The sequence below is a fragment of the Proteus faecis genome (assembly GCF_003144395.1).
GTDB lineage: Bacteria > Pseudomonadota > Gammaproteobacteria > Enterobacterales > Enterobacteriaceae > Proteus > Proteus faecis.
On sequence record NZ_PENZ01000010.1, the window covers coordinates 1 to 57,671 of the forward strand.

The window sequence follows — 57,671 nt, forward strand, 5'->3', positions numbered from 1 at the left end:
CGGCGGGACTCGTCGTTTCTGCCCATGGAGGCCAGCGTAAATCCGTCACACAGACGGTTGCGGTCTAAGAAGTGGGAAGCCCCGCCCGACAGGGCGGGGAGCAGTCACATTATTATTGCCTTATAGCCCTCTACTGACCTTTTCCATGATTAAGATCACAACTTATTAACATAATGAACTCTTAATCACTGACTTCTCGTTATGCTATAGATATCTCATCTGACCAGTCTAAAAAGGGTATCTGATGGCTCATTATTCTCATTTATTTTCGCCCCTTGATTTAGGTTTTACCGTACTTAAAAACCGTATTCTTATGGGATCTATGCATACTGGACTTGAAGAAAATCCGCAGGATGCACCAAAACTTGCACAGTTTTATGCTCAAAGAGCCGCTGCAGGCGTTGCATTAATTGTGACTGGAGGGATCTCTCCCAATAAACAAGGTGTGTTATTACCACATGCAGCAACATTAATGTCTGAAAGCCAACTAGCGACTCATCAACTTGTTACTGATGCAGTTCATCAGCAAGGAGGTAAAATTGCTTTACAGATCTTGCATACTGGTCGTTATAGTTACCAACCTAACTTAGTTGCGCCTTCTGCTATTCAATCCCCAATAACCCCTTTTATCCCAACAGAAATGAGTCATGAACAAATCGAACAAACTATCAATGACTACATTCACTGTGCTCAATTAGCTCAAAAAGCAGGCTATGATGGCGTTGAGATAATGGGATCTGAAGGCTATTTAATCAATCAGTTTTTAGTGAGCCACACCAACCAGCGAGCCGATCAATGGGGTGGAAATATTGAAAATCGTTGTCGTTTCGCTTTACGCATCCTTGAAGGTATAAAAAAAGCAGTCGGTGAGCAATTTATTATTATTTATCGTCTTTCTATGCTGGATTTAATTAAAAATGGTTCAGATGCATCAGAGGTACTTTATCTTGCCAACGCTGTTGAAAAAGCCGGTGCTACAATGATCAATACAGGGATCGGTTGGCATGAGGCACGAATTCCAACAATAGCCACCATGGTACCAAGAGGTCAGTTTGCGAATGTAACACGCGAATTAATGGGTAAAGTGAATATTCCTCTGATTACATCCAACCGAATTAACACACCACAAACAGCAGAAGCTATTTTGGCAGAAGGTTGTGCCGATATGGTTTCAATGGCTCGCCCTTTTCTTGCTGATCCCGAGTTTGTACTTAAAGCTCAGCAAGGACGTGAAGATGAGATAAATACCTGTATTGCCTGTAACCAAGCATGTCTTGATGAAATATTTTCAGGTCAGACCGCTTCTTGTTTAGTGAACCCTTTCGCGTGTCGAGAAACCGAACTTCTGGTTACTCCAACTCAACAACCCAAAAAGTTAGCTGTTGTTGGTGCAGGGCCCGCGGGATTATCTTTTGCGGTAACCGCCGCGAAACGTGGTCATCATGTCACACTGTTTGAAAAAGAAGATATTATTGGTGGGCAACTAAACATTGCAAGCAACATTCCCGGAAAAGAAGAGTTTAAGGAAACCTTACGCTACTTTAAACGACAACTACAGCTCACGGGGGTGATTGTTAAAAATAATACCGAAGCCACTCCTCATCATCTTGAGCAGTTTGACGAAATTATTTTAGCCAGTGGTGTTACGCCCCACAGCCCTGACATTGAAGGGCAAGATAATGAGATAGTTAAAACTTACCTTGATGTTTTAAAACACCATCAACCCGTGGGTAAAAATGTAGTGATCATTGGTAGTGGAGGTATTGGCTTTGATACAGGCCTCTATCTTACTCAAAAAGGGCAATGCAGTAGCCTAAGCCCTTGTGCTTTTAACAAAGAATGGGGTATTGATCCGACTCTTTCATCTCGTGGTGGTATCAAGCCCACAAATCACATTAAAGACGATACTAAACACATTGTTATGACACAACGTAAAGCCGGAAAAATAGGGTTAAGTTTGGGTAAAACAACAGGCTGGATACACAGACTCACATTAGAGAAAAAAGGCGTTAAATTCTTAACAGATTGTCATTATCAAAAAATCACACCAGAAGGTCTTGTGATTGAACAAGATGGAAAACAGCAACTTCTTATGGCTGATAATATTATATTGTGTACGGGACAACGCGCTTATCACCCTCTATTCGCACCTTTAGAAAAAGAAAACAAAATCGTCCACCTTATTGGCGGAGCAAAAGATGCACGCGCATTAGATGCAAAACGCGCTATTAGGCAGGGAACTGAGTTAGCACTTGCCATTTAAACCGTTAACGTAATGATAAAATGACAAAAAGAAACCCCACAAAATGTGGGGTTCTATTTTTTATTATTAATTATTATTTTTACCGCTCTTCCTGTCTTACTACTTACCCTTTTTACCCATTATTTTTTTCAGTTAATGGATTATCTGAAATACGATTATCTTCAGCAATACAGACTGTTGCTGTAAAAAGAACATCTGTTGATGAGTTAAGTGCCGTTTCTGCTGAATCTTGTAACACACCAATCATCACACCGACAGCAACAACTTGCATAGCGATATCATTGCTAATACCAAACATGCTACAAGCCAGTGGAATTAACAGTAAAGAACCGCCAGCAACACCAGATGCACCACAAGCACAAATTGCAGCAACAAGGCTTAATAACAATGCAGTTGGCACATCAACAGGCATACCTAATGTATTTACTGCGGCTAATGTCAAAATGGTGATAGTAATTGCCGCACCACCCATATTGATGGTCGCACCTAATGGAATTGAAACAGAATAAGTATCTTCGTTTAAATTCATACGACGACACATTGCCATATTCACAGGAATATTTGCTGCTGAGCTACGTGTAAAGAAAGCAGTTACACCACTTTCACGCAGACATGCCCATACTAATGGATATGGATTACTGCGGATTTTCCAAAATACAATCAGTGGGTTCACAACTAAAGCAACAAACAGCATACAACCAAGTAGTACTACCAGAACCTGTAAGTAGCCGGCAAGGACTTCAAAACCTGTTGTTGCGATCGTTGATGAGACTAAACCAAAAATACCAATAGGCGCTAAGCGAATAACAACACGTACTACATTTGTTACTGCGTCAGCTAAATCTTGCGTTAAGACTTTAGTGGTATCACGAGCATGACGTAGTGCTAAGCCAAGCCCAATAGACCACGCTAAAATGCCCATATAGTTACCATTGATAAGCGCATCAACAGGGTTTGCGACCACATTAACTAATACGCCTTTAAGAACTTCAGCAATATTCTCAGGTGGTGACAATTGTGATTCACTAACAACCAGCGTTAAAACTGATGGGAACACAAAACTAGCAACAACTGCGGTTAACGCAGCAAAGAACGTTGCTAACAGATATAAAATTAATACGGGACGAATATTCGATTTTTGCCCTTGACGATGATTAGCTATCGAAGCCATAACCAGTACCCATACTAAGATAGGCGCTACAGCTTTCAGTGCGCTAATAAACAGAGTACCTAATAGACTCATCATCTTGGCAACTTCTGGCGCTAACCAAGCAAGTAAGATCCCTGCAATTAAACCAACGAGTATTTGTTTGACGAGGCTTCCCTTAAAGAACAGGCTGAAGACTCTGGATTGTTGTTTATCCATAGCTATTCCATGACTTAAAATAATATTTAAAAAAGGCATTTTTGAGTGTTTGCAATGCCAGTATAAGGAATTGAATCGCGCTGAAAAGCAGATTATGCAAAATATACAGCATTAACCATTTATGTTAACAATAAAATAACATAACTGTGATCATAATAGGGTTTTGTTCATTTTAATACACCAATACAAAATGAAAGAAATTATTATTATCAGTAAGTTATATCTCATCATCTTGCTTGTTTTTTATTTTATTTCTCTTATTTTTAATTTTCTCAATCAACTGACCATCTTTTTTATTAACATTATCACTAACAACTACCCACTGTGCCCATCTTAAACTTGATTAAATAATAAACAAAAAAGTCAAACAAGATAACGTGTTAATTCTCTTAATTAATATTAAAAAATTATCTTTTATGATCGCTATAAAATAGAAAACACCCCATTGCATTATCCATCCTCTTGAGTTTTTCTTTTTAAAAACACCCTATTCTGAACTCAAAAAGAGATTTGATGTCTATTTTTCGAGATCCAATATCCATCTGTAAGTAATGTCGTTATTGAGTTAAAAAATTTTCTGTCTAGTTTTTCCTGATTTTGTTAGAGTGTTGCTGTTTTAAACAATGAAAAATAGACCCTATGAAGTAGAAAATGGGTAAATAGATTACAACACCTATTGATTTCATATTTACCCCCAAATGACTCAGTTTTAGGAAGCCTTTTATATGGAAATCGTAAGAGAGCTATTCTTGGCGCTATGGCACCAAGATTACGAAACCTTAGCTAATCCTTCATTAATATGGATTATCTACATTTTATTATTCACCATACTATTCCTAGAAAACGGAGTATTGCCTGCAGCTTTCTTACCTGGAGATAGCTTATTAATTTTAGTAGGCGTGTTAATTGCTAAAGATACAATGGATTTTCCATTGACCTTACTGATTTTGACCGCAGGAGCGAGCCTGGGGTGTTGGTTGGGCTATCTTCAAGGGCGATGGCTTGGAAATACTAAATTAGTACGTAGTTGGCTATCGCATTTACCTGAACATTACCACCAGCGTGCACATGGGCTTTTTCATCGCCATGGCTTAGCCGCATTACTTATTGGTCGCTTTTTAGCGTTCGTTAGAACATTATTGCCAACAATTGCTGGCCTTGCTGGATTGAACAATACTCGCTTTCAAATTTTCAACTGGTTAAGTGGACTTTTATGGGTTGGTATATTGACCACATTGGGTTATATGTTAGGTAATAGCCCACTATTTCGTCAGTATGAACATCATTTAATGAATATCCTTATGCTATTACCTGTTTGCCTATTAGTTATGGGATTAATTGGTAGTATCTGGGTTGTCATTAAAAAGAAAAAAGCGAAAGCATAAGATCTATCAAATAATATAAAGATTTTCCTACTGACATAAAAAGCAGTAAGAGAAATGACAAAGGCCTGTTTCATTTATTTGAACAGGCCTTTATTTCATTTTGCTATATACTCGTCTTAACATCGCCTCATCCCTTTAACTGTGAACATCTATTAAGATTTATCTCTTTTTTTTACCAATAAGTCGTTATTTAATTTCATTAAGCGGTAAAATTGGTCTATTGTTATAAGTACCATATCGATGTCTATTAAAGGAGTTACTTATGTCTCATCAACATTCAAATGAAGATCTGCGTAATGAATTGAAATCTCTTGCTGATACTCTAGAAGAAGTGCTGAACTCCTCTGCAGATAAATCCAAAGAAGAAATCCAAAGCCTGCGTGCAAAAGCAGAATCGGCAATAAAAGGTTCTCGTGCAAAACTCAGTGATGCAGGTAGAGAAATTGTCGATAACACCAAAGAAATTGCCGGAAAAGCTGATAACTATGTTCGTGAAAATCCATGGACAGGTATCGGTATTGGTGCCGCTGTTGGTGTTGTTCTTGGTGTTCTACTAGCAAAACGTTAATTTATAATGAGTGATACTCAAAGACCACAGGGCCCCGCATCCGGGGTTCTGAATTCTCTCAGTAAGATTGGTGCTATCATGATAGACATGGTTGAAACACGCCTAAACTTGATTGCCGTTGAGCTGGAAGAAGAAAAAACCACACTTATCCAGCTTATTCTAATGGCTGGTATCACCTTATTATTAACCGCTTTTGGTTTAATGAGCCTACTTATTCTGATCTTTTGGGTTATTCCACCCGAATATCGAGTCTATGCTTTAGCCATCACCACGGCGACTTTACTTCTCTGTGCGCTAATTGGCGCCATCATGACATTAAGAAAAGCGCGCAACTCTACTTTGTTAGGCGATACTCGCCAGCAATTGGAATTAGATAAACGTCTTTTGGAGCAATATCATGATGAGCAGACAAAATAAGCAGGCTATCCTAGCAAGACGTAAAAAGCTGTTGTTGAATAAAATTCAGCAACAGCGCTCTGACTTAGGACAAAGCACACAAATTTGGCTTGATGTTACAGAGCCGTATGATAAAGCGTGGCGAATTTTAGTCTCTTTAAAGCCTGCGCTTTTAGTGGGCGCCAGTTTTATTTCTCTTTATAGTATTAAACATCCTAAAAAAATCATGCGGTTAGCTCAACGTACTATCGGTGCAATTGGCTTAATTCGTACGCTCCAAAACTCCTTCAAAAAAACCTCTGATTAACATTCAATTTTTTTGTCAAAGAATGTTAATTCTTCTTAATATCCTCTTCACTCAATTCACATTATTGTATATCTCACACCGTAGCCGTGGTTATTAATTCTAAAAATAGAAAATTAACCAACGAAAATACAAATATAAACAGATATACATTGCAGATAATAGAGTTTGATTAGGAATAAATATCATGAAAAAATTTGAAGACATTGCGTTATTAATTGCCCGTATTTTAATGCCGATTTTATTTATCAGCGCAGGCTACGGAAAAATTGGTGGTTATGAAGGCACACAGCAATATATGCAAGCAATGGGTGTCCCTGGTTTCTTATTACCATTAACTATTCTTTTAGAATTAGGTGGTGGATTAGCTATCTTATTTGGTTTCTTAACCCGTACTACAGCAATCTTTACCGCGGTATTTACACTTCTCACCGCATTACTGTTCCACAGTAATTTTGCTGAAGGGATGAACCAATTGATGTTTATGAAAAATATGACCATTGCTGGTGGATATTTATTACTGGTTATCACAGGCCCTGGTAAATGGAGCTTAGATCGTATTTTCAATAAAAATTGGTAATCACGAATTTAGAAACAAAAAAGATCCTCTAGGGGATCTTTAACTCGATAAGAACCCTATGTTTTAAATATAGGGTTCTTTTTTAACGATATTAGTATAATTTTCATTAACTTCTTTTCTATTATCCCCACAATGACTCTGTGAGCGATTATCTCTAAACATAAAAAATTATCTAATAACAAAACTATTTTTTATCATTCGCAAAGAGTTTAGGTATTTCACGTAGACACCAAGATTTAGCTTCACCCATGCTGTCTCTTCGCCATGCCATAATAATATTATTTTCATGATGGTATTCCGGGCCAACAACACGTAAACGCCCTTCTTTAATATCATCTTCAATTAAATCAATCGGCATTGTCGCCACACCTAAACCCGCAATTAACGCTCGACGTTTATCTTCAATAGAACTCACCGTTAAACGGCGCTGTTTATCTAATAGTAGTACAGTTAAAACTGGGCGCTCTCTTGCCGTGTCTGCAATTGCAATGCCTCGATATTTTAAGCGAGTTTCTTCGGCTAATGGCTCAGGTTCGTTATGGATAGGGTGATCTGGGCTGGCAACATAAACGCTGGTGGTATTGTATAAAGGGCGAAAGTTGATTTCAGAAGAAGTGCGAAAATGCATATCGGGCGAAATCACAATATCACATTTACCACTTTCTAAGCTTTCCCATGCCCCTGCAAGTACTTCAGTGACTAAGGAAAGTTGCGTATTTGATTTTTCAGCCAGTTTGTCAACCAAAGGAAAGAGTCTAGATGCGGGAGTCAATGCTTCACAAACAATGGTGATATGTGGTTCCCAACCCCTTGCTAAAGCTTCTGCATCTGACGTTAATTTGTCAGCAGCCTCAAGTAATATGCGCCCTCTATCAAGCAACATTCTACCGACATTGGTAAATTTTGTTCTATGACCAGAGCGGTCGAAAAGAACAACATCTAAATCTTCTTCTAATTTTTGCATGGTATAACTGAGTGCCGATGGAACTCGATTTAGTTCATCAGCAGCAGCTGCAAAACTCCCTCTACGATCAATGGCATCCATGACTCGTAAAGATTCCAACGTAATGGCTTTGTCTTTACTCATTATACTTATCTCTATCAAATAATTTGATTATAGGCACCAGATTAACTTGCTAACAATAGACAGTCCATACCTCTATGATAAATATATTGATAAACTACTCGAAAAATACCGCTATGATAAAATACAGAACAGCACAACAGTGTGGTAAAGCGGATTATGGCTGGCTACAAGCTCGCTACACATTTTCCTTTGGCCACTACTTTGACCCCCATTTTTTAGACTATGGCACGCTAAGAGTTCTCAACCAAGAGGTGCTTGCACCAAATTCTGAATTTAAAGCAAAGACTTACCCTCATGTTGACGTGGTTAATCTTATCCTTCAAGGGGAAGCAACATACCTTGATAATATGGGGCGTACAGTAACAGCAAAAGAAAATGAGTGTTTACTGATTTCACCACATAATACTGATACATATATAGAGAAAAACAGTAGCCCTGATACGCCATTAACTCGTATTCAGTTATGGTTAAATGCTTGCCCACAACAAGAAAGTTTAGCCTCACAAAAATTGGCATTAAATGAAAATTTAAAATATCAATTGTTAGCATCACCTACAGGTGATAATGGCTCATTAATGTTAAGGCAAACTATTTGGCTTTATCATATTCATTTGCAAACAGGAGATGAAGTTACACTGCCAATAAAAGGACAGAAAGGTTTTTTACAATCCATAAAAGGTGGCACCTATTTGCAAACATCAACTCAAGAAACTGGGCAAATTCAGTGTGGTGATGGCGCGTTTATTCAAGATAGCCATAGTATCACGTTAAAAAGCTCAACTGAGTTTCGTGGTTTATTTATTGATATTATTTCGTGATAGCTGATTTAGATTGGTGTAAAAGCAGAAAACCCTCGAAACACAATGTGAATCGAGGGTTTTTTATGAGGTGAGTTGACCGTTAAGCCGGGTTCTGTCGTGGACAACCATTCATCTAGGCCAGAACTTGCGCGCTGGCTCCAGCAACCTACCCGGGTTCAATGCGGGCCGCACCATAAGAACCCCTATTTGGTCTTGCTCCGGGTGGAGTTTACCATGCCACAAACTGTTACCAGTTGCGCGGTGCGCTCTTACCGCACCCTTTCACCCTTACCTGATCCTGTAAACAGGCCATCGGCGGTTTACTCTCTGCTGCACTTGTCGTAGGCTCGCGCCTCCCAGACGTTATCTGGCACCCTGCCCTGTGGAGCCCGGACTTTCCTCCCCTCTATCCGTCTCCCCGAAGGGACAACGATAAAGCAGCGGTTGTCTAGTCAACTCAGGGTGCGGATTATAGGGATTTTGGTGGAAAATGTATAGCGAAAGAAGCTAAAAAATCACTTTACTCGTCTTGGGCTTGACCATTTTGCTCGATAACATGTTTATAGAGCGCATTTTTCTTCACACCATAAATCTCAGCAGTGACTGCTGCCGCTTTTTTCAGTGGTAACTCTTTTTGTAAAATTGCGAGTGTCCGCAATACTTCTGGGGAAAAATCATCATCAATGAGTTTTTCATACCCTTCAACAATTAATACCATTTCACCTTTACGACGGTTTTCATCTTCAAGAACCCATTTAAGCAGTTCACCAACAGGCATACCTTGAATAGTTTCCCACGTTTTTGTGAGCTCTCTCGCTAATACTACGTAGCGATCTTTCCCCCAAACTGTCACCATATCAGCTAAACTATCTAACAAGCGATGCGTTGATTCATAAAAAATCAATGTACGAGGCTCTTCTGATAATGCGCGTAAACAGTCCTGACGACTTTTTGTTTTTGCGGGTAAAAAACCTTCATAACAAAAACGATCAGAAGGAAGCCCTGCCGCAGACAGTGCCGTGATAGCAGCACAAGCACCAGGTAATGGCACAACATTTATGCCATTTTTACGACATTGATTGACTAAATGATAGCCAGGATCGTTAATTAATGGTGTACCTGCATCAGAGACTAATGCGATACTTAGCCCCTGTTGTAATTTGCTAATTAATTGATCTGCTTTTTGCTGTTCATTATGATCATGTAACGCATACAAACGTGCGTTAATGGCAAAATGCTGTAATAGAAGCCCTGTATGACGGGTATCTTCTGCAGCAATTAAATCGACATGAGACAGCACATCAAGTGCCCGCTGGGTGATATCGCCCAGATTACCAATAGGTGTGGGTACTATGTACAGTGTGGATGTCGTTACCGCTGCTCGATTAGGTTGATTCATTGTTTATTCCGAATGACCGATTTAAAATTGAGCATAATTATAAAACATCACTGGGTACAGTATGCTTTCCTCAATTTTTGTGCGTTTTAAAACAGGTTTATCCTATACTGCAATACTCTCTGCGTTGATTATGTCAGGTTGTACCCTGACGGGGCAACAAGAACAACCTCTCACTCCAGCTGCAAAAGCAGAAATGGAGATGAAACAATTTCAAAAAGTGATTGATGACGCTCAAGGGCTAGCATCTTTAGATGTTATTAGAGCCTATATAGGGTTAGAAACATTAATTACTGATCCTCAACTGCGTCAGAAAAATATTGATGATACATGGCTCACACTAACCAAACTCACACCTGAGCAACGCCGTGGTGTTGTTATCAAAGCAGATGAAAATACGCTGCAAGGTTGGTTAGATTTACTCAATACCTATGAATACAACAAAGATGATGCTGATAAGTTATCAACCGCCGTCAGAGAATGGCAGACTCGCTATCCTCGTAATCCAGCTGCATTAACACTTCCAGCTTCATTATTACGTCTTTCACAACCCTCTGTAAGTACCAATAGCCAAATCGCATTATTATTACCTTTAACAGGGCAAGCGAAAGTCTTTGGTGAAGCCATTCGTCAAGGCTTCCTTGATGCGCAAAGTGGCTTACCACAACCGCAAGCAATGCCAGCCTCCCAATCACCTAAAAACGATGACAGTCTAGCTTCAATTTTAGAAGAATTAGGCATTAGCAATACTGAAACGTCTGCAACAAATTCAGATACCACGAAAGAGTCCCCTGACAATAGTGAAACAAATCAAGCAAAAGAAGAAAAAGAAACAGATGCTTTTTCCAGTAATATGACCGTTCAGCTTGATCCTATTGCTCAAAACTCTCGCCAAGTGATTGTTTATGATACCAATAGTCAGCCTATTGATGTCTTGCTGAAAAAAGCACAACAAGATGGTGCCAACTTAATTGTTGGTCCACTGCTAAAACCTGAAGTCATGAAAACCATTGAACTTCAAAGTGGGTTGCCAGTATTAGCATTAAATGAGTTAGATGCGATCCCTTCTGCAACTACCGTCTGTTTCTTCTCTCTTTCACCAGAAGATGAAACCCGTAATGCGGCACAACATTTACGTCAGCAACAAAAATCAAATCCATTAATTATTGTTCCTGATAACAAATTTGGCCAAAGAATGGCACAAACATTTGCTGATGAGTGGCAACGCTCTGGTGGTGGCACTGTTTTACAACAAACTTTTAGTTCTGTTGAAAGCTTAAAAGCCTCTATTAACCGCGGTGTTGGTATTCGTATGACAGGTACACCTGTTCTACCAACTGCTAATGCACCTTTACCATTAGAGACTCAATCTATCCCATCTGCGGGTGGTGCCATTGATTCGGTTTACATCATTGCGACTAGTGATGAATTAACCTTAATTAAGCCAATGATTGATATGGCGATCAGTACCCAAAAGCGTCCCCCAATTTATGTAAGCTCACGCAGTAACCAAGGTGGAACAGGCCCTGATTTCCGTATGGAGATGGATGGAATTCAATTTAGTGATATTCCATTGATGACTGGCGCTAATTTGCCATTAATGCAAAAAGCATCAAGCAAATTTGCGAACGATTACTCATTAATGCGCCTTTACGCCATGGGAATTGATGCATGGTCATTAGCAAACAATTACAATGATCTAACAAAAGGCACATTGCGTTTTAATGGTATTTCAGGTTCATTACATGTTGAAAACAACTGTACTGTTTATAGACAACTTCCTTGGATGCAATTTAAACAAGGTAAGATTGAACCTGTTACACAGTAATGCAGGTATTTAGTTATCATTAAAATAAACCGCCATAAAGGCGGTTTATTTTATGAGTAAGATAAAGAAGGAAATCATGGATGATTTTTTCTAAAAACCCTTATTTTTTAGGGTTATACTATGAGCAGAAAGCGCTAAAATATTTACGCCAACAAGGATTAATATTGATTGAGCGTAATGTCCGATATCCCTGTGGCGAAATTGATCTTATTATGCAGGAAAAGAGGACATGGGTATTTGTTGAGGTTCGTTTTAGACGTAACATCTTATTTGGTGATGCAATAAGCTCTATTACTACCTCCAAACGCCGCCGCTTATGGCATACAGCAAAATGTTGGTTAGCCCAACGCCAAGAAAGTATCGAGACTTCAGACTGTCGCTTTGATATTTGTGCATTTAATCAACGCCAGCTAATATGGCTAAAAAACATTCTCGATTATACGGAATTTATTCGTTAAATTAGATTATATAGGTCTTAACGTGCTTGATAGAATCAAAGTCTGCTTTACAGAGAGTATTCAAACTCAAATTGCAGCAGCAGAAGCATTACCAGATGCCATTTCCAGAGCCGCCATGATGATGGTTCAATCTTTGTTAAACGGCCATAAAATATTAAGCTGTGGAAACGGTAGCTCAGCAGCAACAGCACAGCGATTTGCCGCAAGCATGATCCATCGTTTTGAAACAGAGCGTCCTAGCTTGCCCGCATTATCGTTAAACACAGATAGCGTTGTGATGACTGCGATTATGGGGAATCAGCAGCACGATGAAATCTATGCAAAACAAGTGCGTGCATTAGGACAAGCTGGAGATGTGCTACTTGCTATCTCAACTCACGGTAACAGCAGAAGTATTATTAAAGCCGTTGAAGCCGCTGTTACACGAGATATGACCATTGTTGCATTAACAGGGTATGATGGCGGAGAGCTTGCCGGATTATTAGGCCCTCAAGACGTTGAAATTCGTATTCCATCTCAACGTACCGTCAGAATACAGGAAGTTCAGATGCTAACAGTCAATTGTCTCTGTGATTTAATTGATAATACATTATTCCCACATCAGGATGACTAAGGAGTTACTATGAAATTGCTTCCTATTACCGCAGTGCTGTGTTCTGCACTTTTACTGCAAGGTTGTATCGGCGCAGCGGTTGTCGGCACTGCCGCAGTTGCGGGTAAAACTGCAACCGATCCTCGCTCATTAGGGCAACAAGTTGACGATGGTACCTTGGAAGCACGTGTTTCTGGTGCTCTAAACAAAAACGAACAGATCAAGAAAAGCAATTCACGTATTGTCGCTACCGCTTATCAAGGCAATATTCTGCTAACAGGTCAAAGCCCTGATATGTCTGTTGCGAATACCGCCAAACAAGTCGCAAGTAAGGTTGAAGGGGTTAATAACGTCTACAACGAAGTTCGCCAAGGTGAGCCAGTCACATTAGGTACAGCCTCTTCAGACACATGGCTAACAACCAAAGTTCGCTCTCAAATTTTAGGCAGCGATTCAGTAAAATCTTCTTCTGTAAAAGTGATCACTGAAAATGGTGAAGTGTTCTTATTTGGTATTTTAACTCGCCAAGAAGGGGCCGCTGTGGCAAAAATTGCCAGTGAAACCAAAGGGGTCGTCAAAGTAACCACGGCATTTACTTACCTTAACTGATCACATTACTCATATCGCTTTTATATTATCCTGACAGTATCGGTCTTTATAATAAAATGACCGATACTGACAGTTCCTTTCTCGACTAAAATTCGCCTTTTCTCAACAAGCTGTTAGCGTCTTAACATCCCTTTATCAATGATAAAATCGATAATCGTTTCTAAGCCCACTTTTTCTTTTAGATTGGTGAAAACATAAGGTTTCACAGGACGCATTCTTGCTGTGTCTGCTTCCATCACATCTAATGATGCGCCAACATAAGGTGCTAGGTCGATTTTATTAATCACTAATAGATCCGAATGTGTAATACCGGGTCCACCTTTACGTGGAATTTTTTCTCCTTCAGCTACATCAATCACGTAAATGGTTAAATCAGCAAGCTCTGGGCTAAATGTCGCACTTAAGTTATCACCACCACTTTCCACAAAAACGATATCCAGATTTTTGTGGCGCATAGCTAACTCTTCAACCGCTGCAAGATTCATTGAGGCATCTTCACGAATAGCGGTGTGAGGGCAACCTCCCGTTTCGACACCAATAATACGATCCGCGTCTAATGCTTCAGCGCGCGTTAAGATCTTGGCATCTTCTTGAGTATAAATATCATTAGTCACAACCGCGATTTCATAAGTGTCGCGCATTGCTTTACAAAGAACTTCTAACAGTGCTGTTTTTCCTGACCCAACAGGACCACCAACACCAATACGTAGTGGTTGATTATATTCTTGCATATAGATTTCTCATGAACGAAAAAGTCGAGTGTATTGTGTTTCATGGCGACTACTGGCAATGATTTGTGCGGGTGTAAAACTTCCAATATCTTCGGTTGGCCAATGTGCAGATTGAGCAACAATTGCAGGGATCTGCTCTGCTAATGTAAACAGTATTTTCTGTCCCGCACTTTGCCCTAGAGGGATCAATTTCACCCCTGACATCACTGTATTTTCGAGCCAACCCCAAGCATAAGCACAACATAACTTTTCAGCGGAAATACGCCATTTCACCGCTGCTAACGCAAATGCCATAAGTTGTGTCTGTTTTACACACACGAGTAAAGTCTCATCTAACTCAATATCTAATTGAGGAAGTAAACGAGCAAAAGCGATACCTCGTTGGCGCTCTTCTTGTCTTAACTCTTTAGTTTCACGACTTGCGACAATAAAATCACACCAATATTTCACTTCACTCATCTTGGCTTGTGCCAAATTTTCTTGTAATCGCCGTAAGATAGGGAGCTCTAATGTTGCTAAGGTGCCAGTCATTTGAGTACTTAGCCAATCCGCTAATGTTTGAGGACAACAAACCCATCCCTTTTCAATCGCCCACTCTAACCCTTGAGAATAGGTAAACGATCCCACCGGTAAAGAAGGACTGACTAATTGATATAAGCGCAGATCTGCAAGCATCAATAGGCTCCCTTATTCAAATAATTAGTGATGATGATCGTCATAAGAATGATGATGGTGATGATGGCCGCCTGACGATCCACCATAAGCACCAGGTTCTGGTTGATATTTCTCTAAACCCACAACCACATTGGCACCTAACCCTCTCGCCATATCATCTAAAACATGATCATGAAAATAACGACACCAACCCGATTCAATTTGTAGTGGAACATGACGATTACCTAAGTGATAACACACACGAGCCAATAACAGCGGATCGTCACTATACACGGTTGAAACTTGCTCTTTTGCAGCTTCAATCGTTACCAGCGTATTGTCATCTGACAATAAGATATTGCCCTCTTTTAGTACCGTACCACGAGGCAAAAATAGCCCTGCTTCTTGCCCGTCGCTTAATGTCACTTTTAAACGACTTTTAGTCCTTTCATCCATGGTTAAACACAAAGTAAGGAGTTGCTTTTCCGACGTTGCTATTTCAAGCGCTTTCTCTTTATCTATAATTTGAGTAAATCTTTTCATTCTCTATATTCTCAATAACACGCCGATTAAAAGAGGAAGTAGCGTTGTGCCATAGGTAATTGTGTTGCAGGTTCACACACTAGCGGTACCCCATCCGCTTTCACAATATAGGTTTGCGGATCAAGCTCGATATGAGGCACATAACTATTATGGATCATCGACGCTTTAGTGATATTACGACAACCTTTAACACAACCAATTAGGCTCTTTAAGCCGAGTTTTTCAGGTACACCTGCGTCGATCCCTGCTTTCGACATAAAGATCATCGACGTTTGATATTTCGCTTTACCTAAACACGCATACATTGGACGATAATGAACAGGCTGAGGTGTTGGAATAGCTGCATTAATATCACCCATTGGTGCATAAGCCACCATACCACCCTTCATGATCAATGCCGGTTTCACACCAAAGAAAGCCGGATCCCATAAAACCAGATCAGCCAATTTTCCTTTTTCAATAGACCCTACTTCATGTGCAATACCATGTGCTAAAGCTGGATTGATAGTGTATTTAGCCACATAGCGTTTAATCCGATGGTTATCACTTTCAGCGGTATCACCTTCTAATGTGCCTCGTTGTAATTTCATTTTATGTGCACATTGCCAAGTACGAAGAATAACTTCACCTACGCGCCCCATTGCCTGTGAGTCCGACGACATAACAGAAATAGCCCCCATATCATGTAAGATATCTTCAGCGGCGATGGTTTCACGGCGAATTCGAGATTCAGCAAAAGCCACATCTTCAGGAATAGAAGGATCAAGGTGATGACAAACCATCAACATATCAAGATGCTCATCTACCGTATTAATGGTATAAGGCATGGTTGGATTAGTGGAAGCGGGTAAAATATTGGGCTCACCAACTGATTTAATGACATCGGGTGCGTGCCCGCCCCCCGCGCCTTCTGTGTGAAAAACGTGGATCACACGCCCAGCTATCGCTTTCACGGTTTCTTCGTAGAAACCACCTTCATTTAAGGTGTCAGAGTGAATAGCAACTTGCACATCCATCTCATCGGCAACATTCAGGCAGTTATGAATTGCCATTGGTGTTGCCCCCCAATCTTCATGAATTTTTAGACCAATAGCACCGGCTTCAATTTGCTCACGAACTGCTTCAGGTTTACTCACACAGCCTTTACCAAATAAACCAACGTTTATTGGGAGCTCATCAACGGCTTCTAACATGCGGTGCATGTTCCAAATACCAGGGGTTACTGTGGTTGCATTTGTTCCGGCAACGGGCCCTGTACCGCCACCAATAAACGTGGTGATACCAGAAACTAAACCTTCTTGTGCTTGTTGAGGACAAATAAAATGAATATGTGTATCAACGCCACCAGCGGTAACAATTTTGCCTTCACCCGCAACCACTTCTGTGGCAGGCCCTACAACAATATCGACATTAGGTTGTACGTCGGGATTACCCGCTTTGCCGATACCCACAATGCGACCATCTTTAATACCAATATCCGCTTTTACGATACCCCAATGATCTAAAATAATGGCGTTAGTGATAAGTACATCGACACATTCAGCATTAACGACTTGGCTTTGCCCCATACCATCACGAATAACTTTACCCCCACCAAACTTGACCTCTTCTCCATAAGTGGTGAAGTCTTTTTCAATTTCAAGAAAAAGCTCAGTGTCGGCTAACCGCAGGCGATCGCCAGTTGTTGGGCCAAACATATCTGCATAAGCTTGACGTGAGATAGTTTTCATTTTTTCTCACTCTCCAATTTACCCATCACTTTGCCATGAAAGCCGTAAATTTCACGCTTTCCAGCAAAAGCCACTAATTCAACAGTACGGCTTTGACCTGGTTCAAAACGAACCGCCATACCCGCAGGAATATTTAAACGAAAACCTAATGTCTCTTCTCGCTCAAATTGCAATGCTTCATTCACTTCATAAAAATGATAATGAGAACCGACTTGAACAGGTCTATCGCCATGATTGGCAACCTGAATTATTTTTGTCTCTCGACCTGCATTAAGTTCAATATCGCCTAATACTTGATTGACTCTAATTTCACCGGGTATCATGTTGTTACCTACACAATAGGATCATGAATAGAAACAAGTTTTGTACCATCAGGGAATGTACATTCCACTTGAATGTCTTTTATCATTTCTGGTACACCTTCCATGACTTGCTCCGCTGTCAAAACTGAGCGCCCTTCACTCATTAATTGGGCAACAGTTTTACCTTCTCTCGCCCCTTCCATAATGGCACAACTGATAAGCGCAACCGCTTCAGGATAATTAAGCTTGAGCCCTTTCGCTAAACGTCTTTCAGCAACAAGACCCGCTGTAAAAAGCAGTAACTTATCTTTTTCTCTTGGTGTTAATTCCATTTCTGCTCCTAAAATTAACGATTATGTCGCCCATATACGAGGCGGCTCAGGGCAATACCCTAACCAGTGTTGTCTGACGGTTTGCCACACTTGAGCAAAACACGCCATCATCGGCTCTGTTTGGGAGCCTAATAACCGTAAAACTAAAATACCGTCTACATCTGTTAAACCATATTCGATAACACGATCATAAGAAGCTGAGAAAGCTTCAATGCTTTGTTGAATAAGGCTTTTTAATTTGTCCGTTGCAGGATAAATATAAAGTGATCCCAACATCGGGAATTCGCGCATGACAGCCGTTCTATTTTGCAAACCATCGACAAAAAGCGACTCAGTTAATGTCAGTTTTTCATCGATATAGAGATTTAAACGCCCTTTTACATTGCCATTTGCAAACCATTCATTTAAAACGGGGCGCCCAAAACATTGAATTTCCCAGCCAATAAATCTAGCCGTAGATGCAATATGAATATGCGTTTCTAGGCGAACTTGAGCTTCAGGAAAAAAGATATTTTCTTGAGGTAACCACTCTAAAAAACCATTAGCTGCCACTTTTAAGGTTTGAACTTGCCGAGCAACACCACCTGCACTACGGTAAAACTTAGTGGCTCCGGGTGTTGTGAGCAATGCATGCGCTTGGGATTGCACATCAATATTAATCAATAGGTTATCGCCACCAACCACACCGCCAGGGGGATGAAGTAAATAAGTGTGTGCAATACCTTGCTCAGGATAAAAAGGACGCTGAACCATTAATGGGCCGATATGACGCTTTTCTGTAAGACGTGTTATTTCGCGTTTTACTTCATAGCGTAAAGCGATTTCAGCAAGCCAACCCTTCCCTGAAAAGTCAGACATACTCACTCCTGCCAACTCGGCAAAATTATCAATAAATCAGGAAAATGCGTGAATAATACAGCGCTATCCATAAGATTGAGTCATTCAAAAACAAACAGAAAATAAGCTAATGAATGTTGGATAGGGTGTGGATAAAAAACGAACAGTGATATCCTAAGAACAGAATAATCGCCTTCGCCTGTGACGCGCGATTCTACACCTTATTACAAAAAATGCATTTTGAATAAATAACAATTTATTTAGAAAAAATGACACTGTTTAAAATAAATGTAAAAAATGAGCAAATATCTATATTGTCATGTTTTAGCAACAAGATTATATTCTGCTTCACTCTCATTCTGCTTTGCATGACAACACTAATTTAAATTAGAATGATCTCTCTATTTATTATTTTAGACGTGGCTTATCTGTTTATACAACAAATGAGCTAATTTTGAGTATTGTTCATTTAAGCAAGATTAATGCTTAACTTGCCTACGGTATATCGGAGATCATGGAATACAAACACATCCTGTCCTCTAACCAAATGTCTTTAAAAACGTTTTACATCGAAAACCCAATGATAGCGATGGTTAGTGGCGCAAAAGGTACGATTTGCATCAATGGACAATCTATTGATGTCTCTAGCCATTTAACGCTTATTATTCCGAAATACAGTCAAGTCTCTTGCGATATAGTTAATCAATTTACGCATAAATCGATCGAGCTACACACCCTTGTATTATGTGAAACAGAGCTTCAATCTGTTTTCTCTTTACTAAAACCTTTAATTAAATCTAGCTCACCACTAACAAGCCACCTTCCTGCTTACCATTTATCAACGCCTGAAGTGATAAAAAGTAATTTTGGAATTTTAAAACAGTGCTTACCGCTACCGCATGGCTCTCCATCTCAAGAAACCATGTTTATGCAGCAGTGTTTATTTTTTATTTTGATGGCGGTGTATCAAGAAGGTATCGATATTTTAAATATCTTCCGATTTAACTACGATGAGCCGAAAAATCAGGCAATTACACATTTAATTACGCAAGATCCGCAAAGAAAATGGCATTTAGAAGATGTAGCTAAAACGCTTTTCACAACGCCATCAACGTTACGTCGACATTTAAGTAAAGAAGGCGTCTCATTCTGCCAATTATTGCTAGATGTCAGAATGGGCATTGCTTTAAATTACCTCACATTTTCTAATTACACTGTTTTTCAAATAAGTCATCGCTGTGGTTTTGGCAGTAATGCCTATTTTTGTGATGCTTTTAAACGTAAATACGGCATGACACCTTCACAATTTCGCACTCAGTCTCGCCAATCTAACGATCCTTCTGCAATAACAAAGCTATCAGAGAAGATTGCAGAACCTAATAGAAAAATATTTCAAACCTTATAGAGTTATGACAAATTATTTTTCTTTAAAAAGCTAATTCCACCCATTAATCGCATCTGATTTAAGATCCACTGTTGTCGTTTTAGGGTGTAAGCAGAAGGTTTATTTACGTGATAAATATGCGGGTTAGGTAATACTGCAGCTAATAATGCAGCTTCATGGCTTGTAAGTTGTTTCGCAGGCTTTCTAAAATAGTGTTGAGAAGCCTGCTCTACGCCGAAGATCCCATCACCAAACTCAACAATATTCAGATACACAGTTAAAATACGTTTTTTTGACCAAATAAGCTCAACAACTGGTGTCATTCCAGTCTCGAGCCCTTTTCTTATCCAGCTACGACCATCCCATAAAAAAAGATTTTTGACCGTTTGCTGAGAAATAGTCGATGCACCACGTAATGTTTTACCTTTGTTATAATTTTTTTTGAAAACTTTCTCAATAGCATCAAAATCAAATCCCCAATGTTTGGGGAAATTTTGATCTTCAGATGCAATAACGGCTAAATACATCACAGAAGCTATCTCTTTTTCACTGACCCAAGTGGAATGTGATACATAAGAGAAATCAAACTCACTCCAAGCCGAAATTTGTCTTTGAGCCATAACAGCAGAAAAAGGTACAGGTAAAAAAGAAAACAGCACAACTGTTAACAGCCATAAAGCAATTAAAATAATTAATACTTTCTTTAACTTTCTCACCAGTACCATCTGCTGTTTTTACCTACTCTTTATGCCATCTCAAGGACTTTCTTAACCAATTTCTCAATCCCCACCTGTGCTTGTGCAATAGATTGCGCAAGCATATACGCAGGGGTAGTGACAACACGATATTTTTCATCAACAACAATGTCATCAACAGGACAATCTATATGGACGCCACCCATCTTTTCAATTGCACGAGCGGTTTCCTCGTCATTTCCAATTGTTAATTTTACTGGAGCATTTAACATTTTTGGTAACATTACAGGCGCAATACACATTAGCCCTAATGGTTTATTTTGCTGATGTATCGCTTGTACAAATCTTAAGAGATCTTTGTTAATTTCACAGTCACTCCCTTTTGTCGCGAAATTACACAAATTCTTAGCCGCACCAAAACCACCAGGAATAATGACAGCATCAAAGTTTTCGGCCTTTGCCTCTGATAAAGGGGAGATTTTACCACGAGAAATACGAGAAGATTCTTCCATCATATTCCTTTTTTCTGGTTTTTCTTCGCCTGTAATGTGATTAATAACAGTTGGTTGTAATTCATTAGGTGAAAAATAATGAACTTCAGCATTATTTTGGCTTAAAGCAAGCATTGTGAGCACTGATTCATGGATTTCACTCCCATCGAATACACCACAACCACTTAAAATTACCGCAATTGATTTCATATCTTTCTCCGTTTGTAGTAGATTACTAGTTACCCATTTATAGGTGTAAACACCAATCGGCATCACATATTTAAATGTTTCTTGTAACAAAAAAACTTATCTTTGCTATTTTGTTGCATGTATGATGTATGGAATAGTTTCATCCTATTCGCCTATGTAATGAGAATCAAAAAAAGCGGATAGAAAAGTTTCCCTGGTGTTGGCGCAGTATTCGCGCACCCCAACCTTCGGTTGGGGTTATTTTTTTCTAGCGCCTGATAACCAGTTTCTCAAACTTTCCACATCCTTTCTCCAATCTCTTTCTAACTCATCTACCCATTCTTGAACATTGTCCCACCAAGCAGGTAATTCCGATGATTGGATCTGTTTAGCCAGTTGCTGTAAATGTTTTAAACCAATAGAACCAGCAGCACCTTTAATTTTATGTCCTTCTTCTGAAATCCCCTTCTCATCACGAGCCGTTAGGTTAGATTCAAGGACTGACATATAACTTGGCATCATCTTTTCAAAAACATCTAGACCATCAGTGATTAATTTAGGTCCAACAAGTTCGATGTATTGATTCAGCATGTCTATATCTAATAATTCTTCATTTTTATTCAACAATTCCGATGACTCATTACATGATACAGAAACCGCACCATCCCCCCAGAATTTGTTGATAATCGCGGTAAGAGCATCCACAGAAAGTGGTTTACTTAGCACATCATTCATTCCCGCGTCCAAATACTCTTTTTTGTCTTTCAAAACATTTGCTGTTAAAGCGATAAGAGGTGGAAGTTCATTACTGTCGAATTCTTGACGTAATTTTCTTGAAATATCGAACCCTGTCATATCCGGTAATTGAATGTCTAATAGCACTAAGTCATATTCATCAGGCTTAAACATCGATAACGCTTCTTGTCCTGTCATGGCGACATCAACGGTATTACCCAGTTTTTCTAAAACAGAACGGGCAACAATCACGTTAAGTTCAATGTCTTCAACAAGCAGAATATTTAAAGCAGGTAATAAGAGCTCATCATCACTGTCGATATCGTGATGCTCTTCAATAGCAGGAGCAACGATAGAGAGGGTAAAGGTAGAACCCTCACCTAACTCACTCTCAACACGAATATCACCGCCCATATGCTGTGCTAGACGTTTTGAGACAGCAAGTCCGATACCCGTTCCCGTTGCAGAACGACCACCTTGACTATCATTGACTTGATAGTACATGGCAAAGATCTTCTCAAGCTCACTTTTAGGAATACCAATTCCACTATCTTTCACTTCAAAGAACAACTTATCTGGCGCCTCTTGCCAAATACGCACTTTGATTTCACCCTCTTGAGTAAACTTCACAGCATTACCAATAAGATTCCATAAGATCTGACGTAATCGAGTCCCATCAGAGGTTATCTTATGCGGTAGCGTTTCTTCTGCTTCGAGTGTGAATTTCAATCCTTTTGGCTGTACTAACAATCCAGACAGGTTTTCTAAATCAGAAATAAATTCAGTGAAGTCAATTGGCTGGTTATCTAACTGAATTTTTCTTCGCTCAATTTTATCCATCTCAATCACGTCATTAAAAATATTCCCTAACGTAATCGCACTCACATGGATAGTTTTTAAGTAATTGAGTTGTTCTGGTGAAAGCTCGGTATCCAATAAGATACGGCTTAATCCAACAATACCATTTAGCGGTGTACGCAATTCATGGCTGATTGTTGAGATAAAGGTGGTTTTATCACGACTTGCATTCTCTAACGCGTCTTGATAGCGCTTACGCTCTGTAATGTCACGTCCAAAGCCCATTAAGCCATGACGTTTACCAATACGATCATAAAACGGTACTTTGCGCAGTTCAAAACAAGCCTTACGCCCATCAGGATAAACTAACCATTGCTCATAAGTGAGTGACACATTATGACGGAAGACTTTTTCATCCGTTTCCATCACTTTAATTGCAATATCTTCGTCATACACATCAAGCGGTGTTAAACCAATAAGTTGCTTCTCACTTTTACCTGTCAGTAATTCCGTCGCACGGTTACATCCTGAAAATTCATTATCTTCATTACGGTAATAAACTAAATCAGGAGAAGCATCTAGAAATGAGCGTAAAAGTGAGGATTGCTGTTCAAGCTCGATTTGCGTCAATTCACGACGCTTCATTTCACTTTTTAGTTTTTCTAGTAGTTCAAGGTGCGCTTTTTCAACTTTTTCACGCTCTTGAATTTCCAAGTTTAATTGCTCAATATTCTCTTTTAATTGAGAGTTAAGCTCTAAGTCGCGCTGACGCATTACGCCTAGTTTATCCACCATACGAGATAAACGGCGTCGTGATTCTTCAAGCTGTTCAACTACAACAGAGAGGAAATAGACAGCCCAAGGCGTAATAATCAGTCCAAAGAAAATAGAGCGAACAAGGTCAATACTGGTAACATCACCTGCAAGCAAGAATGTCACCGCCATTTGAACAACCATCGCTAAAACAACTAATGCAGAAGCTAACAACAATGAGAAGCGAATTAGCCCCAGCCTCATCATTAAGTCAACGTAGTATTGGGCAAGCCCTTTGAGCAATTTCATTGAAAACTCCAATATATTGAATCTATGGAATGATAACCCAAAAATGAATTGGCGCAGTGGCGAACATTCAGAAATCTTGCTACGAGCAGTTATTTCTCATTACTTTGTTTGATTTAACCCTCTATTTTCTCTTAACGAGCCTATCTGGGACAGCTGCATTAATAAAGATAATACAAAACCAATCAACATAATTGATAGCTATATCATCGATAAATAGACCTTATTATAAAAAACGCAATTTGTCTTTTTTTATACAAAATGTATAAAAACAATAAAATTCCAAATTTTATATATTCGTCAGAATAACTCACTACTCGTTTTTATCATTAAAGGATGAGATAAAGCTAAATAGCTCAAATAGAGTGATATAGCTCACATTAAAAAATCGTTTCCACACCATTTTAAAACAGAATAATTCACAGATTAATCAACATGTTAGAATGTAATTTTCCTTACCTATTTTATCTTAGTCAAATCTCCCTACACATTGACCTGATTTTTATTTATCGATAAGTTTAAAAGGCATAGCAGAGCAATATAAAAAACACACCGAGCTAGGCAAACACAACATCACCCGACTGAACACCCATAAATTTACCTACATACTTTGAGCCAAAACGTTCCTTTTGCGCTCTTTTTTTGAGGTGCCCAGTAAACTAAGTAGGAAGCAAAAATGCTCTATCAAAAGACACAGGAAAAAGACAATTGTGGATTTGGGTTGATCGCGCATATTGAAGGGCAAGCCAGCCATAAGATTGTCAGAAATGCCATACATGGTCTCGCCAGAATGCAACATCGTGGTGCTATTCTTTCTGATGGCAAAACCGGTGATGGTTGCGGATTACTCTTACAAAAACCAGAGCGTTTTTTCCAATTAGTTGCGCAAGAAAAAGGCTGGCGTTTAGCAAAAAATTACGCCGTAGGTATGCTATTTTTAAGCCAAGATCCTAATATTGCCAAACAGTGCCGTCTCATCGTCGAAGAAGAGCTACAACGTGAAACCCTTTCTATTGTTGGCTGGCGTAAAGTTCCTATTAACACTGAAATTTTAGGCAGTATTGCGCTTTCCTCTCTTCCTTTAATCGAACAAGTTTTTGTTAATGCACCAGCAGGCTGGCGGATAAGTGATATTGAGAGACGACTCTTTGTTGCTCGTAGACGCATTGAAAAACGCATTACTGACAGTGATTTTTATATTTGCAGCCTTTCTAATTTAGTGACGGTTTATAAAGGCCTTTGCATGGCCATCGATCTACCTCGTTTTTTTACCGATCTGGCTGATCTACGAATGGAATCTTCAATTTGTTTATTCCACCAGCGTTTTTCAACGAATACCACTCCCAGATGGCCACTTGCACAACCTTTTCGTTATTTAGCCCATAACGGTGAAATTAATACCATCACAGGCAATCGCCAATGGGCTAGAGCTCGTGCCTATAAATTCCATACACCACTGATCCCTGATCTACAAAGTGCAGCCCCTTTTGTAAATGAGAGTGGCTCAGATTCAAGTTCACTCGACAATATGTTAGAGCTTTTTCTCAATGGTGGTATGGATATTGTTCGAGCAATGCGATTGTTAGTGCCACCGGCATGGCAAAATAATCCACAAATGGATGATGATTTACGGGCATTTTTTGATTTTAACTCAATGCATATGGAGCCTTGGGATGGCCCTGCGGGCATTGTATTATCAGATGGTCGTTATGCTGCGTGTACGCTAGATAGAAACGGTTTACGTCCAGCTCGTTACGTTATCACCACAGATAATATCATCACTTGTGCATCTGAAATTGGTATTTGGGATTATCAACCAGATGAAGTGCGAGAAAAAGGACGAGTCGGCCCTGGTGAACTGATGGTCATTGATACTCATCAAGGACGCATTTTGCACTCCGCCGAAACTGATGAGGATTTAAAAAGACGTCATCCTTATAAACTGTGGCTAGAGCGCAATGTCAAACGCTTAACGCCGTTTGAAGAGTTACCAGAACAACAAGCCACAGGACAACGCGCCTTTGATGACACCTTATTAGCCACTTATCAAAAACAATTTGCCTATAGCCAAGAAGAGCTTGAAAGCATTTTGCATGTACTTGCAGAAAATGGGCAAGAAGCCACTGGCTCAATGGGCGATGACACTCCATTTGCTGTACTTTCTCAACGTCCTCGCCTTATTTACGACTATTTCAGACAGAAATTTGCGCAAGTCACAAATCCTCCAATAGATTCATTAAGAGAAGCACATGTCATGTCTTTAGCGACCTGCATTGGACGCGAGATGAATGTGTTTTGCGAAGCGGAAGGTCAAGCACATCGGCTGAGTTTTAAATCACCTATTTTGCTTTATAGCGATTTCCAACAGCTTATTAATCAAGAAAATCCTTATTACCAATCCGTTCATCTTGATATCACTTATCAACCAACAGAATACAACCTAGAAACAGCATTACGCCAATTATGCGCAAAAGCACAACAGGAAGTTCATCGTGGGGCAGTATTATTAGTTTTATCAGATAGAAATATCACTAAAGAACGATTACCGATCCCTGCTCCTATGGCAGTTGGCGCTGTACAAAAAGCATTGGTCGATAATAATTTACGTTGTGATGCTAATATTATTGTTGAAACAGCCAGTGCCCGCGATCCCCACCATTTTGCCGTATTACTCGGATTTGGTGCGACGGCTATTTATCCTTATCTTGCTTATGAATCTTTAGCTCAACGTGTCGATAAAAAAATCCTGCAAGCAAGCTATGCTCAAGTGATGCTGAATTACCGCAACGGCATAAATAAAGGATTGTATAAGATCATGTCCAAAATGGGCATTTCAACAGTTGCCTCTTACCGTTGCTCTCAATTGTTTGAAGCCGTAGGATTAAACGATGACGTTGTCGAACTCTGTTTTGCCGGTGTTGATAATCGTATTAATGGTGCTGACTTTAATGATTTTGAACACGACTTATTTAATCTGTCGAAACGCGCTTGGTTAACTCGTCATCCTTTAGAAGCTGGTGGTTTATTAAAATACACCCATAAAGGTGAATACCATGCCTATAACCCAGATGTGGTTCAAGCACTACAAAAAGCCGTAAATAGCGGGGAATATACGGATTATCAGCATTATGCAAGCCTTGTGCAACAGCGCCCAATTACAACCTTACGCGATATGCTAGTCCTCAATAGCAAGACAACGCCTATCTCAATTGAAGAAGTCGAACCTGAAACTGAACTATTTAAACGCTTTGATACCGCCGCAATGTCAATTGGCGCATTAAGCCGAGAAGCTCATGAAGCGCTAGCGCAAGCGATGAATACCTTAGGGGGATTTTCAAATTCAGGTGAAGGGGGCGAAGATCCAGCTCGTTACGGTACTAATAAAGTCTCACGTATTAAACAAATCGCCTCTGGTCGTTTTGGTGTAACACCTTCTTATCTAATGAGCGCAGATGTTTTACAAATCAAAGTAGCACAAGGGGCAAAACCTGGTGAAGGCGGACAACTTCCCGGAGATAAAGTGACACCTTATATTGCGCAACTGCGTTATGCCGTACCTGGTGTGACCTTAATATCGCCGCCACCTCATCATGACATCTACTCTATTGAAGATTTAGCACAGCTTATTTTCGACTTAAAACAGATCAATCCAACGGCACTGATTTCTGTAAAACTCGTATCAGAGCCCGGTGTGGGTACCATTGCTACTGGTGTTGCCAAAGCTTACGCGGATTTGATCACCATTGCTGGTTATGACGGTGGTACTGGTGCAAGTCCTTTAACCTCCGTAAAATATGCAGGTAGCCCGTGGGAACTGGGCTTAGTTGAAACTCAACAAGCATTAGTGGCAAACGACCTACGCCATAAAATTCGTTTACAAGTCGATGGTGGATTAAAGACAGGTCTAGATATTATTAAGGCGGCGATTTTAGGCGCAGAAAGTTTTGGATTTGGTACTGGGCCCATGGTGGCATTAGGCTGTAAATATCTACGCATTTGCCATTTAAATAATTGCGCAATGGGTGTTGCAACCCAAGATGAGACGCTCCGCCGTAACCATTATCACGGATTACCAGAACGCGTTATTAACTACTTCCGTTTTATTGCACAAGAAACCCGTGAGTTAATGGCATTACTTGGCGTGAGAAAAATCACGGATTTAATCGGTCGAACCGATCTACTTTCGTGCCTAGAAGGTGTTAGCAGTAAACAGCAAAAACTCTCTTTAGGTGGTTTATTAGAGACAGCAGCTTCACCATCAGGCAATGCGCTTTATTGTCAGGAAAATAATAATACTTATGATAAAGGCGAATTAAATCAGCGTATTGTTGCTCAGACTCGTGATGCAGTTGAACTACAAAAAAGCCAAACATACTATTTTGATATACGTAATACAGACCGCTCTGTGGGAGCAACATTATCAGGCATTATCGCCCAAAAACAGGGTGAAAATGGCTTATCTGCCACACCTATTAAACTTTATTTTACGGGAACTGCAGGTCAAAGCTTTGGTGTATGGAATGCACAAGGTGTTGAATTAACCTTAGTGGGCGATGCTAATGATTATGTTGGTAAAGGCATGGCTGGCGGCCGCATTGTTATTTTCCCTCCAGTTGGCTCTGCTTTTAAAAGTCATCACGCAACCATTATGGGCAATACCTGCCTTTATGGTGCAACCGGCGGAAAACTCTATGCCTCAGGCTTGGCTGGAGAGCGTTTCGCCGTCAGAAACTCCGGCGCGATTGCTGTTGTTGAAGGCGTTGGTGATAACGGCTGTGAATATATGACTGGCGGTATTGTCTGTGTTCTGGGTAAAACAGGTATTAACTTTGGTGCGGGAATGACGGGTGGATTTGCCTATCTGTTAGATGAAGATCTCACGTTATCGCAACGGATCAACACTTCGTCAATCGAGTTGCTACCTGTTGCATCCTTTGCCATTCTCGCTGAACATCTACGTGGCATGATTGCAGAACATGTCAGGCTAACAGGCTCTCAGCAAGGAGAAAGATTCCTTTCACAGTGGGAATATTGGTCACAACACTTTAAGTTGGTTAAGCCCAAATCAAGTGATGTCAATGCGTTGCTTGGTCATCCTCGTCGTTCATCTGCTGAATTACGCGTTCAGGCACAATAGGAGAACATTATGAGTCAGAATGTGTATCAGTTTATCGACTTAAATCGTGTTGAGCCGACTAAAAAACCGTTGGCAATTCGTAAAATTGAGTTTGTTGAAATCTATGAGGCTTTTTCACCACAGCAAGCCTCCGCACAAGCTGATCGCTGTTTAGGATGCGGTAACCCTTATTGTGAATGGAAATGTCCCGTTCATAATTACATTCCTAACTGGTTAAAATTGGCAAACGAAGGACGTATTATTGAAGCGGCTGAGCTTTCTCATCAAACAAACAGCTTACCTGAAATTTGTGGCCGCGTTTGCCCTCAAGATAGACTTTGTGAAGGCGCCTGCACGCTTAATGATGATTTTGGAGCCGTCACAATTGGTAATATTGAACGTTACATCAATGATACCGCCTTAGCACAAGGATGGCGCCCTGATCTTTCTCACGTCACGATGACAAATAAAAAGGTCGCGATTATCGGTGCTGGTCCTGCGGGACTTGCTTGCGCAGATGTTCTTATCCGACAAGGTGTAAAACCGGTTGTTTATGATAAACATCCAGAAATTGGTGGATTACTTACGTTTGGGATCCCCTCTTTTAAACTCGAGAAATCACTGATGATCCGACGTCGTGAATTATTTAGTGAAATGGGGATTGAGTTCTGCCTTAATACAGAAATAGGCAAAGATATCGCCCTTAATACCCTAATAGCACAATATGACGCGGTATTTCTAGGATTGGGCACTTATCACAGTTTGAGCGGGCATTTTCCTAATGAAAATGCTCATGGTGTTTATAGCGCCCTACCTTATTTAATTGGTAATACACGTTATTTAATGGGTTATGATGAAGATCCTCAAACACCTTATATCGACCTTAAAGATAAAAATGTAATGATATTAGGCGGTGGCGATACGGCAATGGACTGTGTGCGTACAGCAATTCGGCAAGGTGCAAATAAAGTGACTTGTGTTTATCGTCGTGATGAAAGCAATATGCCTGGTTCCAAACGCGAAGTAAAAAATGCTAAAGAAGAAGGTGGGGAATTTTTATTTAATCTTCAACCTATAGATATTGAAGTCGATAATCAAAATAGAGTGGTCGGTATTCGCGTTATTAAAACTCAAAGCGATAAAGCATTAACACCGATTGAAGGAAGTGAGCACCTGTTATCTGCTGATGCGGTTATTCTGGCATTTGGCTTTAAACCTGCACATTATCCATGGTTAGATGAAAATAATATTGAATATGCATCTTCAGGCAGAATTATTATTTCAGATAATCAAGAAATACCCAATCAAACAACAAACCCTAAAGTGTTTGCTGGGGGGGATATTGTACGAGGCTCTGATCTTGTGGTAACGGCAATAGCAGAAGGAAGAGAGGCTGCCGAAGGGATATTGCGATATTTATCATGTTAAAAATGTTTTATTTTCGCTATTTAAAATAACAATTTCTCGTATTTATTATCCCATTTAATTTAAGTGGGATAATTTTTCAATACTATCGGTGAAACTAATAAATAGTATTTAAGGAAAATAAAAACATCAGACAAAAATCATTCTCATTAGCATTTAATTTAATGTATAGAATAATTTTTTGATAAATATCGATATTCTTTTTTGTATCAAAATAACACTCACGATCTATATTAAATATAATTTATTTTCGTATTTTTTACTTTGTCTCCTTTTGTTTAACCTTTCCGTCATCTTTTAATGGTAATTGTTTTACAGCATTTGTTAATAACATCACAGTCTAAAAAAATAGATTTTATTTCAGCTATTAAATTTGATAACAATCAAATATTGTCAACCAACCAACTTCATAATGGAGTCACCTAATAACTTTACAGAAAAATATAATTTATTGATGTTAGGTTCGTTTTCATAAAATTGTCATAATTAACTAGGGGATCACTATGGTGATGCAACTTATCGCAGTAGCCGTTATTATCGTAACTGTCTATTTGCTAATAAAAAAATATGAAACCCGAATGGTGCTAATTGGTGCCGGCTTATTACTCTGTATTTTAAGTCTGAGCCCATTAGATGCGTTTACCGCATTTAGCGAGCGCATGGTGTCTTCATCATTAATTCAAGCAATCTGTTCGAGTATGGGTTTTGCTTATGTTATGAAATATACCAAATGCGATATGCATCTGGTCCATGTTTTATCAAAAGTAATGACTCGTCTGGGCTTCTTCCTTATCCCAGCTACCGTTGTCGTAACGTATTTCATTAATATCGCAATCCCATCAGCAGCTGGTTGCGCAGCAGCGGTAGGTGCGACACTTATTCCATTATTAATCGCAGCACGTATTCACCCGGCTATCGCTGGTGGCGCAGTATTATGTGGTACTATCGGCTCAATGCTAAGCCCTGGTATGTCGCATAACGCCTTCGTTGCTAACATGGCAAATATGGAAGTGGTTGATTTAATCGCTCGTCATAGTCCATACAGCTTAATGGCAGGTGGTATCGCAGCGGTTTCACTCGCTGTTGTTGCTTTAGTGAAAAAAGAGTTCAAAATGGCTTCTGTTGCTGGTGATGCATCATCTTCATCAGCACAAGCAACGCCAGAAGCTGTTCGCCCTAACTACTTATATGCAACAGCACCTTTTATTCCATTAATCCTGTTAATTCTGCCATTCTTCGAGTCTTTCAGTACATTTAAACTGTCTGTACCAGCAGCAATGTTAATTGGTTCTATCTATGCTCTGTTCATCACATTAACTAACCCAGCACAAATTACGAAAGAGTTCTTTAAAGGTATGGGTAATGCTTATGGTGATGTATTGGGTATCATCATTGCAGCTGCTGTATTCGCAGCAGGTCTGAAAGCATCTGGTTTAATCGACGCGTTCATCAACTTCTTAACTCATTCTCCTGAATTTGCTCGCTGGGGTGGTACTTTAGGGCCATTCTTAATGGGTATTATTACTGGTTCTGGTGACGCGGCAGCATTCGCATTCAACGAAACAGTCACACCACATGCTGCACAATTCGGTTATGAAATTCCTGATATGGGTATGGCTGCTGCACTATCTGGCGCATTAGGCCGTACTATGTCACCACTAGCCGGCGCTGCTATTGTTTGTGCTGGCCTTGCAAATATTAACCCAATGGAAATCGCAAAACGTACTGCACCAGGTATGATTATTGGCGTCATCGCTGTTGCGTTATTCATGTTATAAGTGGAGAAATGAATATGTCAGCTCTTACTCTCGAAAAATTGATTAAATGGCGTCGCGAATTTCACCAATATCCAGAAATTGGTTGGTCTGAATTTCTTACAACAGCAAAGATCGTTAAAGAATTACGTAGCTTAGGTTTAGAAGTTAAAGTTGGCCCTGAAGTTATCAACCAAGAGTTCGCTTTTGGTCGTCGTCGCCAAGTCGTTGAGAAAGGGCTGGCTATTGCAAGAAAACACAACGTTGATGAAGCACTGCTTGATGAGATGAAAGAACTTACAGGCTGTGTGGCTATCTTTGACAGTGGTAAAGCGGGTCCAACAGTAGCACTGCGTTTTGATATCGACTGTGTGGGTGTTAATGAGGCCACTGAAACTAAACACCGTCCTCATGCCGAAAACTTTGCCTCTTGTCACGCGGGTGAAATGCACGCTTGTGGTCACGATGGACATATCTCTATCGGTTTAGGTGTTGCTCACTGGTTAGTTGAGAATAAAGATAAAGTTGTTGGTAAAGTTAAAATTTTATTCCAACCAGCAGAAGAAGGTGTTCGTGGCGCGCGTGCGATGGCTGAAAGTGGTATCGCAGACGACGCAGATTACTTCTTAGGTGCACACTTAGGCTTTATCGCAAACAGTGGTGAAATTGTTATTAACCCAACACATTTCTTATGTACCACTAAATATGACTTCCGTTTTAAAGGTGCTCCATCTCACGCAGGTGCAGAGCCAGAATTAGGCCGTAATGCATTAGCAGGTGCTTGCCATGCAGCAACACAAATGCTAGGTATTTCTCGCCACGGTAAAGGAATGTCACGTATCAACATCGGTGTATTAAAAGCTGGTGAAGGCCGTAACGTCACCCCTGCTAATGCTGAAATGCAAATCGAAGTTCGTGGTGAAAACGAAGAGATCAACAGCTTTATGGCAGCAAATGCTGTACGTATGGCTGAAGGTGCAGCACATAGCTTCCAGTTAGAAATGGAAAGTGAAATCATGGGTGAAGCCGTTGACTTGACGAATGACCAAGAATTGATTGATGTGATGACCAAAGTTGTGGGTAAACACTCAGAACTAACAGCCGTTGCGACGCGTCCATTTGGTGGCAGTGAAGATGCAACAGTATTAGCAAAACGCGTACAGCGTTGTGGTGGTAAATCACTGTACTTCGTTGTTGGTGCTGATAGAACCGCAGGTCACCACCAAGCAGGCTTTGATTTCGATGAAAAACAATTAATGACAGCTGTTAACCTTTATACAGGTTGTTTAGAAGAACTGCTGAAATAATCTTAATTTAATCACATTAAAGCTCTGTAATTTATTTTACAGAGCTTTTTTATATATTAACAACATAAAAAATAGAATTATATTTAAATGTAAACAAATACATCTATAAAATAAATAATATTCAAAATTAAATAAATAAACTTTAATTAAATCTATATTGCCTATCTTAAGATAAATAATTAATCCCGCAAAAAATAATACCGTAAATATATTTTTAAATTTAAAATAACCTCAACGCTATATTTATTTACACAGCAATAACAACCCTCCTCTTTTTTTTACTCTAATTATATTTTTTACTTATTTAATTGCCCATAAATATTAATTATGATAATAATAATTATTATTATTTTTATTTGTAAAAAAATCATGTCAAATATTAAATTAATGTCACTTGATAAAGTGAAGCCTAGTCGTATTGCCACAATTAAAGCGGTTAAAAGCGCAGATTTATTATTGAAGCAAAAATTATTTAATATGGGTTTTATTCCCGGAGTGAGTATTGAAATGATCCGCTCAGCCCCTTTATTAGATCCTATTGAAATCAAAGTATTAGACTATCTAGTTGTATTAAGGCGAGAAGAAGCAAGTATGATAGAGGTAGAAATCAATGATTAAAGTGGCACTGGCAGGACAGCCCAATTGTGGAAAATCAACACTCTTCACAATGCTAAGTGGCATTAATCAACATGTTGCAAATTATCCTGGTGTAACAATCGATAAAAAGATAGGTCACATTAAATACGATGAGAATAAAATAGAACTCACTGATTTACCTGGAACCTATTCATTTAGTTCATTTTCTCTTGAAGAAAAAGTCACTAAGCGTTATTTAATTGAAGAAAATCCTGACATTATTATTAATGTGATTGATGCTTCTTGTTTAAAAAGAAGCCTATATCTTACCTTTCAATTACTCGAAATTGGCAAGCCTGTCATTATTGCATTAAATATGATGGATATTGCAAAAAGACGAGGTTTAGAAATAGATATTGATACACTTAGCAATGAGCTAGGTGTGCCAGTCATAGCGACTAATGGTGTTAGAGGAATAGGCAAACAAGCACTTTTATCCGCACTATCTCAGATAGATAAAAGAGAAACCAAAATATCACCTTTTCGAATTACTTATGCTGAATTAGATCCGCTTATTGAACGTATTTCAAAAAATATAAATAACAGCATCCACTTATCTTCTCGATGGTTAGCGATTAAATATTTAGAAAAAGAAGAAGCAGTAATTAATAGTATTGATATTAATAATCAAGAGATTGATACTGAAATCGACGCCTTAAAAGGGAAGATAGATGTTGATTCCATTCTCGCATCAGAACGTTATAAATTAGCTAATCATCTTTACTCCTTATCCACAAAAGAAAAAAATAAAAAAGAGAAAACCTTCACCGATTTTATAGATAAAATCGTCCTTAATCGCTGGTGTTCTTTTATCATCTTATTGCTTGTTATTTATGGCACTTATGAACTCGCCATTGTAAAAGGTTATGAATTAACTAACTATACTTGGCCTTATCTCGCCAAATTAAAAAACTTATTAATCTCCCTATTACCTGAACCTCAATTCGTTGATATTCCACTTTTAACTGAATTAGGCATCTGGTTAATTAACAGTGCATTGGCTTTACTAAATTATATTCCTATTTTTATCATCTTATTTGCCATCATCGCCATCATGGAAGATGTGGGATATATGCCTCGTATCGCCTTTATTTTAGACCGAATTTTTAGACGATATGGATTACATGGGCAATCTACATTACCTCTCGTACTCGGTGGTGCTTTCGTAGGGGGCTGTGCTGTTCCCGGTATTATGGCAACAAAAGGGATTGCCGATGAGCGAGCAAGAATTGCAACCGCTCTCACTGTTCCCTATATGAATTGCTTAGCAAAGGTCCCTTTTTACACATTACTTTTGGGTTCATTCTTCGTGCAAGAGATGACATTAATGATGTTTTTCATCTCAACAGTCACTCTCTTTATTGCACTCAGTGTCGCTAAAATATTGACATCAACATTCTTAAAAACCAAAGAGTGTGCCCCCTTTATCATGGCACTTCCCTCTTACCATATCCCGAGTATTAAGAATGTCTCTTTGCGTGTAGCTCAACGAGTTTGGCTTTATATTTATAAAGTTGGCACGATTGTTATGGCTGTTGCTATCGTGCTTTTCGTCTTATTACAATTTCCGGGGATCTCATCAGAGAAACAGATTGAAATTGATAACAAAGCCCAGATTGCCCTTGATAGTTTTTATCAAAAAGTGGGCTCTACCCCCTATCAAAAAACATTTGATTCTGAAGAATCCGTTATTGAGCTATTAAATTTATATAACAAATATCGTGCAGATAAGATGGCGTCATCCTCCAGTGAAGCAAAACAGTTAGATGCTGATTATGCCCTCCAATATCCATTTTTATTTAACTTTATCAAACCAAAAACAAATGATGATCGCGCAATCAATCGCGCCATAAGGAAGTTATCCCAACAATCTCAATTAATACAAAATGAGATCAAAAGTGAACGTATTGAAAATTCATTTTTAGGGATGTTTGGCCGCTTTATTGAACCTGCAACACAATTTGCAGGCTTTGACTGGCGAATAAATGTTGCCTTTCTCAGTTCATTTGCTGCTAGAGAAAGTGCCGTTGCAACAATAGGGGCAATTTATACATCAGGACAAGGTGAACGTATTGAACAATCTTTAGAGAAAGATAGTGTTTATACCCCATTACATGCTTCTGCCATGCTTATTTTTATGATTTTCACCCCACCGTGTATCGCATCAATGGTTGTCGTGAAACTGAATGTTCATTCATACGGATTAATGCTTTTAGCGATTTTTATGCCATTCATCATTGGAATGACAATTGCCTCTATTTTCTACACATTAAGTCTTAATCTACATTGGGATGGTGTTGAAATGATGGGATATTTTTATGCTTTTGTCGTCACCACTACGATCATTCTTGGTTCAATAAAACGTAAAAAGAAACCGCATATTGAAAAAAATTTAAAAATTTATGTAAGACAACAGTAGATTATTTATCACAAGGATATTTTATGAAAAAGTACATTATTTCACTCGCGCTCATCTTAGTTTCACCTGCGGCATTCTCACATACCGCCTTATTATCGTGCTTTGATGAAGGAGATGGCACGGTTACGTGCGAAGGTGGATTTAGTGATGGAAGTAGCGCAAGTGGTGTTGATTTTCATCTTAAACAAGACGGTAAAATTATTTTATCAAAGAAATTTAATGAGCTTAATGAAGTGAGTTTTGAAAAACCTAAAGGGGATTATTCTGCAGTACTTAATGCCGGTGAAGGACATGAAGTCACCATTAAGAGTTCTGACATTAACTAAGGGAAAATACCGATGAAAAAATTAATCACAGTCGCAACAACAGCATTAGTCCTCTATTCAAGTGCGTCTTTTGCTCACTTTCAAATGATCTATACACCGGAATCAGCCTTATCTAAAGGTGCAAATATCCCATTAGTTACACTGTTCACGCATCCCTTCTCTGATGAACACACCATGGATATGGGCACACCTGAAAGTTTTTATGTTGTTCATAAAGACAAAACAAAAGACTTAAAGGATTCACTACAGCCTATTCAATGGCAAGGTAATGCCAATAGTGCTCAAGCTTATAAAACCGATTATAAAGCACGTGGAATGGGCGATCATGTCTTCGTTTTGACCCCAGCCCCTTATTATGAAAAAAGTGAAGGCGCTTATATACAACAAATCACAAAAGTTATGGTGAATGTTGCGGGATTACCCACAGACTGGGATAAAACTTACGGCTTAAAAGCAGAGATCGTGCCATTAACGAAACCTTACTCAATTTGGACTAACTCAACCTTTTCGGGTGTGGTAATGAGTGAAGGAAAACCGGTTCCATTTGCTGATATCGAAGTTGAATATCTCAACTCAGATATGGATTTAACCAACAATAAAACCGAAAAAACGAAATTTAGCGCACCTCAAGATAGTTTTATTACGTTAGGTATTAAAGCGGATGAGAACGGTAAGTTTACATTTGGTATTCCTAAATCAGGTTGGTGGGGTTTTGCTGCAATGGGAGTGGGTCCAGATACAACATTCAATGGTAAAGAGCTGAGCCAAGATGGTGTTATTTGGGTTCAAGCTAAAGATATGGGTGAATAATAAATTATGATAGATAAATTGATACTTATCGTTTTATTTGTTTTAGCTATTGTTTTCTTATACATAAAATTGTTTAAAAAGAAAGGTTGCTCTTGCAACAAATCAAATTGCTCAAAAAAATAATTAATTATAGTTTTTAATCAATATGATTTTAGAGTAATAAATACAAATAATTAGGATTAAGTTTCATCTTTCTATATGGTTTATTAAAGGATCATTCTTTTCCACAAAGAATGGCTTAAAACTCATAACAAAAAGCCCAGTGATTGCACTCACCTTATAACGCGGGTAAGTCAATCACTGGGCTTTTAAATTTAATCGTATCTTATCGTGTCAGTTACTTTACCACACGCAATGATGGTCGACCTGTTGGACGAGGTGGCTCAGGATCATCATCAGGTGAGGTGTCATCATCAGAAACAGATTTCTCAGTCACCAATGATAAAACTTCACCAACAGGCGCTTCTGAGGACTCTTGATATTCCTCTTCAGCAAACGCTAATGATGCACCAGATTCATAAGCAGGCTCTGGCTCAAACATCATTCCCGCACCGTTTTCTCTCGCATAAATAGCCATAACAGCAGCTATAGGCACTCGTACTTTACGAGGTATGCCACCAAAGCTTGCACTAAATAAAACCTGATACGGCGTTAACTCTAAGTCATCTACTGCACGAGATGAAATATTTAGTACAATTTGACCATCGTGTGCATATTCCATTGGAACTTGAACACCAACAACATTCACATCAACAACAAGATGAGGTGTTAAATCGTTTTCAATGATCCAATCATAATGCGCACGTAATAAATGCGGACGACGCGGAGACATATCCATAATCTCCATATTCTATTACCCTCTTGAAGGTAAGCGCATCTCACGCTCTGCTTCAGTTAATGAGGCAAGGAATGAATCTCGCTCAAAAACACGTTGCATATAAATTTGTACATCTTTAGCGCCAGCACCACTTAAATCCACACCAAGCACCGGTAAACGCCATAACAGAGGAGCAAGGTAGCAATCTACTAAACTGAACTCTTCACTCATAAAGTAAGGATATTCTTTAAACACAGGAGATACAGCCAATAGCTCTTCAGCTAACTGTTTACGAGCAGCATTTGCTTGCTGTTCAGTTCCTTTCTCAATGGTGTTCATTAAAGAATACCAATCATGCTCAATACGATGCATCATTAAACGGCTGCTACCACGAGCAACAGGATAGACTGGCATTAAAGGAGGATGAGGGAAGCGTTCATCAAGATATTCCATGATGATACGTGAATCATACAGAGTTAGCTCACGATCCACCAAAGTCGGTACACTTTGGTAAGGGTTTAGATCGATAAGATCCTGTGGAAGATTACCAGCTTCAACCTGTTCAATTTCAACACTGACACCTTTCTCCGCTAGGACAATTCTGACCTGATGGCTGAAAATATCAGTCGGACCGGAAAACAAAGTCATTACCGAACGTTTGTTGGCAGCGACAGCCATGAAAACCTCCAAGTTAATCAATTAAAGAAATGAATTAGCACAATGCCTTTCCATTTCCCCATTCCTAAAAGACAAGCACACAAACGCAGTAGACCTAAATAAACATTTAAGTGACTAACTACATTGGGCAACTACCTGTATAACAGTGTTATCGTGGGATAATCATATTTTACAGGGTTAAAAACTCACCTGTCTTTGCGGCACATATCATTATCAAGTAATACCAAAATAATCATTCAACAATCATTATTGTCATAATAATTTTGGTATGACTTTCAAACTCATCTCAGATATTACAATCAATATATCCATCAGTAACATGATGAAGTTATAGAAAGAAAGACACCAAAGCCCGCTATTCTACCAGAATTCATGTTACTTAGGGGGGCTAATGCAAATAATTCAATACAATATGCCACACTACCCTAAAAGTAAGATTATAATATCAAAAAATAAAATTATTTAGAGATAAAATCTAAAAAATAGTTTTTTTAACACCATCGTTATCTTAGATAACGCTTGTTTTATGAAAAACAGCATCATGTATTAGCAACATTATGTTTTTATTATTAATAAGCACAAATAAGTCAAAAATAAAAAACCCGCCTGTGAAGACGGGTTTTCAACATCAAATTGATATCTAAAAGATAACAAATTAACGTTTAGAGAACTGTGGACGACGACGTGCTTTACGCAGACCCACTTTCTTACGTTCAACAGAACGCGCATCACGGGTTACGAAACCAGCTTTACGCAGATCAGAACGTAGAGTCTCATCATATTCCATCAGTGCACGAGTGATACCGTGACGGATCGCGCCAGCTTGACCAGAAATACCACCACCTTTAACAGTGATGTATAAATCTAATTTACCCAGCATATCAACTAATTCCAGCGGTTGACGAACAACCATACGTGCTGTTTCGCGGCCGAAGTAAACTTCTAGGCTACGTTTGTTGATTACGATATTACCGCTACCTGGCTTAATGAAGACACGTGCGGAAGAACTTTTGCGGCGACCTGTGCCGTAGTATTGATTATCAGCCATTGCCTATTATCCCGATTAAATGTCCAGAACTTGCGGTTGTTGTGCCGCGTGGTTGTGCTCAGATCCTGCGTAAACTTTCAGTTTACGGTACATCGCACGACCCAGAGGCCCTTTTGGCAACATGCCTTTTACCGCGATTTCGATTACACGCTCAGGACTACGGGCGATCATCTCTTCGAAAGTCGCTTGTTTGATACCACCTACGTGACCAGTATGACGGTAGTAAACTTTGTCAGTACGTTTATGACCAGTTACCGCCACTTTCTCAGCGTTTAAAACGATGATGTAATCACCAGTATCAACGTGCGGAGTGTATTCCGCTTTGTGCTTACCGCGTAAACGGCTAGCAATTTCAGTTGCTAAACGGCCTAAAGTTTTGCCGTCTGCATCAACAACGTACCAGTCGCGTTTTACGGTTTCTGGTTTAGCTGTAAAAGTTTTCATTATTGAAAATTACCCAATGTTTAGTTACACGTTGGTGAACGCTCGGTTCAAATACTATTGAGGTTCACACGACTCTTGTGTCCAGCAAACCTACCCCTTCGAGTAGCACTGCTGACTCTAAAATGCGAGTTTTTTGGGAAATAAAAAACTTGCTGCAACGTGGGGTCGCAAGATTATAGAGAAGTCAGAAAAAAAAATCGAGTCATAATTGAAAAACAATTGAATTCTTTTTCAATTTTCAGCGAAAAAAACGAATCTGGCACTTTTTTCTGATTTGACTGATAAATTCTTGCTACCTGAAGAGAAGAATTGTTCCTTTCCAGAGCGCTTGTAAATTGCCTAATGCTTTCTATTTTCATAGAAAAAAACATCAAGCAACTTAACCTGCGTCATCCTACCATAACGAAAGATGACTTTCTTCAAGAATTAAAAATTAAGCGAGATGAGGTTGTACTAAATATTCTTCACTTTGCATCTCTTGTAAACGTGATAAGCAACGCTGATATTCAAAACGTAAAAAATCACCTTGGTAAATCTCGTTCATTTCTACATTTGCATTAATAATAAGTTTCACTTTACGTTCATAAAACTCATCAACCAGCGCTAGAAACCGACGCGCAACGTCTTCATTTAATGTTCCCATTTGTTCCATGTCATATAACAAAACAGAGTGGTAATGCTTAGAAAGCGCAATGTAATCAAGCTGACTACGTGGTTCCATACACAAGGTTGAAAAATTAATAGCGAGCACCCCATTAGATACTTTTCTTACTTTCATAGGGCGATGATTGATGGTTAAAGTACAATCAACTTTCGGTTCGCTAGTTGCCAAATGCATGAAAATTCTATCCATCTCATGACGATTTTTATCGTTGAGTGGAGATAAAAAAAGATGCGCTTGCGTTAGTGTTCTAAGGCGATAATCAATACCTGCATCAACATTTAAAATGTCACAATGGTGTTTGATCTGTTCTATTGCAGGTAAAAAACGAGAACGTTGTAATCCGTTACGGTAAAGCTCGTCTGGTGGAATATTTGATGTTGCTACTAGCGTGATACCTCTGGCAAATAACGCCTCAAGCAAGGTACCTAAAATCATTGCATCAGTAATATCAGAAACGAAAAACTCATCAAAACAGAGCACATCAGTTTGCGCTTTAAATCCATCAGCAATAATTTCTAGCGGATTTTCATGGCCTTGCAAGTTTTTTAGCTCTTCTTGAACACGTAACATAAAACGATGGAAGTGTAAGCGAAGCTTTCGTTCTGTCGGCAAACTTTGATAAAACATATCCATCAACCATGTTTTACCTCGGCCTACACCGCCCCACATATATAAACCACGTTCTGGTGCAACAATCTGTTTTTTTGTACGAATTCGCCTAAATAATCGTTGTGTTAGCGAACTTTTTTCTGGTGGAGTCTCTTTTAATAATTCATGGTATATCTGTTGAAGATGGAGAACAGTTTTTCGCTGAACATCATCAGGTTGATAATCACCTTGCTTCAATGCGGCTTCATAAAGTGATAACGGCGTACTAACAGTCATGAATGCCCTCTTATCCTTAATTTTCTGACATACTGATTTGTGTCTGTCGAATGGCTCTATTATAAGCATTAAGAATTGTATTAACATCAACGTAACACACGAATTTTATATTAAGCTTAAGGATATTATTCCACCCATGCCTTTTAGCGGTTATGATGTTATAAGAATCCATCGTCCTCACTATTAGATGAAAAGGAGTTGCCATGGTTTGGGTTTATGCACTGATTGGATTAGTTGTCGGTCTTATTATCGGCGCACTGGCAATGCGTTACGGTAACAGCACCCTTCGCCAACAAGATGCTATCAAAGCAGAGTTAGACACGAAAAAAGAAGAACTTGATACTTATCGCAATGAGCTTGTCAGCCACTTTGCTAGAAGTGCTGAACTATTAGATAACATGGCGAAAGATTACCGTCAGCTTTATCAACATATGGCAAAAAGCTCTAATGAGCTCATGCCTGATATGCCTGAGCAAGAAAATCCATTTAATTACCGATTAAGCGAATCAGAAGCAGCGAATGATCAATCACCAGTAAAAATGCCACCCCGTGATTACTCCGAAGGCGCATCTGGATTGTTCAGACCAACAGAGAAAAAAGACAGTTAATATTAAAAACGCCACATTTTGTGGCGTTTTTTCTTTCTAATAAACATCATAAAATGACAATTATTTGCTATGGTTTTAAAGATAGCTTTTGTCTTGTAAATCCGTGTAAAAGGAAGCAAAGCACACCATGTCTTAATGAACTTTCCTCTGTCAGTACAGGTCTTAGTGATATCGAGCTCATTTTGAGCAATAACTTTTATTTTGATAACTGTATCAAGAGACTCTAATTCATGTTGACTAAAAAAAGAAAATTATTACTTAGTGCATTAGCAATGAGTGTCGGACTTTCACTCTCTACTATTCCAGCAACCAGCATGGCCGCGTTGCCTGCGGTTATGCCATCAGGTGAACAACTGCCAAGCCTTGCACCGATGTTAGAAAAAGTGTTACCTGCTGTTGTCAGTGTGCACGTTTCAGGAACACGAGTGCAAAGCCAGCAAGTCCCTGAAGAGTTCAAATTCTTCTTTGGTCCAAATTTCCCATCACAACAACAAAGCATTCGTCCTTTTGAAGGATTAGGCTCTGGTGTCATTATTGATGCTCAAAAAGGCTACGTATTAACAAATAACCACGTTGTTGATGGCGCAGATAAAATTCAACTGCAAATTAATGATGGGCGTGAATTTAGTGCAAAATTAATTGGTAGCGATCCACAAACAGATATCGCATTACTGCAAATTGAAAAACCAACTAACTTAACTGCAATTAAAATGGCAGACTCTGACCAATTACGTGTTGGTGACTTTGCGGTTGCAGTGGGTAACCCATTTGGTTTAGGCCAAACAGCAACATCAGGTATTATCTCCGCATTAGGCCGTAGCGGTTTAAATCTTGAAGGTTTAGAGAACTTTATTCAAACCGATGCATCTATCAACCGTGGTAACTCTGGTGGTGCGCTCGTTAACCTAAATGGTGAGCTAATCGGAATTAACACAGCTATTTTAGCTCCGGGTGGTGGCAACATCGGTATCGGCTTCGCCATCCCAAGTAATATGGCGCGTGACCTTAGCCAACAACTGATTTCTCATGGTGAAGTTAAACGAGGTATCTTAGGTATTCGTGGTACAGAAATGAATTCTGATCTGGCGAAATCCTTTAATATTGATGCACAACGCGGCGCTTTTGTTAGCGAAGTAATGCCAGATTCATCAGCAGCAAAAGCAGGCATTAAACCGGGTGACGTTTTAATCTCAGTTGATGGTAAACGTATCAATAGCTTTGCTGAATTAAGAGCCAAAGTGGGTACAACACCGCCAGGTAAAGAGATCCTGATTGGCCTAATCCGTCAAGGTAAACCAATGGATGTAAAAGTGACATTAGAGAAACAATCCGCCGATGCAACACGCGCAGATAACTTCTCTCCTGCACTACAGGGAGCCACATTAAGTAACTATGTGAATAAACAAGTGAAAGCTGTTGCTGTCGATTCGGTAGAAAAAGATTCTGCAGCCGCTGCATCTGGTTTACAAAAAGGCGACCTTATTATTGGTATCAATAATACGCCAATTACATCACTAGGCGATTTACGCAAAGCAATTGACGCTAAACCGCCTGTTCTTGCACTGAATATTCAGCGTGGTAATGAAGAAATTTACCTGCTGTTACGTAATACACCTCGCTAAGAAGTAAGCTTTTCACCTATCTAATTTATTGATTTCTTTAGCCCTATAATTTCCATTATAGGGCTTTTTTTTATACCTATTTTTAGGCTTAAAAGGGTATTTTATGTGCTAAGCGATGCTTTCATAAGTTAAACTATGCTATTCTCACTGCTCCTACGCGAATAATTTCACAGTCAGACATAAATACAGGATTTTTATGTTAACTAAGTTACTGCGATCAACTCTAATTGGTCTTCTCACAGCAGCAATTCTTTTGATTGCAGTTCCTTCAATTCGCCCTATTTTTATTGAACGCCTACTTAATGGCGATTTTCTCAATGCACCTTTTAGCTATAACACTGCAGTGCGACGAGCAGCTCCTGCGGTTGTTAATGTTTATAGCAGTACGATGGGGAGTTTTTCTCAAGAAGGCCGTGAGCTAACATCTTTAGGTGCTGGCGTCATTATGGATGGTCGTGGTTATATTCTGACGAATCAGCATGTTATTAATAATGCTGATCAGATCCTTATCGCCCTTCAAAATGGTGATCTTTATGAAGGCTTACTTGTTGGTTCTGATCCTTTAACCGATCTTGCGGTATTAAAAATTGATGCCGATAAACTCCCTACAATCCCCATTAATACTAAACGAATTTCTCATGTTGGTGATGTCGTGCTAGCTATCGGTAACCCATTTAATATTGGGCAAACTATTACACAAGGGATCATCAGTGCTACTGGACGCGTTGGATTAAGCCCAACCCGTTACCAAAATTTCCTGCAAACAGACGCCTCAATTAATGAAGGTAACTCTGGCGGTGCACTAATTAATACTGAAGGTGAACTCGTAGGTATTAATACCATGACATTTGATTCAGGAACCTATAACGGATACCGCCCTACGGCAGAGGGACTAGGCTTCGCTATTCCGACCGAACTTGCAGTTAAAATTATGAATAAGCTAATTCGTGATGGTCGTGTTATCCGTGGTTTTATTGGTATCACAGCAAAAGAATTACCAAAAATTCGCTCATCAAATACAGATATTAAGCAAATTCAAGGATTGCGAATTTTTAGGATCACACCAAATGGCCCTGCGGATAAAGCTGGAATAAAAACCGGCGATATCATCCTTAGCATTAATCATGCACCTGCCACTTCCGCGATGGAAATGATGGATTACATTGCAGAAACGCGCCCCGGTACAGCGCTACCTGTCACGATATTACGAGAAGGTAAAGAGATCAATGTAGATGTAACTATTTCTGAATACCAGCCAGAATAATAACTAACAAAAAATCGCCTTATTCTTGGCTAATCAGGCGATTTCATATAAAACGTCGCACTTTGTAAGCAGCTTTCTTTAAAGGTTTCGGTATTGCGATAATCCTCTAAGGTACTGTGATTACAACCACTGTATTGTCCTTCTTTAGTACCATCATTTTGCCAACCACATACAGGGCAGATCTCAAAAAATGCCTCATCTTTATCTTTGAAAACAAAATAATGACACGCAACACAACTCACTTCTAAAGGAAGATGACAACTTCGCTTTTCCATAGGAAAAACTCTCCTACTACATTATTAATCAATACGTTTTCATTATACTATTGGCTCTAATTCTCTTTATTAGCGATTGAGTTATTTTCAACAGCATGCCAAATTTTTTCAGCTTTTCGTCCAATTAAAATCAGTGAAACCGCCAAAATAAAGAAGAAAATCGCACTGTGTAAACTATCCCAGAAATATTCAAAGAATCGGGTATAAAGGTTGATACCAAGGAATGTTAGACCGAATCCTCTTAACATACCGTCATCTGTTTTAAGGCTAATATAAATACAACTAACTGAAACAACAGCAAATAACAGTGCCCAAGGTAACAATTTTATACTTGATGTGTAATACCATGTATCAGGATCGTAATTGCCGAAAATAGACATTATCCATAGCGCAATAAACAGATAAGTGAGCCCCATTATTTTTGTCATGGTAAATAAACGACGCTGTACCAATACATTTTGTAGAAAATAACAGCCTGCTAATAATACTGCGCCAAAGAAAACAAAGCGGATAGGATAGTTCATCCCTAACCAATAAGCCCCCCAACCAGAGACATATCCTGTTTCAGCACCAAACCAATTTCCTAACATCAATAAGAAGAATAACCACACCAAAGAAGAGCGACTGATAAATCCAATTGCACCATAAATGACACAGCCAATTAGAAAGAGAGGAGCAATATGACCACTACCTGTATCCAGTAACTCTCCTAACTGCCAAAGAAAAATAGCCGTAAACATCACACCTAAAAAGAGAATAAACTCAGTACTGTAATGCCACTGTGTTTCTTTTCGCTGACGTTTAAATCCCCAAAAATAGAGTGCTGAAGCAATAAGTGCAGGAGAAATCACCCGCATAATTTCAGAAACACTAAAAATCTCAATGAGATAATAAATTAATGCACTATCACTAAAAATACTACCAGCTGCAATAATCAAACAGACCATCGCTATCCAGAATGCATAACGGCTCAGCCGTTTCCAATCAAAAGGAATGCGGTGCAATGTATTTCCTAACTGCTGATATTCTTGTTCTGAAATCTCACCAGATCGTTGCCATTCATCCAGTGCTTGACGAACTAGGCGCTCTTGTTTCCTTGTTACCTGCATATTCATTTCTTCCTTTTAGTTCATAGAAATTTATCTAAAACAGGTCTATTTTTCTTACTGTATCTTGCTGCGAAAGAAATGCCTTATGAATTATCCTATTCTGAATTTATTCAAAATGATGGCGGATATTTCATAATACACATATTTTTATCATACCCTGTTGTTAACACTAAACTGTCTATCCATTTTATCTATTTTAATAATCCGAAATAGTTATTTATTACTATATAGCACACAAAATTTAACCCTAAAGCAGGAAATTAATAAAATTTATGATATTTAATATTAATAAAATAATTATAAGAATGGAGATATCAAGGGTAATTTAATGAAAATAGAACTCGCAAAAAGCCTAGAATTAAATAAATCTATTTCAGCAGAAGAAGCAGATAAATTATTCTCAGACAGAATAATAACATCGAAACATCTTTTTGAATGCTCTGAACTTGATTGTCACGCCCAAGTAACTTGTGCCAACCTTGATAAACCTTTTCGGCTAAGAAAGAGAGTCCCATATTTTAAATTTGTTTCTGAACATAGCAATACATGTAAAGTTGGGATTAATGAAGAAGATGAGTTTCGTAGAATAAAAAAGGTTACCGAAGATCCAGAAGCACTCCCTTTTATTCTCAATGATACCGTTGAACTTGATCTCTCATCTCCTTATAAAACTAAATTTCATGATATCTCCTCCTCAAAAGAGGAGAATAGTATAAATAAACGCTTAAAAACAAAAAATATTGATGAAGAAAATATTAATAAAACACGCCATTCAAGAAAACGCTTGTCTGGGCTAGTTAACGCATTTATAGATAAAGAAAATTTCTTTCTAAATACCGCAGAAGGAAGAATTCACTTAAGAGATTTTTTTATAAATATTAATGATGAAAAGGATCTCAGTGAATATGTAGAGGAGCCTCGTGTATATTTTGGTAAAGCTTGGATTAAGCGTATAGATAATTATTACCTAGTCCGTTTTGATAAAGAAATGAGATCTGGTGACTTAAAATGTAAGCCAACATTTTTTATTCCTGAACGTCTTGTTGATAAATCAGAGTATAAAAGAACTTCTCGACAAGAGTTAGATAAAATAGCACTTTCAACACCACCAAAACCTCTTTACTTATTTATATTCAGTGAATTACCACCTGTAAAAATGAATAGTGGTGATTTTATAAATTTCAAATTAGATGATTTAACATACCTATATTACAAAACATGGGGTAAGAAAAATGAATGAAATATATGAAATAGCTTATTCAGCAGCAGCAAATAGATTATGTTTATTTACAGGTACAGGTTTTTCTAAAGCACTGACAAATAACGAGGCTCTTGGCTGGCAATCTCTACTTGAAAAAGCATGTGATAAACTAAGCGGTCTAAGTAAAATAAAAAAATCACTCTTTCCACATGATGGAAAAAATCCATTAAGTTTAGAAGAAGCTGCTCAAGTTATTTATATTGAATATCAAAAAAAAGGTGAAAATTTACATGAGAAAATAGCAGAGATAATAAAAGAAATTCATTTATCAGAAGATAACAAACATGTAAAAGATTTTTTAGAGAATAATTCAGTAAGAATAATAACAACAAATTATGATAAACTTATTGAAAAAATGATCCCCATAAAAAAATGTCAATCTCTTGCACCTGGCTTACCAATACCAAAAGCATCTTCAAGTACAAAAATTTATCATGTACATGGCTCTATTGATTCACCAAGTAATATGGTAGTCACTTCTGATGATTATTTTAAATTTATAAATGATAACTCTTATTTTTCCAAGAAAATAAGCTCTATGATTTATGAAAATACTATTGTTATATTAGGTTATTCTCTTGGTGATACAAACCTTAAAGCAATTATTAACGAGTACAAAAATTTTTCAAGAGAAAATGTTATTGGTTCTTCTATGTTTTTAGTATCTAGAAAGAAAGTAGAATCTTATTTAAAAGAATACTATTTCCATTGTTATGGCATTAGAGTAATTGATAATTTAGATATTCATGACTTTTTTGAAAAATTAAATTCCAAAATTCAAAATGTACAAAAAAGAGTAGAAGACTCGTTAGAAAATATCAAAAAAGTACTGAGTGGCAGTCATAGCTTTTCTAAAGAATTTCTAAAGGTTGAAAGTAATTTTTATGAAATAATTGTATCTTTAGCCGCATCTGGTGTTCGAGTAACTGATACCAAAGCAATGAATATGATAGAGAGAATAATACAAGAAAAAATAGAATTAACGAGTGAAAACAATGCTTGGGAGCAATATGTTCATTTAGCAAATTGGCTAATCTATCTTGCGACTATAATTGAAATAAGAAACACTCCCTTAGAAAAAATATATCTTAAAGCAGTATCTCATTCAATGAATCATATGAGTAAAGATTATTCTATAGGCTATTCGTGGCATGCTTATCGTGCATGGGAGAATAAATGGCCATCTCTTATTGTGTCAAATAGAGTTATGATAAAAAATTATGTTAGTAACTATATTAGCTATACCGATGCTGTAAATTTAGTTAAAAATTTATAGCTAATTTGAGCTAATAAAATAAAAAAACCATAGCACAACAATGCACTATGGTTTTGAATGACTAAAAAATGATAACTAAAATAAATTAGTCATTAGAGCGCAAACGTTCTATTTTTGCCCCTAATCCTTGTAATTTAGCTTCAATATTTTCATAACCGCGATCGATATGATAAATACGATCAACAATGGTTGTGCCTTCAGCAATACAACCGGCAAGTACTAAGCTTGCGGAAGCACGTAAATCCGTTGCCATCACTTGTGCACCTGAAAGTTTTTCAACACCATGGCATAACACAGTATTACTTTCGATTTCAGCATGAGCCCCCATACGGATTAACTCAGGAATGTGCATAAAACGATTTTCAAAAATAGTTTCAGTAATCATCCCAGCGCCTTCGGCCACTAAGTTTAAAAGGCTAAATTGTGCTTGCATATCGGTTGGGAACCCCGGATGTGGTGCAGTACGCAATGTTACCGCTTTAGGGCGTTTACCATGCATATCAAGACTTATCCAATCTTCACCTACTTCAATATCAGCACCTGCTTCACGTAATTTTGCCAGTACAGCATCTAATGTGTCTGGTTTAGCATTACGACAAACAACATGACCACGAGAAATCGCAGCAGCAACTAAGAAAGTCCCGGTTTCAATACGATCTGGTAAGATTTGATAAGTGCCACCACCAAGACGCTCTACGCCTTCAATCGTAATGCTATCAGTACCTGCTCCACTGATTTTGGCACCTAATGTATTGAGGAAGTTTGCCGTATCTTCAATTTCAGGCTCTCTTGCCGCATTCTCAATAATGGTTTTGCCTTCCGCCAAAACTGCCGCAGTCATAATAGTGATAGTGGCACCCACACTCACTTTATCCATGACGATATGCGCGCCTTTTAAACGCCCATCAACTCGTGCTTTCACATAACCTTCATCCAGTGTGATCTCAGCGCCTAATTGCTCTAAACCTGTGATATGAAGATCAACAGGACGAGCACCAATGGCACAGCCACCCGGTAAAGAAACCTGCCCCTGACCAAAACGGGCCACCAGCGGGCCTAAAGCCCAAATAGAAGCTCGCATGGTTTTAACTAACTCGTAAGGAGCACAAAATTCATTAATGTTACGAGCATCAACGAAAACAGAGCCATTACGTTCAACATTAGTTCCTAAGCGATTAAGTAACTTAATCGTTGTATCGATATCTTTTAATTTAGGAACATTCGTTAATTCTACTGGCTCTTCGGCAAGGATCGCAGCGAACAGGATTGGCAGTGCGGCATTTTTTGCGCCTGAAATATTGACCTCACCTGATAAACAGGTTGGCCCTTGTACTCTAAATTTATCCATCTGTAGAACTCTCTTTTTATTTTGCTGTACGCTGTATACCTACTGAATTAAAGCCCGTTAAGTTTACGATCCCTCTTCCACTCTTCAGGTGTGTAGGCTTTAATAGACAAAGCGTGAATACGGTTATCTGCAATATATTCCATCAAAGGGGCATAAATGGTTTGTTGTTGTTTGACTCTGCTCATTCCCTCAAACATTGCGCCGACAACAACAACTTGAAAATGACTACCATCACCATTGACGATGACTTCATCTAAAGACAGGCTGTCCATTAATACTTGTTTGATTTCATTTGTATCCATAATTGCTTAATCTCAACGTTAAAATAATAATCAGTCGTCTATCCTAATGGAATCCGCCCTACTCTTAAACCATCAAAAACCCCCTTAATGATAAAAGTATCACGAAGGGGGCTTTTTAATACTTTTACTCAAAATCGGTGTTAGGCAATATTCATAATTTCATCAAGATCATAGAGTGTAATTAAGGTCTGAAAACGTTCACTTACACCTTGAATAATAAATTGACGATTTTGCTCTTCCATTTCTGCTTTTAAATGAACAAAAAGAGCCAATCCTGTTGAATCAATATGCCCTAAGGCAGAAATATCAATGGTATTAATATCAGCCAATAATACTTTACGTTGTTGCCACACAGACAATAACGTTTCACGATCTAGCGTTCCTTGGAAATAGAGGACATCCTCTTTTTTTTCCCAATTTAACGAAGCTGACATGTTATTTTTTCTCATCCAGCGTAATTGGTGTTTTAGCACTGATTTCTAACTGTTTTGTTAAACCATCAACACCTTTAGAATTTAAAATATCTGACCACTCATTCTGTTTTGTTGTGATCATGCTGACACCTTCAGCAATCATATCATAAGCTTGCCATTCACCTGTTTTACTGTTTTTACGCCATTGGAAATCGAGGCGAACAGGTGGGCGACCATTTGTATCGATAATGGTGACACGAATAGTTAGAGTTGATTTATCTGCGAAAGGTTTTGCCGGCTCAATGCGGTACTCTTGACCTTCATACATCGCTAATGCTTGACCATAAACTTGAGCAAGATATGCTTCAAACGCAGTGAAATAAGCATCGCGTTGCGCTGGTGTTGCATTGCGATAATGTGGCCCTAACACTAATGCTCCTGCATATTTAATATGAACATAAGGCAGTAATTCTTGCTGAACAATTTGGCGTAAGACTTCAGGGTTTTTACGAATTTCAGGTTGTTCATTTTTTAATTTACTAAAGGTCTTTTGCGCTGCATCTTCCATTAATGCGTAAGGATTGGTTTTATCTACCGCCATTGCAAAAGGCGTTATCACTAATAGTGCGACCATCAATAAGCGTTTAAACATACGTTCGCTTCTCCTCAAATAGGGTTTCAATAATACGATGCATTTATTACGCTAAATCTAGCTAAATGTGTAAGTGCATCGTATAGGAATTAATGATTAAGGTAATGCAGAGTGTTCTTCTATCGGCTTAGATTCAGATTTAGCTGAATTATCACCTTCACCCGTTTTATAAAGGAATTGACCAATAAGATCTTCTAGCACCATTGCTGAATTGGTGTTTGTGATCCGTCCCCCGTCTTTTAACAAAGTAGAATCTAATGCTTCATCATAAAAGCCTAAATTCAATGCAAGGAACTGCTCACCTAATAAACCAGATGTACGAATAGACAATGAGCTACTTTCTGGAATATGGTCATAAATGCTCAGAATATCGAGCGCAACTTCTGGACGATAGTTCCCTTCATCTTCTTCTTTTAAGGTGATAGAGGAAACGCGACCAATAACTACCCCACCAATCTTAACTGGAGAGCGCTCTTTCAACCCACCAATATTACCGAAACTGGCATAAACGCGATAAGTCGGTTGATTACCCATTTCTTTAATATCAGCTACTTTCAGGCATAAGAAAATCACGGCAGCTAACGCAATCAGAACAAACAGACCAACCCAAACTTCAATTTTTTTACTTTGCATGACTTAGTTCCCAAACATCAGTGCGGTTAGCACAAAATCTAAACCCAATACGGCTAACGATGAATGAACAACGGTACGTGTTGTTGCTCTGCTAATCCCTTCTGATGTTGGGATTGCGTCATACCCGTTAAAAAGCGCTATCCAAGTGACAGTAATGGCAAAAACGACACTTTTAATAAAGCAGTTCACTAGATCAAGTCGCCATTCAACGGCACCTTGCATCGATGCCCAGAAAAAGCCTTCATCGATCCCTTTCCAATCCACCCCAACAATTGCACCACCCCAAATACCGATGGCAACAAAAATAAGTGAAAGCAACGGCATACTAATAAGACCAGCCCAAAAACGGGGCGCAACGACACGTCTTAAAGGATCGACTGCCATCATTTCTAAACTAGAAATTTGTTCTGTAGCTTTCATTAAGCCGATTTCAGCGGTTAAGGCAGAACCCGCACGACCTGCAAATAATAGTGCCGTGACAACTGGGCCTAATTCTCTTAACAATGAAAGTGCGACCATCATACCTAGGCTAGCTTCAGCACTAAAGGTTGTTAAAACTAGATAACCTTGTAGCCCCAGCACCATGCCAATAAATAGGCCAGACACCATGATAATTAATAAGGATTGAACACCAACGTTATACAATTGCTTCAGTAAAAGAGGCCATTGTTTACGAAATTCAGGCTTACCAACTAATGCTCGAAAAAGCATAATGCCGGCTCTACCAAAAGTTGCAAAAATCGCCAACGCTCTAGTGCCAATGCGAGATAATAAATTTATCACGTACTAATTTCCTCGTCCTAATAGGTCGTCCTGATAATCTCCCGCAGGAAAACGGAAAGGTACAGGGCCATCAGCGATCCCATCTAAAAACTGTCTTACTTGTCTATTTGGATTATCCTGTAATTCTTGAGCACTACCTTGAGCAATAACTTTCTGTTCCGCAACAATATAGGCGTAATCTGCGATACTTAACACTTCGGGTACATCATGGGAAACCACAACACAAGTCACACCCAGCGCATGATTTAACTCATCAATTAACTTAACAAGCACACCCATTGTGATAGGATCTTGCCCAACAAAAGGCTCATCAAACATAATCAGTTCAGGATCAAGTGCAATAGCCCTTGCTAATGCGGCTCTTCTCGCCATACCACCTGATAATTCAGAAGGCATTAAGCTTGCCGCACCACGTAACCCGACGGCTTCAAGTTTCATCATCACCGTTGTACGGATCAAGGCTTCAGGTAAATTTGTATGTTCTCTGAGTGGGAATGCTACATTTTCAAACACATTCATGTCTGTGAACAGTGCACCTGACTGAAAAAGCATACTCATTTTCTTTCTTGCCTGATACAACGCAGAACGTGATAGCGCAGGAATATTGTCGCCATCGAACCAAATTTCACCACTATCTGGAAGGATTTGTCCTCCCATTAGGCGTAACAAGGTTGTTTTACCAATCCCTGAAGGGCCCATAATCGCAGTCACTTTTCCCCTCGGTACAACAAGATTGATCTCGGAGAAGATCTTTCTGCTACCGCGAGTGAAGTTCATATTGCGCACTTCAATTAGATTGTCAGATTGTGCGTTCATGAATAAAACATCCTCAAGCCTGTCTGCATAAACGAATTTTTACGCTATTTTGGCAGGTCATTCGCTATGTTACAAAGAAATCACCACTATTTAGCAATTTATTGCACGGTTAATTTTACTTTTCGTGCTTGGCTAGTCAAAATATGGTTAATTAGCAAAACCTTTTGACAATATGTTTTTTTATCAGCCCTGTCTTATTGGTTTTTTCTTTATTCGCTCATTGTTGGAAAACTGATGGCATGTTGATTACTTTGTCTCTTTTAATTCTTGGGTTGATGTTACTCGTTTATGCATCAGACCGATTAGTTTATGGTGCGAGTGTTTTTGCGCAATCGTTAAAAATCCCCCCCGCTGTTATCGGTATCTTAATTGTAGGTACAGGTACCTCACTACCTGAGCTTTTTATTTCAACTGATGCCGCAGTTCATAATTTACCTGATATCGCTATCGGGACAGCGATTGGCTCTACTCTCACCAACCTTCTCCTCATTGCGGGTATTGGCGCGATGATTTACCCCATGAACATTCAATCCGCAGTGCTAAAAAAAGAGCTTCCATTGATGATTGTAGTCATCATGCTCGTTGGCATTATCGTTTCTAGCGGAGAACTAGGGCTTAGAGAAGGCACACTGCTCTTTTTTATTGGTTTTGCATCCATTTTTCTGATGATAAAAACGATGCATAAAACACTAACACAAGAGCGCCACGTATTACCTTTAGAAACCTTAACGCGCTTTGAATTACAGACAAATCCCCGTAATTCTGTTGCTCTTTTTTGGGTTGTTATCGCGTTACTGATTATTCCAGTTGCAACTCAAATGATATTAGATAATGTCTTTATTCTAATGCAACAGTATCATCTCAGTGGTTTTTTTGTTGGTTTAACCTTGCTATCCATTGGTACAAGTTTACCTGAATTAGCAACGACCATCGTGGCTGCACTCAGACGTGAAAATGAATTAGCCTTAGGGAATATTATAGGTGCTAATATTTTCAACCTGACATTTGTTTTAGGAATGCCAGCATTACTTTCACCAAGCACATTTAATATCAACACTTTTTATTTTAGTTTTGCTGTACTTGGTGTGGCCAGTTTACTGTTTTCTCTCTTTTCATTAGGGCGAAAGCAACGCCTCAACCGAGGAAAAGGGATATTCTTATTAGTTTGCTTTATTATTTATATTACGGTGTTGTGCGTCGCACATTCTCTCTTAACCTAAAATAAATGGTACAAAAAAATGACCGAGTTTGATTTTCAGCAAGCAGGAAAAAAAGTTCTTCATATTGAACGTGATGGATTAGCTGAACTAGAACAATACATCAATGATGATTTCACTCTTGCCTGTGAAAAAATTTTTCACTGCCAAGGTCGAGTTATTGTCATGGGAATGGGTAAATCTGGTCATATTGGACATAAGATTGCCGCTACATTCGCCAGCACAGGCACACCTTCTTTCTTTGTTCATCCTGGTGAAGCAAGCCATGGCGACTTAGGTATGGTGACAGAAAAAGATATCGTTCTAGCGATTTCAAACTCCGGTGAAGCCAGTGAGATCCTCGCACTTATTCCGGTACTGAAACGGAAACAGATAACACTGATTTGTATGACACGCACACCTCAAAGTACAATGGGGAAAGCGTCTGATATTCATCTTTGTATCAAAGTACCTAAAGAAGCGTGTCCTTTAGGTCTTGCACCAACAACCAGTACAACAGCAACCTTGGTCATGGGGGATGCACTGGCGATCGCTCTTTTACGTGCTCGTGGTTTCACCGCTGAAGATTTTGCGCTTTCTCATCCCGGTGGTGCATTAGGCCGTAAATTACTCCTTCATGTCAGTGATTTAATGAATAAAGAGGAAGATATTCCTCGTGTCACTAAAGATGCCACTTTACGTGAAGCACTTGTCGAGATAACCCGTAAAAAATTAGGTATGACCGTTATTTGCGATGATAGTATGCAGATCAACGGTATCTTTACTGACGGTGATTTACGGAGAATATTTGATTTAGGAATAGATCTGAACAATGCCAAAATCTCAGATGTTATGACAAGAGGCGGTATTCGTATTCGCCCAGATTGTTTGGCAGTTGAAGCACTGAATTTAATGCAAGCAAAACATATCACCTCACTATTAGTAACAGAACAAGATAGTGATATCCTGTTAGGTGTTTTACATATGCATGATTTATTACAAGCGGGTGTTGTATAAGATATTCATAACGTTCGAAGGATAAAAATGAATACAATGATAGAAACTTGTTATGGTGCAGTCAGTAAGCAAATCATCCAAAAAGCAGAAAAAATCCAATTGCTGATTTGTGATGTTGATGGTGTGATGTCTGACGGACTCATTTACATGGGTAATAATGGCGAAGAATTAAAAGCCTTTAATGTCCGTGATGGATATGGCATCCGTTGTTTGCTTACATCAGGCATTGAGGTTGCTATCATTACAGGTCGTCAGTCTAAACTGTTAGAAGATCGCGCTAAAACCCTTGGCATTACATATCTTTACCAAGGTCAGCATAATAAGCTTTTGGCGTATCAACAACTGTTAGATACACTAAACCTTAAACCTGAACAAACAGCCTATATTGGTGACGACCTGATTGATTTACCAGTAATGGAAAAAGTGGGACTTTCTGTCGCCGTAGCTGATGCTCATCCATTACTTACACCTCGTGCTAATTATGTAACTCGCATTGCGGGTGGTCGTGGTGCAGTACGAGAATTGTGTGATTTAATCCTTTTAGCGCAAGGTCGGCTTGAAGACGCTAAAGGTCTTTCGATTTAACGTATAACGATACAGAATGAATAAATTAAAATCCTGGTTTACCTTAATTCTTGCCATTATCGCCCTTGGG

The 57,671-nt window shown here is 38.9% G+C and carries 56 protein-coding genes and 1 other RNA gene (1 of these 57 running past the window's edge); 29 read left to right on the plus strand and 28 right to left on the minus strand.

From position 1 onward, the window contains the following. Window positions 1–244: 244 nt before the first annotated feature. Window positions 245–2,263, plus strand: a complete 2,019-nt coding sequence (locus DK858_RS02265; protein WP_109396051.1) for an NADPH-dependent 2,4-dienoyl-CoA reductase — start codon at window positions 245–247, stop codon at window positions 2,261–2,263. A gap of 112 nt (window positions 2,264–2,375) precedes the next feature. Here DK858_RS02265 and sstT read toward each other — a convergent pair whose 3' ends face one another. After that, entirely contained in the window at window positions 2,376–3,629 is a 1,254-nt protein-coding gene (gene sstT / locus DK858_RS02270; protein WP_109396052.1) for a serine/threonine transporter SstT, read from the minus strand. 725 nt (window positions 3,630–4,354) lie between these two features. Here sstT and DK858_RS02275 point away from each other — a divergent pair. The 5 genes from DK858_RS02275 to DK858_RS02295 all read left to right on the plus strand — a co-directional run bounded on the left by DK858_RS02275 (window position 4,355) and on the right by DK858_RS02295 (window position 6,862). Beyond that, window positions 4,355–5,014, plus strand: a complete 660-nt coding sequence (locus DK858_RS02275) for a DedA family protein (protein ID WP_099074128.1) — start codon at window positions 4,355–4,357, stop codon at window positions 5,012–5,014. Window positions 5,015–5,276: 262 nt separating this feature from the next. Beyond that, window positions 5,277–5,582 (plus strand): DUF883 family protein, encoded by a 306-nt coding sequence (locus DK858_RS02280; protein WP_109396053.1) that lies wholly within the window; start codon window positions 5,277–5,279, stop codon window positions 5,580–5,582. Window positions 5,583–5,588: 6 nt separating this feature from the next. Beyond that, window positions 5,589–5,999 (plus strand): phage holin family protein, encoded by a 411-nt coding sequence (locus DK858_RS02285; protein ID WP_109396054.1) that lies wholly within the window; start codon window positions 5,589–5,591, stop codon window positions 5,997–5,999. Beyond that, window positions 5,980–6,285, plus strand: coding sequence for a YqjK-like family protein (locus DK858_RS02290; RefSeq protein WP_228407151.1), 306 nt, complete (start codon window positions 5,980–5,982; stop codon window positions 6,283–6,285). The genes DK858_RS02285 and DK858_RS02290 overlap by 20 nt, the downstream gene beginning before the upstream one ends. 184 nt (window positions 6,286–6,469) lie before the next feature. Further along, window positions 6,470–6,862, plus strand: coding sequence for a DoxX family protein (locus tag DK858_RS02295; protein ID WP_023580968.1), 393 nt, complete (start codon window positions 6,470–6,472; stop codon window positions 6,860–6,862). Between the two features lie 184 nt (window positions 6,863–7,046). Here the strand turns inward: DK858_RS02295 and DK858_RS02300 are convergent, their stop codons facing one another. Continuing rightward, window positions 7,047–7,949, minus strand: coding sequence for a LysR family transcriptional regulator (locus DK858_RS02300; protein ID WP_006535295.1), 903 nt, complete (start codon window positions 7,947–7,949; stop codon window positions 7,047–7,049). 113 nt (window positions 7,950–8,062) lie between these two features. Between DK858_RS02300 and DK858_RS02305 the strand changes: the two genes are divergently transcribed. After that, window positions 8,063–8,767, plus strand: coding sequence for a pirin family protein (locus tag DK858_RS02305; RefSeq protein ID WP_109396055.1), 705 nt, complete (start codon window positions 8,063–8,065; stop codon window positions 8,765–8,767). A 67-nt stretch (window positions 8,768–8,834) separates the two neighbouring features. On the opposite strand, the gene rnpB is transcribed toward DK858_RS02305, so the two are convergent. Further along, window positions 8,835–9,209, minus strand: an RNA gene (gene rnpB, locus DK858_RS02310) — RNase P RNA component class A. Window positions 9,210–9,269: 60 nt separating this feature from the next. Continuing rightward, window positions 9,270–10,148 carry a 16S rRNA (cytidine(1402)-2'-O)-methyltransferase gene (gene rsmI / locus DK858_RS02315; RefSeq protein WP_109396056.1) on the minus strand — a complete coding sequence of 293 codons (879 nt, stop codon included), beginning with the start codon at window positions 10,146–10,148 and terminating at the stop codon, window positions 9,270–9,272. 61 nt (window positions 10,149–10,209) lie between these two features. On the opposite strand from rsmI, the gene DK858_RS02320 reads away from it, so the two are divergent. From DK858_RS02320 to dolP, 4 genes are all read left to right on the plus strand, one after another. After that, a complete protein-coding gene (locus tag DK858_RS02320) occupies window positions 10,210–11,973 on the plus strand; it encodes a penicillin-binding protein activator (RefSeq protein WP_109396057.1) in 1,764 nt (587 codons plus the stop codon). Window positions 11,974–12,053: 80 nt separating this feature from the next. Next, on the plus strand, window positions 12,054–12,431 hold the full coding sequence (locus DK858_RS02325) for a YraN family protein (RefSeq protein ID WP_109396058.1): 378 nt from the start codon (window positions 12,054–12,056) through the stop codon (window positions 12,429–12,431). A gap of 22 nt (window positions 12,432–12,453) precedes the next feature. After that, window positions 12,454–13,044, plus strand: a complete 591-nt coding sequence (diaA, locus tag DK858_RS02330; RefSeq protein WP_004245257.1) for a DnaA initiator-associating protein DiaA — start codon at window positions 12,454–12,456, stop codon at window positions 13,042–13,044. A gap of 9 nt (window positions 13,045–13,053) precedes the next feature. Then, window positions 13,054–13,632, plus strand: a complete 579-nt coding sequence (dolP, locus tag DK858_RS02335; RefSeq protein WP_036933029.1) for a division/outer membrane stress-associated lipid-binding lipoprotein — start codon at window positions 13,054–13,056, stop codon at window positions 13,630–13,632. Between the two features lie 113 nt (window positions 13,633–13,745). Here dolP and ureG read toward each other — a convergent pair whose 3' ends face one another. The 7 genes from ureG to DK858_RS02370 are packed head-to-tail and all read right to left on the minus strand — an operon-like array spanning window position 13,746 to window position 18,782. After that, window positions 13,746–14,363, minus strand: a complete 618-nt coding sequence (ureG, locus tag DK858_RS02340; RefSeq protein WP_109396059.1) for an urease accessory protein UreG — start codon at window positions 14,361–14,363, stop codon at window positions 13,746–13,748. 9 nt (window positions 14,364–14,372) lie between these two features. Continuing rightward, window positions 14,373–15,038, minus strand: a complete 666-nt coding sequence (locus DK858_RS02345; protein ID WP_162556657.1) for an urease accessory protein UreF — start codon at window positions 15,036–15,038, stop codon at window positions 14,373–14,375. Between the two features lie 24 nt (window positions 15,039–15,062). Further along, the gene (gene ureE, locus DK858_RS02350; protein WP_109396061.1) at window positions 15,063–15,560 is read right to left on the minus strand and encodes an urease accessory protein UreE; all 498 of its coding nucleotides are present in this window, start codon (window positions 15,558–15,560) and stop codon (window positions 15,063–15,065) included. A gap of 26 nt (window positions 15,561–15,586) precedes the next feature. Beyond that, window positions 15,587–17,290: an urease subunit alpha gene (ureC, locus tag DK858_RS02355; protein ID WP_109396062.1), complete on the minus strand. Its 1,704-nt coding sequence runs from the start codon at window positions 17,288–17,290 to the stop codon at window positions 15,587–15,589. Further along, window positions 17,287–17,613: an urease subunit beta gene (locus DK858_RS02360; protein ID WP_109396063.1), complete on the minus strand. Its 327-nt coding sequence runs from the start codon at window positions 17,611–17,613 to the stop codon at window positions 17,287–17,289. Before DK858_RS02360 ends, ureC begins: the two co-directional genes overlap by 4 nt. An 8-nt stretch (window positions 17,614–17,621) precedes the next feature. Next, on the minus strand, window positions 17,622–17,924 hold the full coding sequence (locus tag DK858_RS02365; RefSeq protein WP_069368687.1) for an urease subunit gamma: 303 nt from the start codon (window positions 17,922–17,924) through the stop codon (window positions 17,622–17,624). Between the two features lie 21 nt (window positions 17,925–17,945). Beyond that, the gene (locus DK858_RS02370; protein ID WP_109396064.1) at window positions 17,946–18,782 is read right to left on the minus strand and encodes an urease accessory protein UreD; all 837 of its coding nucleotides are present in this window, start codon (window positions 18,780–18,782) and stop codon (window positions 17,946–17,948) included. 493 nt (window positions 18,783–19,275) lie between these two features. Here DK858_RS02370 and DK858_RS02375 point away from each other — a divergent pair, with 493 nt between their 5' ends. Then, window positions 19,276–20,166, plus strand: a complete 891-nt coding sequence (locus DK858_RS02375; protein WP_109396065.1) for an AraC family transcriptional regulator — start codon at window positions 19,276–19,278, stop codon at window positions 20,164–20,166. A gap of 2 nt (window positions 20,167–20,168) precedes the next feature. On the opposite strand, the gene mtgA is transcribed toward DK858_RS02375, so the two are convergent. The 3 genes from mtgA to arcB all read right to left on the minus strand — a co-directional run bounded on the left by mtgA (window position 20,169) and on the right by arcB (window position 24,115). Next, a complete protein-coding gene (gene mtgA, locus DK858_RS02380) occupies window positions 20,169–20,870 on the minus strand; it encodes a monofunctional biosynthetic peptidoglycan transglycosylase (RefSeq protein WP_109396066.1) in 702 nt (233 codons plus the stop codon). A gap of 20 nt (window positions 20,871–20,890) precedes the next feature. Then, a complete protein-coding gene (gene elbB, locus DK858_RS02385) occupies window positions 20,891–21,541 on the minus strand; it encodes an isoprenoid biosynthesis glyoxalase ElbB (protein WP_109396067.1) in 651 nt (216 codons plus the stop codon). Between the two features lie 237 nt (window positions 21,542–21,778). Beyond that, a complete protein-coding gene (gene arcB / locus DK858_RS02390) occupies window positions 21,779–24,115 on the minus strand; it encodes an aerobic respiration two-component sensor histidine kinase ArcB (RefSeq protein ID WP_109396068.1) in 2,337 nt (778 codons plus the stop codon). Window positions 24,116–24,788: 673 nt separating this feature from the next. Here arcB and gltB point away from each other — a divergent pair. The 8 genes from gltB (at window position 24,789) to DK858_RS02430 (ending at window position 37,905) form a co-directional block, all read left to right on the plus strand. Beyond that, window positions 24,789–29,249: a glutamate synthase large subunit gene (gltB, locus tag DK858_RS02395; RefSeq protein ID WP_109396069.1), complete on the plus strand. Its 4,461-nt coding sequence runs from the start codon at window positions 24,789–24,791 to the stop codon at window positions 29,247–29,249. A 9-nt stretch (window positions 29,250–29,258) separates the two neighbouring features. Beyond that, window positions 29,259–30,656 (plus strand): FAD-dependent oxidoreductase, encoded by a 1,398-nt coding sequence (locus DK858_RS02400; RefSeq protein ID WP_109396070.1) that lies wholly within the window; start codon window positions 29,259–29,261, stop codon window positions 30,654–30,656. Between the two features lie 500 nt (window positions 30,657–31,156). Continuing rightward, complete coding sequence (gene dcuC, locus DK858_RS02405; RefSeq protein WP_072063759.1) at window positions 31,157–32,431, plus strand: C4-dicarboxylate transporter DcuC; 1,275 nt, start codon at window positions 31,157–31,159, stop codon at window positions 32,429–32,431. 14 nt (window positions 32,432–32,445) lie between these two features. Further along, window positions 32,446–33,714, plus strand: coding sequence for an amidohydrolase (locus tag DK858_RS02410; protein ID WP_098941197.1), 1,269 nt, complete (start codon window positions 32,446–32,448; stop codon window positions 33,712–33,714). Between the two features lie 369 nt (window positions 33,715–34,083). After that, window positions 34,084–34,332: a FeoA family protein gene (locus tag DK858_RS02415; RefSeq protein ID WP_109396071.1), complete on the plus strand. Its 249-nt coding sequence runs from the start codon at window positions 34,084–34,086 to the stop codon at window positions 34,330–34,332. After that, on the plus strand, window positions 34,325–36,769 hold the full coding sequence (feoB, locus tag DK858_RS02420) for a ferrous iron transport protein B (protein WP_109396072.1): 2,445 nt from the start codon (window positions 34,325–34,327) through the stop codon (window positions 36,767–36,769). Before DK858_RS02415 ends, feoB begins: the two co-directional genes overlap by 8 nt. A 23-nt stretch (window positions 36,770–36,792) precedes the next feature. After that, window positions 36,793–37,095 (plus strand): hypothetical protein, encoded by a 303-nt coding sequence (locus tag DK858_RS02425; RefSeq protein WP_109396073.1) that lies wholly within the window; start codon window positions 36,793–36,795, stop codon window positions 37,093–37,095. 12 nt (window positions 37,096–37,107) lie between these two features. Next, complete coding sequence (locus DK858_RS02430) at window positions 37,108–37,905, plus strand: DUF4198 domain-containing protein (RefSeq protein ID WP_109396074.1); 798 nt, start codon at window positions 37,108–37,110, stop codon at window positions 37,903–37,905. 337 nt (window positions 37,906–38,242) lie between these two features. Here DK858_RS02430 and sspB read toward each other — a convergent pair whose 3' ends face one another. From sspB to zapE, 5 genes are all read right to left on the minus strand, one after another. Beyond that, window positions 38,243–38,752 carry a ClpXP protease specificity-enhancing factor gene (sspB, locus tag DK858_RS02435; RefSeq protein WP_109396075.1) on the minus strand — a complete coding sequence of 170 codons (510 nt, stop codon included), beginning with the start codon at window positions 38,750–38,752 and terminating at the stop codon, window positions 38,243–38,245. Window positions 38,753–38,758: 6 nt separating this feature from the next. Continuing rightward, window positions 38,759–39,400, minus strand: a complete 642-nt coding sequence (gene sspA / locus DK858_RS02440) for a stringent starvation protein SspA (protein ID WP_023582862.1) — start codon at window positions 39,398–39,400, stop codon at window positions 38,759–38,761. 655 nt (window positions 39,401–40,055) lie between these two features. Then, window positions 40,056–40,448: a 30S ribosomal protein S9 gene (gene rpsI, locus DK858_RS02445; RefSeq protein WP_004245284.1), complete on the minus strand. Its 393-nt coding sequence runs from the start codon at window positions 40,446–40,448 to the stop codon at window positions 40,056–40,058. 15 nt (window positions 40,449–40,463) lie between these two features. Continuing rightward, a complete protein-coding gene (gene rplM, locus DK858_RS02450; protein ID WP_006535327.1) occupies window positions 40,464–40,892 on the minus strand; it encodes a 50S ribosomal protein L13 in 429 nt (142 codons plus the stop codon). Window positions 40,893–41,325: 433 nt separating this feature from the next. Next, entirely contained in the window at window positions 41,326–42,441 is a 1,116-nt protein-coding gene (zapE, locus tag DK858_RS02455) for a cell division protein ZapE (RefSeq protein ID WP_109396076.1), read from the minus strand. Between the two features lie 203 nt (window positions 42,442–42,644). On the opposite strand from zapE, the gene zapG reads away from it, so the two are divergent. The 3 genes from zapG to degS all read left to right on the plus strand — a co-directional run bounded on the left by zapG (window position 42,645) and on the right by degS (window position 45,935). After that, window positions 42,645–43,049 (plus strand): Z-ring associated protein ZapG, encoded by a 405-nt coding sequence (gene zapG, locus DK858_RS02460; RefSeq protein WP_109396077.1) that lies wholly within the window; start codon window positions 42,645–42,647, stop codon window positions 43,047–43,049. Window positions 43,050–43,279: 230 nt separating this feature from the next. After that, a complete protein-coding gene (gene degQ / locus DK858_RS02465; RefSeq protein ID WP_109396078.1) occupies window positions 43,280–44,671 on the plus strand; it encodes a serine endoprotease DegQ in 1,392 nt (463 codons plus the stop codon). Between the two features lie 196 nt (window positions 44,672–44,867). Next, window positions 44,868–45,935 (plus strand): outer membrane-stress sensor serine endopeptidase DegS, encoded by a 1,068-nt coding sequence (degS, locus tag DK858_RS02470; RefSeq protein ID WP_109396079.1) that lies wholly within the window; start codon window positions 44,868–44,870, stop codon window positions 45,933–45,935. Window positions 45,936–45,964: 29 nt separating this feature from the next. On the opposite strand, the gene DK858_RS02475 is transcribed toward degS, so the two are convergent. Next, window positions 45,965–46,210 carry a CPCC family cysteine-rich protein gene (locus DK858_RS02475; RefSeq protein ID WP_109396080.1) on the minus strand — a complete coding sequence of 82 codons (246 nt, stop codon included), beginning with the start codon at window positions 46,208–46,210 and terminating at the stop codon, window positions 45,965–45,967. Between the two features lie 56 nt (window positions 46,211–46,266). Then, entirely contained in the window at window positions 46,267–47,319 is a 1,053-nt protein-coding gene (locus DK858_RS02480) for a DUF2157 domain-containing protein (protein WP_109396081.1), read from the minus strand. Between the two features lie 328 nt (window positions 47,320–47,647). Between DK858_RS02480 and DK858_RS02485 the strand changes: the two genes are divergently transcribed. Both DK858_RS02485 and DK858_RS02490 read left to right on the plus strand, forming a co-directional pair. Then, on the plus strand, window positions 47,648–48,559 hold the full coding sequence (locus DK858_RS02485) for a hypothetical protein (RefSeq protein ID WP_109396082.1): 912 nt from the start codon (window positions 47,648–47,650) through the stop codon (window positions 48,557–48,559). Next, window positions 48,552–49,856 (plus strand): SIR2 family NAD-dependent protein deacylase, encoded by a 1,305-nt coding sequence (locus DK858_RS02490; RefSeq protein ID WP_109396083.1) that lies wholly within the window; start codon window positions 48,552–48,554, stop codon window positions 49,854–49,856. The genes DK858_RS02485 and DK858_RS02490 overlap by 8 nt, the downstream gene beginning before the upstream one ends. A gap of 85 nt (window positions 49,857–49,941) precedes the next feature. Here DK858_RS02490 and murA read toward each other — a convergent pair whose 3' ends face one another. The 7 genes from murA to mlaF form a co-directional block, all read right to left on the minus strand. Further along, window positions 49,942–51,204 (minus strand): UDP-N-acetylglucosamine 1-carboxyvinyltransferase, encoded by a 1,263-nt coding sequence (gene murA / locus DK858_RS02495; RefSeq protein WP_109396084.1) that lies wholly within the window; start codon window positions 51,202–51,204, stop codon window positions 49,942–49,944. 47 nt (window positions 51,205–51,251) lie between these two features. Then, complete coding sequence (gene ibaG, locus DK858_RS02500; protein WP_006535338.1) at window positions 51,252–51,506, minus strand: BolA family iron metabolism protein IbaG; 255 nt, start codon at window positions 51,504–51,506, stop codon at window positions 51,252–51,254. A 140-nt stretch (window positions 51,507–51,646) separates the two neighbouring features. Beyond that, window positions 51,647–51,940: a lipid asymmetry maintenance protein MlaB gene (gene mlaB / locus DK858_RS02505; protein ID WP_109396085.1), complete on the minus strand. Its 294-nt coding sequence runs from the start codon at window positions 51,938–51,940 to the stop codon at window positions 51,647–51,649. A 1-nt stretch (window position 51,941) separates the two neighbouring features. Then, window positions 51,942–52,571 (minus strand): phospholipid-binding protein MlaC, encoded by a 630-nt coding sequence (gene mlaC / locus DK858_RS02510; RefSeq protein ID WP_075671443.1) that lies wholly within the window; start codon window positions 52,569–52,571, stop codon window positions 51,942–51,944. A gap of 96 nt (window positions 52,572–52,667) precedes the next feature. After that, entirely contained in the window at window positions 52,668–53,204 is a 537-nt protein-coding gene (gene mlaD / locus DK858_RS02515) for an outer membrane lipid asymmetry maintenance protein MlaD (RefSeq protein ID WP_109396086.1), read from the minus strand. Between the two features lie 3 nt (window positions 53,205–53,207). Next, the gene (gene mlaE / locus DK858_RS02520; RefSeq protein WP_072063773.1) at window positions 53,208–53,987 is read right to left on the minus strand and encodes a lipid asymmetry maintenance ABC transporter permease subunit MlaE; all 780 of its coding nucleotides are present in this window, start codon (window positions 53,985–53,987) and stop codon (window positions 53,208–53,210) included. Window positions 53,988–53,990: 3 nt separating this feature from the next. Beyond that, on the minus strand, window positions 53,991–54,803 hold the full coding sequence (gene mlaF, locus DK858_RS02525) for a phospholipid ABC transporter ATP-binding protein MlaF (protein ID WP_072063774.1): 813 nt from the start codon (window positions 54,801–54,803) through the stop codon (window positions 53,991–53,993). 239 nt (window positions 54,804–55,042) lie between these two features. On the opposite strand from mlaF, the gene DK858_RS02530 reads away from it, so the two are divergent. The 4 genes in view from DK858_RS02530 to lptC are tightly spaced (at most 27 nt apart) and all read left to right on the plus strand, a layout consistent with a single transcriptional unit that may run on beyond the window. Continuing rightward, a complete protein-coding gene (locus tag DK858_RS02530) occupies window positions 55,043–56,023 on the plus strand; it encodes a calcium/sodium antiporter (protein ID WP_109396087.1) in 981 nt (326 codons plus the stop codon). 18 nt (window positions 56,024–56,041) lie between these two features. Further along, complete coding sequence (gene kdsD, locus DK858_RS02535; protein ID WP_109396088.1) at window positions 56,042–57,016, plus strand: arabinose-5-phosphate isomerase KdsD; 975 nt, start codon at window positions 56,042–56,044, stop codon at window positions 57,014–57,016. A 27-nt stretch (window positions 57,017–57,043) separates the two neighbouring features. Then, the gene (gene kdsC / locus DK858_RS02540; RefSeq protein ID WP_109396089.1) at window positions 57,044–57,601 is read left to right on the plus strand and encodes a 3-deoxy-manno-octulosonate-8-phosphatase KdsC; all 558 of its coding nucleotides are present in this window, start codon (window positions 57,044–57,046) and stop codon (window positions 57,599–57,601) included. 16 nt (window positions 57,602–57,617) lie between these two features. Continuing rightward, window positions 57,618–57,671 carry the 5' portion of an LPS export ABC transporter periplasmic protein LptC gene (lptC, locus tag DK858_RS02545; RefSeq protein WP_109396090.1) on the plus strand. It continues 525 nt past the right edge of the window, so 54 of the gene's 579 nt are visible here — the first part of the coding sequence; the start codon lies at window positions 57,618–57,620; the stop codon falls past the right edge of the window.

Excerpts from the sequence above, each read along its gene's own strand:
- DK858_RS02265 (WP_109396051.1), top strand. The coding sequence starts at position 245 with ATGGCTCATTATTCTCATTTATTTTCGCCCCTTGATTTAGGTTTTACC.
- sstT (WP_109396052.1), bottom strand. The coding sequence starts at position 3,629 with ATGGATAAACAACAATCCAGAGTCTTCAGCCTGTTCTTTAAGGGAAGC.
- DK858_RS02275 (WP_099074128.1), top strand. The coding sequence starts at position 4,355 with ATGGAAATCGTAAGAGAGCTATTCTTGGCGCTATGGCACCAAGATTAC.
- DK858_RS02280 (WP_109396053.1), top strand. The coding sequence starts at position 5,277 with ATGTCTCATCAACATTCAAATGAAGATCTGCGTAATGAATTGAAATCT.
- DK858_RS02285 (WP_109396054.1), top strand. The coding sequence starts at position 5,589 with ATGAGTGATACTCAAAGACCACAGGGCCCCGCATCCGGGGTTCTGAAT.
- DK858_RS02290 (WP_228407151.1), top strand. The coding sequence starts at position 5,980 with ATGATGAGCAGACAAAATAAGCAGGCTATCCTAGCAAGACGTAAAAAG.
- DK858_RS02295 (WP_023580968.1), top strand. The coding sequence starts at position 6,470 with ATGAAAAAATTTGAAGACATTGCGTTATTAATTGCCCGTATTTTAATG.
- DK858_RS02300 (WP_006535295.1), bottom strand. The coding sequence starts at position 7,949 with ATGAGTAAAGACAAAGCCATTACGTTGGAATCTTTACGAGTCATGGAT.
- DK858_RS02305 (WP_109396055.1), top strand. The coding sequence starts at position 8,063 with ATGATAAAATACAGAACAGCACAACAGTGTGGTAAAGCGGATTATGGC.
- rsmI (WP_109396056.1), bottom strand. The coding sequence starts at position 10,148 with ATGAATCAACCTAATCGAGCAGCGGTAACGACATCCACACTGTACATA.
- DK858_RS02320 (WP_109396057.1), top strand. The coding sequence starts at position 10,210 with ATGCTTTCCTCAATTTTTGTGCGTTTTAAAACAGGTTTATCCTATACT.
- DK858_RS02325 (WP_109396058.1), top strand. The coding sequence starts at position 12,054 with ATGATTTTTTCTAAAAACCCTTATTTTTTAGGGTTATACTATGAGCAG.
- dolP (WP_036933029.1), top strand. The coding sequence starts at position 13,054 with ATGAAATTGCTTCCTATTACCGCAGTGCTGTGTTCTGCACTTTTACTG.
- ureG (WP_109396059.1), bottom strand. The coding sequence starts at position 14,363 with ATGCAAGAATATAATCAACCACTACGTATTGGTGTTGGTGGTCCTGTT.
- DK858_RS02345 (WP_162556657.1), bottom strand. The coding sequence starts at position 15,038 with ATGCTTGCAGATCTGCGCTTATATCAATTAGTCAGTCCTTCTTTACCG.
- ureE (WP_109396061.1), bottom strand. The coding sequence starts at position 15,560 with ATGAAAAGATTTACTCAAATTATAGATAAAGAGAAAGCGCTTGAAATA.
- ureC (WP_109396062.1), bottom strand. The coding sequence starts at position 17,290 with ATGAAAACTATCTCACGTCAAGCTTATGCAGATATGTTTGGCCCAACA.
- DK858_RS02360 (WP_109396063.1), bottom strand. The coding sequence starts at position 17,613 with ATGATACCCGGTGAAATTAGAGTCAATCAAGTATTAGGCGATATTGAA.
- DK858_RS02365 (WP_069368687.1), bottom strand. The coding sequence starts at position 17,924 with ATGGAATTAACACCAAGAGAAAAAGATAAGTTACTGCTTTTTACAGCG.
- DK858_RS02370 (WP_109396064.1), bottom strand. The coding sequence starts at position 18,782 with ATGTCTGACTTTTCAGGGAAGGGTTGGCTTGCTGAAATCGCTTTACGC.
- DK858_RS02375 (WP_109396065.1), top strand. The coding sequence starts at position 19,276 with ATGGAATACAAACACATCCTGTCCTCTAACCAAATGTCTTTAAAAACG.
- mtgA (WP_109396066.1), bottom strand. The coding sequence starts at position 20,870 with ATGGTACTGGTGAGAAAGTTAAAGAAAGTATTAATTATTTTAATTGCT.
- elbB (WP_109396067.1), bottom strand. The coding sequence starts at position 21,541 with ATGAAATCAATTGCGGTAATTTTAAGTGGTTGTGGTGTATTCGATGGG.
- arcB (WP_109396068.1), bottom strand. The coding sequence starts at position 24,115 with ATGAAATTGCTCAAAGGGCTTGCCCAATACTACGTTGACTTAATGATG.
- gltB (WP_109396069.1), top strand. The coding sequence starts at position 24,789 with ATGCTCTATCAAAAGACACAGGAAAAAGACAATTGTGGATTTGGGTTG.
- DK858_RS02400 (WP_109396070.1), top strand. The coding sequence starts at position 29,259 with ATGAGTCAGAATGTGTATCAGTTTATCGACTTAAATCGTGTTGAGCCG.
- dcuC (WP_072063759.1), top strand. The coding sequence starts at position 31,157 with ATGGTGATGCAACTTATCGCAGTAGCCGTTATTATCGTAACTGTCTAT.
- DK858_RS02410 (WP_098941197.1), top strand. The coding sequence starts at position 32,446 with ATGTCAGCTCTTACTCTCGAAAAATTGATTAAATGGCGTCGCGAATTT.
- DK858_RS02415 (WP_109396071.1), top strand. The coding sequence starts at position 34,084 with ATGTCAAATATTAAATTAATGTCACTTGATAAAGTGAAGCCTAGTCGT.
- feoB (WP_109396072.1), top strand. The coding sequence starts at position 34,325 with ATGATTAAAGTGGCACTGGCAGGACAGCCCAATTGTGGAAAATCAACA.
- DK858_RS02425 (WP_109396073.1), top strand. The coding sequence starts at position 36,793 with ATGAAAAAGTACATTATTTCACTCGCGCTCATCTTAGTTTCACCTGCG.
- DK858_RS02430 (WP_109396074.1), top strand. The coding sequence starts at position 37,108 with ATGAAAAAATTAATCACAGTCGCAACAACAGCATTAGTCCTCTATTCA.
- sspB (WP_109396075.1), bottom strand. The coding sequence starts at position 38,752 with ATGGAGATTATGGATATGTCTCCGCGTCGTCCGCATTTATTACGTGCG.
- sspA (WP_023582862.1), bottom strand. The coding sequence starts at position 39,400 with ATGGCTGTCGCTGCCAACAAACGTTCGGTAATGACTTTGTTTTCCGGT.
- rpsI (WP_004245284.1), bottom strand. The coding sequence starts at position 40,448 with ATGGCTGATAATCAATACTACGGCACAGGTCGCCGCAAAAGTTCTTCC.
- rplM (WP_006535327.1), bottom strand. The coding sequence starts at position 40,892 with ATGAAAACTTTTACAGCTAAACCAGAAACCGTAAAACGCGACTGGTAC.
- zapE (WP_109396076.1), bottom strand. The coding sequence starts at position 42,441 with ATGACTGTTAGTACGCCGTTATCACTTTATGAAGCCGCATTGAAGCAA.
- zapG (WP_109396077.1), top strand. The coding sequence starts at position 42,645 with ATGGTTTGGGTTTATGCACTGATTGGATTAGTTGTCGGTCTTATTATC.
- degQ (WP_109396078.1), top strand. The coding sequence starts at position 43,280 with ATGTTGACTAAAAAAAGAAAATTATTACTTAGTGCATTAGCAATGAGT.
- degS (WP_109396079.1), top strand. The coding sequence starts at position 44,868 with ATGTTAACTAAGTTACTGCGATCAACTCTAATTGGTCTTCTCACAGCA.
- DK858_RS02475 (WP_109396080.1), bottom strand. The coding sequence starts at position 46,210 with ATGGAAAAGCGAAGTTGTCATCTTCCTTTAGAAGTGAGTTGTGTTGCG.
- DK858_RS02480 (WP_109396081.1), bottom strand. The coding sequence starts at position 47,319 with ATGCAGGTAACAAGGAAACAAGAGCGCCTAGTTCGTCAAGCACTGGAT.
- DK858_RS02485 (WP_109396082.1), top strand. The coding sequence starts at position 47,648 with ATGAAAATAGAACTCGCAAAAAGCCTAGAATTAAATAAATCTATTTCA.
- DK858_RS02490 (WP_109396083.1), top strand. The coding sequence starts at position 48,552 with ATGAATGAAATATATGAAATAGCTTATTCAGCAGCAGCAAATAGATTA.
- murA (WP_109396084.1), bottom strand. The coding sequence starts at position 51,204 with ATGGATAAATTTAGAGTACAAGGGCCAACCTGTTTATCAGGTGAGGTC.
- ibaG (WP_006535338.1), bottom strand. The coding sequence starts at position 51,506 with ATGGATACAAATGAAATCAAACAAGTATTAATGGACAGCCTGTCTTTA.
- mlaB (WP_109396085.1), bottom strand. The coding sequence starts at position 51,940 with ATGTCAGCTTCGTTAAATTGGGAAAAAAAAGAGGATGTCCTCTATTTC.
- mlaC (WP_075671443.1), bottom strand. The coding sequence starts at position 52,571 with ATGTTTAAACGCTTATTGATGGTCGCACTATTAGTGATAACGCCTTTT.
- mlaD (WP_109396086.1), bottom strand. The coding sequence starts at position 53,204 with ATGCAAAGTAAAAAAATTGAAGTTTGGGTTGGTCTGTTTGTTCTGATT.
- mlaF (WP_072063774.1), bottom strand. The coding sequence starts at position 54,803 with ATGAACGCACAATCTGACAATCTAATTGAAGTGCGCAATATGAACTTC.
- DK858_RS02530 (WP_109396087.1), top strand. The coding sequence starts at position 55,043 with ATGTTGATTACTTTGTCTCTTTTAATTCTTGGGTTGATGTTACTCGTT.
- kdsD (WP_109396088.1), top strand. The coding sequence starts at position 56,042 with ATGACCGAGTTTGATTTTCAGCAAGCAGGAAAAAAAGTTCTTCATATT.
- kdsC (WP_109396089.1), top strand. The coding sequence starts at position 57,044 with ATGAATACAATGATAGAAACTTGTTATGGTGCAGTCAGTAAGCAAATC.